This is a genomic window from Streptomyces sp. NPDC088732, from assembly GCF_044751205.1.
Classification (GTDB): Bacteria; Actinomycetota; Actinomycetes; order Streptomycetales; family Streptomycetaceae; genus Actinacidiphila.
The window spans coordinates 57672-115342 of sequence record NZ_JBIVLI010000023.1 but is presented as its reverse complement, the minus strand read 5'-3'; the positions used below and the strand labels follow the sequence as shown (position 1 = coordinate 115342).

The 57671-nt window shown below is 73.4% G+C and carries 10 protein-coding genes and 1 pseudogene (2 of these 11 cut by a window edge); 4 read left to right on the top strand and 7 right to left on the bottom strand.

The genetic code is table 11. The features are described from left to right. On the top strand, positions 1 to 1184 hold the 3' portion of the coding sequence (locus ACIP9H_RS32460) for a flavin monoamine oxidase family protein (protein ID WP_401962404.1). The gene continues 478 nt to the left of window position 1, outside the view; only the last 1184 of its 1662 coding nucleotides appear in the window; its start codon lies off the left edge, out of view; its stop codon occupies positions 1182 to 1184. Between the two features lie 41 nt (positions 1185 to 1225). Here ACIP9H_RS32460 and ACIP9H_RS32455 read toward each other — a convergent pair whose 3' ends face one another. The 4 genes from ACIP9H_RS32455 to ACIP9H_RS32440 all read right to left on the bottom strand — a co-directional run bounded on the left by ACIP9H_RS32455 (position 1226) and on the right by ACIP9H_RS32440 (position 5207). After that, on the bottom strand, positions 1226 to 2275 hold the full coding sequence (locus ACIP9H_RS32455) for a sulfotransferase (protein ID WP_401962402.1): 1050 nt from the start codon (positions 2273 to 2275) through the stop codon (positions 1226 to 1228). Positions 2276 to 2340: 65 nt separating this feature from the next. Further along, positions 2341 to 3744, bottom strand: coding sequence for a class I adenylate-forming enzyme family protein (locus tag ACIP9H_RS32450; RefSeq protein WP_401962399.1), 1404 nt, complete (start codon positions 3742 to 3744; stop codon positions 2341 to 2343). A gap of 216 nt (positions 3745 to 3960) precedes the next feature. Continuing rightward, positions 3961 to 4635: a thioesterase II family protein gene (locus ACIP9H_RS32445; RefSeq protein WP_401596456.1), complete on the bottom strand. Its 675-nt coding sequence runs from the start codon at positions 4633 to 4635 to the stop codon at positions 3961 to 3963. Further along, on the bottom strand, positions 4632 to 5207 hold the full coding sequence (locus tag ACIP9H_RS32440) for a hypothetical protein (protein WP_401962396.1): 576 nt from the start codon (positions 5205 to 5207) through the stop codon (positions 4632 to 4634). Before ACIP9H_RS32440 ends, ACIP9H_RS32445 begins: the two co-directional genes overlap by 4 nt. 449 nt (positions 5208 to 5656) lie before the next feature. Here ACIP9H_RS32440 and ACIP9H_RS32435 point away from each other — a divergent pair, with 449 nt between their 5' ends. The 3 genes from ACIP9H_RS32435 to ACIP9H_RS32425 all read left to right on the top strand — a co-directional run bounded on the left by ACIP9H_RS32435 (position 5657) and on the right by ACIP9H_RS32425 (position 8768). Next, positions 5657 to 6667, top strand: coding sequence for an ABC transporter ATP-binding protein (locus ACIP9H_RS32435; protein ID WP_401596461.1), 1011 nt, complete (start codon positions 5657 to 5659; stop codon positions 6665 to 6667). Continuing rightward, a complete protein-coding gene (locus ACIP9H_RS32430; RefSeq protein ID WP_401962393.1) occupies positions 6664 to 7512 on the top strand; it encodes an ABC transporter permease in 849 nt (282 codons plus the stop codon). Before ACIP9H_RS32435 ends, ACIP9H_RS32430 begins: the two co-directional genes overlap by 4 nt. A 245-nt stretch (positions 7513 to 7757) precedes the next feature. Next, positions 7758 to 8768 (top strand): ACP S-malonyltransferase, encoded by a 1011-nt coding sequence (locus ACIP9H_RS32425; protein ID WP_401962391.1) that lies wholly within the window; start codon positions 7758 to 7760, stop codon positions 8766 to 8768. Between the two features lie 88 nt (positions 8769 to 8856). On the opposite strand, the pseudogene ACIP9H_RS32420 reads toward ACIP9H_RS32425, so the two are convergent. From ACIP9H_RS32420 to ACIP9H_RS32410, 3 genes and pseudogenes are all read right to left on the bottom strand, one after another. Next, positions 8857 to 25653, bottom strand: a pseudogene (locus ACIP9H_RS32420) (type I polyketide synthase); the annotation flags it as partial. 105 nt (positions 25654 to 25758) lie between these two features. Continuing rightward, positions 25759 to 53292 (bottom strand): SDR family NAD(P)-dependent oxidoreductase, encoded by a 27534-nt coding sequence (locus tag ACIP9H_RS32415; RefSeq protein ID WP_401962388.1) that lies wholly within the window; start codon positions 53290 to 53292, stop codon positions 25759 to 25761. Positions 53293 to 53340: 48 nt separating this feature from the next. Continuing rightward, positions 53341 to 57671 carry the 3' end of a type I polyketide synthase gene (locus ACIP9H_RS32410; protein WP_401962425.1) on the bottom strand. Its footprint extends 5314 nt past the window's final position, so the window shows 4331 of its 9645 coding nt (coding positions 5315–9645); the start codon falls outside the window, past its right edge — the gene reads right to left on this strand; its stop codon occupies positions 53341 to 53343.

Genomic DNA, 57671 nt, shown 5'->3' with positions numbered 1-57671 from the left:
CGCTGCAGGAGCGGGCCGAACTCGCCACGATGCGGGACGCCGTCCAGCGGCGCGACACCGAGACCCTGAAGCGGGTGTGGAACCGGCTGGTCCGGGAGTTCGACGACCAGTCCTTCTACGGTTTCCTCGCGACCAGTTCGGCGTTCCAGTCGTTCCGGCACCGGGAGATCTTCGGCCAGGTGGGTTTCGGCACCGGCGGCTGGGACACCGATTTCCCCAATTCGCTGCTGGAGATCCTGCGGGTGGTCTACACCGAGGCCGACGACAACCAGGTCGCCATCACCGGCGGCTCCCAGCGGCTGCCGTACGGCCTGTGGGAGCACCGGCCGGAGCAGTGCGCGCACTGGCCGGCGCGGACGTCGCTCGCGTCCCTGCACGGCGGTTCGGCCCGGCCGCGGGTGCGCTCGGTCGTCCGGGACGGCGACGGCTTCCGCGTCACCGACGCCTCCGGGCACGGCGAGCGGTTCGACGCGGTGGTGTACACCCCGCACCTGTGGACCCTGCTGAACCGGGTGGAGTGCGACCCGGCGCTGCTGACCGCGCCGCTGTGGACCGCGGTGGAACGCACCCACTACATGGGTGCCTCCAAGCTGTTCGTGCTGACCGACCGGCCGTTCTGGCACGATCTGGACCCGCTCACCGGCGAGCCGGTGATGAGCATGACGCTGACGGACCGCATGCCGCGCGGGGTCTACCTCTTCGACGACGGCCCGGACCGCCCGGGGGTGATGTGCCTGTCGTACACGTGGAACGACGACTCGCTGAAGATGGCCACGCTGGACCCGGGCGAGCGGCTGGACGTCCTGCTGGACAAGCTCGCCCTCGTCTACCCCGGGCTCGACATCCGCTCCCATGTCGTCGGCGACCCGCTCACGATCACGTGGGAGACCGAGCCGCACTTCATGGGCGCGTTCAAGGCGAACCTGCCGGGTCACTACCGCTACCAGCGGCGGCTGTTCACCCAGTTCATGCAGCGCGGTCTGCCCGCGGCGGAGCGCGGCTTCTTCCTGTGCGGCGACGACGTCTCCTGGACGGCGGGTTTCGCCGAGGGCGCGGTCACCACGGCGCTGAACGCGGTGTGGGGCGTCATGGAGCACCTGGGCGGCGCCACGCGTCCGGAGAATCCCGGCCCCGGGGACCTCTTCGAGGCGCTCGCGCCCCTCGATCTGCCCTACGACTGCTGAGGTCCGGGATTCTCCGGCGCGGACGCCGTGCCGCGACGGTCCTATGCGGCGGCCGTGCCCGCCAGGGCCGCCGTGCCCTCGGCGCAGGACGCGCGCAGCGGCTCCAGTTCGGCGGGGTCCAGCCGGCCCGCGGAGCCGCGGCGGCCGTCGCCGTCGAGGAGTCGGGCGGCGGCCTCCAGCCAGTCGGGGCGGGCCTCGACGCCGATGAAGGCCGCCAGGCGGGTCAGCTCCTCGCGCGGCTCCGCCAGGAGGTGCTCGTAGGAGAGCGACGTGCGGATGCCGGCGGGGAGTTCCTCCAGGTTCCGCACACCGTCGACGATCCAGCGCGACCACATGTCGCCGAAGACGGGGAGCGGGATCGGCCGGTCCATGATGAGGGCGGGGTCGTACGTGCCCGTCAGCAGCGGGGCCAGGTCGGGCGGGATCTGGGCGAAGTGCTCCGCGGTCAGCTCGTACGGGGAGTCCACGCCGCACCGTTCCGCGATCTCCAGCATCATCGGGATCATGCGGAAGGCGATGTGCCGGCTCATGGACAGGGCGCAGTCGGGACCGCTGCGGTACAGGTGCACGAAGCGCGCCTGCGGGAAGAGGGCGTGCAGCCGGCCGACGTTGCCCAGGGAGAGCCCGGATCGTTCGACGACGGCGCCGGTGGCGCCGAACCGGTCGGCGAGCACGGAGAAGAACGCCTGCCATTGCAGCGGCGCGGGACGGGCGGGCCACGCGCTGATCCGCGGCTCCAGCTCGTCCAGCAGCCCGTCGGGGTCGTCCGTGAGGTGCGGCAGGACCATCATGCTGATGGCGGGGATGCCGGTGGTCTCGGCGGAGTAGCGCCACTCAGGGCGGCGGTTGTAGAGGAACTCCGACGGCGGGGCACCGTTGCGGACCAGGGTGTCGCTGACCCAGTTGGGTGTGGTCAGAAGGGTCCAGAACTCGGTACCGCTCAGCGGCTCTTCGGTGAGCGCCACCGGGTCGGTGACGCTGGCGAAGAGCTCGTTGAGACTGAGGATGTCCGGGTGCAGGTTCACCACCGCGGACAGCGCTGTGGAACCACAGCGTCCGGTTCCGACGACAAAAGTCAGCTTATCGGGCATCAGCCGACTCACCTTTCGTTTCTTGCCGTTCCCCGCCGCCACCGAAGGGGGCGGGGAACGCTTTCTCACTCGGCGGCCATCCGCGCGAGCTGCTTCTTGTCGGGCTTGCCGTTGCGGTTCAGCGGGAACTGCTCCAGCACGACGACCCGGTTGGGCTGCTCGAAGGCGGGCAGCAGCGAGCACAGCCGCTCCCGCCAGTAGCCGGCGTCCTGCTGCTCCTCGTCCTCGACGAAGAAGACCAGCTGGGAGCCGCGCAGTTCGTCGGGGAGCGGCACGATCCGGGTGGGGCAGCCCTCGGCCGCCACCTTCCGCTCGATCAGCTCGGGGTAGAGCGTGTAGCCCATGCGGTGGACGGCGAACTTGCGTCCCAGGACGTGGAGGTTGCCGCCGTCGTCGAGGTGGCCGAGGTCCCCGGTGCGCTGCCATCCCGTGGGGTTGGGGATCACGGAACCGTCGTCGGCGATCTGGCCCTCCAGCGCGTCGGGAGTGTCGACCTCGATCTCGCCGGGCTGTCCCGCGGCCACTTCCCGGCCGTCCTCGTCGACGATCCTCAGCCGGATGCCGTCCATGGCGCGACCGCAGGCGACGGGGTTGTCGAGGGTGGCGAAGGAGATGTTGCCCAGCTCGGTGGAGCCGTAGCTGTCCAGCAGCGGGAGGCCGAACTCCTCGACGTAGCCCGCCACGAGGGGGGCGTCCAGCGGCGCCGCGCCGACGCAGAACATCCGGGTGCCGGCGACGTGTTCGCGCAGCGCCGGCTTGCGGGTCACCAGGCTCAGGATGCTGCGGTAGCTGGAGGGGGTGGCGTCGATGACGGTGACCCCGGCGTCACGCCCCATGCGCAGGGCCCGGTCCAGCCGCCGGTAGGGCGCGATGACCAGGGAGCAGCGGGTGAGGTAGGCGATGAGCACCATCGACAGCCCGTACTGGTGGGCGAAGGGCAGCAGCGGCATCAGGACGTCGTCCGGGCGGTGGCCGACCTGCTCGGCGTTGCGGCGCAGGTTGCGCAGGAACTTGGCGCCGGACTTGACCACGCCCTTGGGCGAGCCGGTCGAGCCGGAGGTCCACATGATCAGGCCGTCGGGCAGTTCGCCCCAGGCGTCGAAGGACAGGGTGCCCGGCACGGAGGGCAGGCCCGCCGTGGCGACCATCAGCTCGTACAGGTAGACGGGGTCGGCTCCCTGGTCGATGGGGGTCTCGTCGTCGACGATGGTGACCTTGACCCCGGTGCGCAGGGCGATCCGCCGGGTCTCCTCGACGTGCTCCTGCTGGTCGACGAGGACGATGGAGGCGCCGACCTCCATCAGCGCGTAGAGGACGCAGATCCAGCTCGCCGAGTTGCCGGCCTTCAGCATGACGCGGTCGCCGAGGCCGATCCCGTGTTCCCGGAGCACATCGGCCACGCGGAGGGCGTCCTGCTCGAACTCCTCGACGGGCCGTACCGAGTCTGCTGCAAAGATCATCGCGGTCATCGGTGGCACTGAGTCCTTCCTCTGGGCCGAACGTGGCCGGTGCTGACGTGGTCTGCGCGGAGCCGACGGCGGGTCCGGAGCCGTTCACAGGGGGGTGGATCGCGGGGGTGCGCGCCGCGCTGCGCGGAGGTGCTGTCGGTCCCGTCCCGTGGACGCGGTTCTCCACCCGTCACGCTAGGGACCAGGGCACATCGCGGGGTACCCCTGTTCCGCCCCCTACGGCCCCTGCTTCGGCGCGGTGCGGTCCGGCTCGGGTCCGTGGAGCGAGATGAGCTGGTCGTGCACGAGGTTGACGACCTCGCGGCGGTGCGAGTCGAGGTAGCCGGGCGCGCCGGGGAAGACCTCCAGGTCGAACGGCCCGGCCGTGCAGCGCCGCCAGGCCCGTACGCCGGGCAGCGGCGCCTGCGGGTCGTGGTCCCCCGTCAGGGCGACGACGCGGCACTGGAGGGCGGGCGGCCCCAGGAATCCGCGGTGGCCGGGGCCGGGACGGCCGGACACGAAGAGCGTCAGCGGCCCGGTGTCGGTCTCCCGCTCCAGCCGCTGTGCGACGCCGTAGGCGAGTTCGGCCCCCAGCCGGTGGCCGAACAGGGCCAGCGGGCGGTCCGTCCATTCGCGCACCGCGTCGTAGATCTTGTCGGCGAGGCCGGGACAGGGCGCGGCGTGCTCCGCCTGGCCCGGCTCCGCCAGCGGGTACTGGACGATGAGCAACTCGACAGTGGGCAGCAGGAGTTCGGACATGGCGAGGTAGCAGACCGAGGAGTTCCCCGCGTCGGGGAAGCAGACCAGCCGGTACCGGCTCGGGACGGCCGGCTGCTCGATCCGGATGAGCACGACGTCGTCGAACGCGACGTCCGTGACGGCACGGAGGCGGCCGCCGGCCCCGGACGTCATCCCTCGGCCGGTCCCGCCCCGGCCGCCCCGCGCGCGGAGCCGTCACCGTCCCCTTCGCCACGCTCACCGGCGGGGCTCGTGCACGCCGTGACACCCAGGCCCCGGTCGTACAGCCACCGCAGGGCGTCGGACAGTTCGGCGCCGCCCGCGGCCGAGGGCTCGATCGCCTCCACGGCCGTGTGGAGTGCGGAGGTGAAGAAGTACACGTCCCAGGACGACGGACCCGGGGTCCGGTCCGCCATGATCTGCACGGCGGGCCGCCGGATCCGGAACTCCTCCAGGGGCTCCACGATCCCGCCGGGCGGGAAGGCGCCGCCCGCGCACAGCACGAAGTCGTCGTCGGCCAGCCACTCCCGGGCGCTGCGCACGGCACCGACCGTGCCCGCGTGCCGGGACTGCCCGGGCAGGTAGGTGATGCTGATGCCGAAGCGGGAACCGTCCCCCGCCTCTGCCTTGACGCCGTCGTCCGGGCCGGCGACGACGACACCCACGTCCACGACGCCCGCGTCGGCGATGCCGCGCAGGACCTGCCGGAGGACCGGTCCGTTCGCCGGCACGACGAGTGCCTTCACGGGGTCTCCTTGCCCGGGGGAAGTGTGCGGAGGGCAGTGGCGCCGGTCGCGCGCGGCACCGCCCGCCCCGGTGACCCGGGGCCCGCGGGAAGGACCGCACAGGCGCGACCCACCGGAAATTCATTTCCGGAGATGCAATTCGGCGCGATCACGCCGCGATGCTAGAGGGATTCCCGAGCGGGCCGCAACACTACTTTCCTCAATGTTTGCCGACGCGACCGGAAAAGCAATGCGGGAAAGGGCGGGACAGCCCCTATTCCCCCCTTACCATTCCCAGCCGCCCCCTAGATCGACAGGGAATCGGGGTGCGGCGAAAACCCTTGTGCTAGACAGGATGCGCACCATCCATGTCCTCTTCAGTCGGCGCTCGACGCGCGGCCGGTCACACGACATTCCCGTGCGAATCCCCGGACTGCCGTTGCCGCGTCCCGCACGATTCGTAGGCGTCAATGACATCACATCAGACCACGGATTCCGCCGTAGTGGTGGACGGGCTGGTCAAGAAATACCCGGGACGCGACCGGCCCGCGGTGGACGGCTTGAGCTTCTCGGTGGGCCGGGGCGAGGTCTTCGGTTTCCTCGGGCCGAACGGAGCGGGGAAGACGACGACCATCGGCGTCCTGACGACGCGGGTCGCCCCCACGGCGGGCCGGGCGTTCGTCCAGGGCGTCGACGTCGCGGCCCACCCGGCGCGGGCGCGCCGCGCCTTCGCCGTCGTGCCGCAGCGCAACAACCTCGACCGGTCCCTGAACCTGCGCCAGAACCTCGTCTTCCACGCCGGTTACCACGGCATGAGCCGCTCCGAACGCAACCGGCTCGCCGACGAGTGCCTGGAGTGGGTCGGCCTGGCCGACCGCCGCAAGGCCCGCGGCGACGAGCTGTCCGGCGGCCAGGCCCAGCGGGTGATGATCGCCCGGGCCCTGATGCACCGCCCGGACGTGCTGTTCCTCGACGAGCCGTCCACCGGGCTCGACCCGCAGGCACGCCTGTTCATCCACGAGCGCATCGCGGAGCTGAGCGCGCGGGGCGTGACCACCGTGCTCACCACCCACGACATGGACGAGGCCGCCAAGCTCTGCGACCGCGTCGGCATCGTCGACCACGGCCGGCTGCTCGCCCTCGACACCCCGCAGGCGCTGCTGAAGAGCCTGAGCAGCACCGCGCTCACGGTCACCGTGCAGCCCGCGCAGCCGGGGGCGGAGAGCGTCACGCGCCTGCTGGAGGGCATCGAGACGGTCGAGCGGGTCGAGGTGGTGCAGAACGAGGAGGACGCCGCGGAGCAGCCCGACGCGCAGCCCCCGGTCCGCCTGCGCATCTACAGCGACGCCCCGTCGGGCTCGGTACTGCCGACGGTCATCACCGCCCTGGCGGAAGCCAGTTGCGACATCAAGGACCTGAGTGTGGGCACCGCCACCCTCGAGGACGTCTTCATCGATCTGACCGGCCGGGAGCTGCGATGACCACGACCACCGCCCCCGACCCCGTCGCCGGCTTCCCCGAGGAGCTGCGGCCCGAGCGCACCGGCGTGCGCACGGCGACCCGCACGTTCTTCTTCATCCTCTGGCGGGACATCTTCGTCACCGGCCGCGAACTGGGCATCTTCCTCGCGCAGGTGCTCGTGGAACCGCTCTTCATCCTCTTCGTCTTCGGCAAGGTGCTGGGCGATCTCGGCTTCACCGGGGGCGGGTTCCAGCAGGTCCTGCTGCCGGGCGTCGTCGCGCTGAACAGCTTCCTGGTCAGCCTGCAGAACACGGCGCTGCCCCTGGTCATCGACTTCTCCTGGACCAAGGAGATCGAGGACCGGCTGCTCGCCCCGATCCCCACCACGCTGGTCGCGGTGGAGAAGATGGTCTTCGGCGCGCTGCGCGGCGTCGTCGCCTCCCTGGTGATGATCCCGATCGGCATGCTGGTCCTGGACGACGTCTCCTGGCCGCTGGACACCTTCCTGCCGACCCTGGGCGTGCTGCTCCTGGGCGCGCTCGCCGGAAGCACGGTGGGGCTGACCATCGGCACCCTCGCCCCGGCCCGCCACATCAGCGTGGTCTTCGCCGTCACGCTGACCCCGCTGATGTTCACCGGCTGCACCCAGTTCCCGTGGCGGGCCCTGACGGACCTGCGGTGGTACCAGGTGCTGTGCACCCTCAACCCGCTGACGTACGTCAGCGAGGGCATCCGCGACCTGATGCTGCCGGCCGGCGGCCCCGCCTCGATCCCGCTGTGGGTGGACCTGAGCGCGCTGGCCGCGGCGATCGTGCTCTTCGGGACGATCGGCATCCTGGGCTTCCGGCGGCGGGCGCAGGACTGATCCGGCGCCGCCGGTCCGCGTTCCGCCTGCTTCGTCCTCCGCATTCCGCACCTCCCAGGGCCTCGTGGACCGGGCCGCGCGCACCGCGCGCGGCCGGGTGCGCGGGGCCGCTTTCGTCAGGCACGTCCGGCACGCACGGCACGCACGGCGAAAAGCGGCCCCTTGTCCGACGCCCTTTCCCGACCCGCTCCAGACGTACACCGACCATGACCGGGCGACCGGCCGGCGGCAAAGGCATTCACATCATGAGCAATTCACAGCCGACTCCCGAGAACGACATCACCGCCCTTTCCCGGCAGCCGCATTCCGGTGACGGCGCGGAGCGGACCCGCACGGCCGTCGTGTTTCCCGGCATGGGGCCCTCGTCCTTCTCCGACATCGGGAAGTTCCTGCTGCTGGACCCCTACGCGCGCCAGCGGCTCGCCGAGGCGGACGAAGCGCTCGGCTACTCGCTCTTCGACCGTTTCCGGGTCACGGAGGACGATTACTCCACCTATTCGCAGATCGCTTTCCTGATCGCCTCGATGGCCATGGCGGACCGGGCGGTGGACGGACTCGGCCACTCCCCCGACGTCTGCGCCGGACCGAGCTTCGGCCAGAAGGCCGCCGCGGCCTTCACCGGCTCGCTGTCCTTCGCGGACGTCGTACGGCTCACCGCGGAGTGCGCCCGCTGCGAGGAGGAGTACTTCGCCGGCGCCTACCAGGACGTCGTCACCCACTGCTTCGTCCGCGTGCCGCAGGAGCCGTTCGACGCGATCCTCGCGGAATTCGACGACCGCGGCGCCTGGTACGACATCTCCGGACGGCTCGACAGCGGGTTCCACATGCTGTCGGTGCAGGAGAAGGAGCTCGACGGGCTCAAGGCGGCCATCAGCGCCGCGGGCGGCTACTCCATGTACGCGATGCGGCCGCCGGTCCATGCCGCGTCGTTCTCGGAGCTGCGCCGCAAGGCCGAGGCGGAGGTGTTCGGGGCGTACGACTTCGCCGACCCCGCGCTTCCCGTGGTGAACGACGTGGACGGCACGGTCGTCCGCGACGCCGCCAGGATGCGCGCGATGATGCTGGACACCTTCGACCGGCCGATCCACTGGCCGAACGTGGTGGCGGGTCTCCAGGGCCTCGGTGTCCGCACGGTGTGCGTCACGGGGCCCGACAACCTCTTCCACCGGCTCGACCTCACGAAGGACTCCTTCGAGGTCGTGACGGTGGGGCTGCCGAAGAAGCGTCCCCGGGAACGGGAGCGGCGCGGCGCGTGACACGGCGCCGAACGGCGGAGGGCCGGGCCCCACCACTCGGGTGGGACCCGGCCCTCCGCCGTTCGGCCCGCGGGCCGGCAGTCGCCCGTCAGAGGTTCTCGGTCAGCCACTCCTCCACGGCCCGCGTGGTCGTCGCCGCATGCTGCTCCATCATGGTGAAGTGGTCGCCCTGCACGTCCAGGGCGGTGTGCTCCAGGTCCCAGTACGAACGCCAGTCGCCGTCGGTGGGCCGGAACCAGTCGAAGAACCGCTCCCCGGCCCGCACCAGCAGCGTCGGCGACGTCACCGCCCTCGGCTTCCAGCCCGCGAAGAGCCGGAAGTAGGCGCCCATGGCCAGCAGTCGGGTGTCGTCGACCGGCACATAGGTGTCCTGGCGCTCGGCGATGCCCTGGCCGAGACCGGGCTGCAGGCCCACGAGCGCGTCGTCGTCGTGCGAGTAGATGTCGATCAGCACCACGGCCGCGGGACGGGTCCCCTCGCTCTCCAGCCGCTCGGCGACCGCGTGCGCGAGCATGCCGCCCGACGAGTGGCCGAGCAGCACGAACGGAGCGCCGCCCGTGTTCCGCAGCACGGCCTCCGCCTGCGCGTCGATCACGGCCTCCACGGACGTCGGCAGCTGCTCACCGCGCAGGAAGCCCGGCACACCCAGCGCCCACACGTCCCGGTGACCCCGGAACCCGGAGGCGAACCGGGCGTACTGGTGCGGGCCCGAGATCGACAGGATCGAGGGGAAGCAGACCACACCGGGCCCCGACTCACCCCGGGAGAGCCGCACGAAGGCGGGTGCCTTGCGCAGTTCGGCCGGAGAGGCGAACGAGGGCCGGAACCGCGAGGCCTGCATGAGCATTTCCATGAACTGGCCCGAGGTGCCCTGGGCCCCGGCCTCCTGGAGCATCGCGCCGAACACCCCGGAGCCCTCGTCCGCGGCGTTCCCCGCCTCGCCCGCGTCCCCCGCGGGCGACTGCGCGCCGCCGGAGGCCCCGGCGAGTTCGGCGCGCAGCAGTCCGGCGACCAGGATGGGGGTCGGGTAGTCGAAGAGCAGGGTGGGGGGCAGCCGCAGGCCCGTCGCCGCGTTGAGCTGGTTGCGCAGCTCCACGGCGGTCAGCGAGTCCAGACCGAGCTCCAGGAACTCCTGGGTCTCCCCCACCGCGTCGGGCGAGGGGTAGGCGAGCACGGCCGCGACCTGGGCGCGCACGACGTCGAGCAGCACCCGCTCCTGCTCCTCCTCGGACAGCCCCGGCAGCTCCGCGAGCCGTCGGGCGGCCGCCGATGCCGCCGCCTCACCGGCACTGTGCCCGGCGGCCCTGCGGGGCCCACCGCGCACCAGCCCGCGGAAGACCGCCGGAAGGGCGCCGGCCTCCGCCCGGGCCCGCAGCGGTGCGGTGTCCAGGTGCATGGCGACCAGGACGCTGTTCTCGGCGGTGGTCAGGGCGCAGGCCGTGTCGAACAGGGCCAGGCCCTGCGCGGAGGTCAGCGGGGACAGTCCGGCGCGCGCCAGGCGCTGCATGTCGGCGGCCGTGAGCTCGCCGGTCATTCCGCTGGGCGTCTCCCACAGTCCCCATGCCAGCGACACGGCGGGCAGCCCCGCCGCGCGCCGGTGCTGGGCCAGGGCGTCGAGACAGGCGTTCGCCGCCGCGTAGTTCGCCTGCCCGGGGTTGCCGAGCGTGCCGGCCACCGACGAGAACAGCACGAAGGCGGCGAGGTCCGCGTCCCGCGTCAGCTCGTGCAGGTGCAGCGCCGCGTCCACCTTCGGACGCAGGACGGTGTCGATCCGCTCGGGGGTCAGCGACGGAACGAGTCCGTCGTCGAGGCGGCCGGCCGCGTGGACGACCGCGGTGAGCGGGTGCTCGGCGGGGATGCCCGCGAGCAGCGCCTCCAGCGCCTCCCGGTCGGACGCGTCGCAGGCGACGACGGTCGCCTCGGCGCCGAGCGCGGTGAGGTCGGCGACGAGTTCCGCGGCTCCGTCGGCGTCGGGGCCGCGCCTGCTGGTCAGCACGAGGTGCCCCACGCCCCGCTCCGTGACCAGGTGCCGGGCCAGGAGGGCGCCCAGCACGCCGGTGCCCCCGGTGATGAGGACGGTGCCCTTCGGGTCGAGGGCCGGGACCTGTGCGTCCTCCGTGGGTTCGGCGGGCTCGGTGGCCTCGGTCGCGTCGGGGCGCGCCGCGGGGACCCTGGCCAGCCGTGCGGCGTGCAGCGCTCCCCCGCGGAGGGCGAGTTGCTGCTCCCCGGCCGACTGCGCGGCAGCGGCGGCCGCCAGGAGCGGGCCGAGCTGCTCCGGGGCGTCGCCGCCGTCGTCCTCCGCGTCGAGGTCGAGCAGCAGGAAACGGCCGGGGTTCTCGGACTGCGCCGATCGCACCAGGCCCCACACCGCCGCGTGGGCCACGTCCCGTACGCCCTCTCCGGGCCGGGCCTCGACGGCGCCGCGCGTCACGAACGCGAGCCTTGATGCGGCGAGCGACTCCTCGGCCGACCACGCCTGCGCGAGTGCGAGCGCGGAGTGCGCCGCGCGCCGGGCCTCTTCCGCGACCTGCGCCGCGCTCCCGGCGCCGGCGGCGACGGATGAGACGGACGAGACCAGCACGGTGTCCGGTGACGGCTTGCCCGCCGCCACCACGCCGACCAGTACGTCCAGGTCCGCGTACACCTCTACCGCGGCGCCCGTTGCCCGCAGCGCGGCCTCGAGGCCGAGCGGGTCCGTACCGACCACGGCCCAGCTTCCGGTCTCCGGGGCGGTGCCACCAGCAGTCACAGCCGGCCACTCCAGCCGGAACAGCGACTCGTGGAACGCCGGGCCCGCCGCCCGGAGCCCGGCGGGGTTCACCTCCCTCAGCAGCAGCGACTCGACCGACACGACCGGTTCGCCGCGCTCGTCGAACGCCGCGAGCGAGACCGCGCCGGAACCCGCGGGGGCCAGGCGCACCCGCAGCGCGCCGGCGCCGACGGCGTGCAGGCCGACACCGCCGAAGGAGAAGGGCAGCCGCATGCGGGGGCCGTCCTCCCCCGGCTGCTCGTCGTCGGCGACGAGGAAGGAGCCCAGCACGATGCCGTGGAGGCCCGCGTCCAGCAGCGCGGGGTGGACCCCGAACTGCGCGGCCTGGGCCAAGGACTCGTCGGGCAGCAGCAGTTCGGCGAAGAGTTCGTCACCGCGGCGCCAGGCCGCCCGCAGGTTGCGGAACGCCGGGCCGTACGCGAAGCCGACTGCGGCGAAGCCGTCGTACAGACCCGTCACGTCCAGCGGTTCCGCCCCGGCCGGGGGCCAGACCGCCGCGTCCAGCGCCGGCGGCGGGGTCGTCGCGGCCACCGGGCCGAGGAGACCGCTCGCGTGCCGCGTCCACGGCACGTCCAGGCCGCTCTCGCCGCTCGCGGCCTCGGCGCGCGAGTGCACGTGCAGCGTGCGCCGCCCGTTCGCGTCCGGCTCGGCCAGCGACAACCGCAGCTGGAGCGCGCCGCGTTCGGGCAGGACGAGCGGCGCCTCCAGCGTCAGTTCCTCCAACAGCTCGGTGCCCGCCCGCTGGCCTGCGTGCAGGGCCAGTTCGACGAACGCGGTCCCCGGCAGCAGCACCGCGCCGGAGACGGCGTGGTCGGCCAGCCACGGGTGGGAGTCGAGCGAGAGGCGGCCGGTGAACAGCAGTCCTTCGGAGTCGGGGAGTTCGACCGCGGCTCCGAGCAGCGGGTGCTCCGCCCGCCCGAGACCGGCCGACGCCACATCGCCGACCTGCGCGACCGGCACGTCGATCCAGTACCGCTCCTGCTGGAAGGCGTACGTGGGCAGGTTCACCAGGCGGGCGCCGGTCCCGGCGAAGTACGCCTCCCAGTCCACCCTGCCACCGCGCACGTGCACGAGGCCGAGGGCACCGGTCACCGTCTCCGCCTCGGGGCGGGAAGACCGCAGGGCGGGGGCGAAGGCGGCGCCTTCGGTGGTCAGGCACTCCTGGGCCATGGCGGAGAGGATCCCGTCGGGGCCGAGTTCGAGGTAGGTGGTGACGCCCGCAGCCTCCAGGGCGCGGATGCCGTCGAGGAAGCGGACCGCCTCGCGGACGTGCCGGACCCAGAAGTCGGGCGAGGTCATCTCGTCGGTGACCACGGCCCCGGTGAGGTTGGAGACGACGGGGATGCGCGGGGCGGCGTAGGCCAGGCCCGCGGCGACCTCGCGGAAGTCCGCCAGCATTCCGTCCATGTGGGGCGAGTGGAAGGCGTGGCTGACCGTCAGGCGCTTGGACTTGCGGTCCGGGAAGGCCTCCGTGATCGCCGTCGCCGCGTCCTCGTCACCGGCGATGACGACCGACTGGGGGCCGTTGACGGCAGCGATGCTCACGCGGTCGTTCAGCAGCGGCAGGACCTCGTCCTCCGAGGCCTGCAGCGCGATCATCACGCCGCCGCCCGGCAGCGCCTGCATCAGCCGCCCACGGGCCTCGACCAGCGCGCACGCGTCCTCCAGTGAGAACACCCCGGCCACGTGGGCGGCGGCGATCTCACCGATGGAGTGGCCGGAGAGGTAGTCCGGCTTCACGCCCCACGACTCCAGCAGCCGGAACAGGGCCACTTCGACGGCGAACAGCGCCGGCTGCGTGTGGGCGGTCTCGTTCAGCAGGTTGCTGTCGTCGCCGAACAGGACGTCCTTCAGCGGGATGTCGAGGTGCGCGCAGACCGCGTCCAGCGCCTGCGCGAACACCGGATAGGCGTCGTACAGCTCCCGTCCCATTCCCAGGCGCTGGCTGCCCTGGCCGGTGAAGAGGAAGGCCAGCTTCCCGGAGCTCACCGCTCCCCGCGTCACCGACGCCGCCGGGCCCTCGGCCTCGACAGCGGACAAGCCGCGCAGCAGCTCATCCCGGTCCGAGGCCACAACCACCGCTCGGTGCTCAAAGACCGCGCGCTTGGTGGCGAGCGTGTAAGCGACGGCGAGGTCGTCCGTCCCCGCGGTGTTCTCCAGGTGCGTCCGCAGACGGGACGCCTGGTCGCGCAGCGCTTCCGCGGACTTCGCGGAGAGCACGTGGGCCCATACGGGTAGGACGCGCTCGCCGGCGGGCGGCGTCGCGTTCCTCAGCTGAGCGGGGTCGTCGGGGGCCTGCTCGATGATCGTGTGGGCGTTGGTGCCGCTGATGCCGAACGAGGAGATACCGGCACGGCGCGGGCGGCCGGTCTCCGGCCAGTCCCTCCGCTCGGTCAGCAGCGAGACCGCGCCCTCGGACCAGTCCACGTGCGGGCTGGGCTCGTCCACATGCAGCGTCCTGGGCAGCACACCGTGCCGCATGGCCAGGATCATCTTCATGATGCCGGCGACACCGGCGGCGGCCTGCGTGTGGCCGAAGTTGGACTTCACCGAGCCGAGCCACAGCGGCTGCTCGTCGCTGTGCTCCTGGCCGTACGTCGCCAGCAGCGCCTGCGCCTCGATCGGGTCGCCGAGCCTGGTTCCGGTGCCGTGCGCCTCCACGACATCCACGTCGGCGGCGGTGAGCCGGGCGTTGGCCAGGGCCTGCCGGATCACGCGCTGCTGGGAGGGACCGTTGGGGGCGGTGAGGCCGTTGCTCGCGCCGTCCTGGTTGATCGCCGAACCGCGGACCACCGCGAGCACCGGGTGGCCGTTGCGGCGGGCGTCCGACAGCCGCTCCACGAGCAGCATGCCGACTCCCTCACCCCACGCGGTGCCGTCGGCCGCGGCCGCGAACGGCTTGCAGCGGCCGTCGGCGGACAGGCCGCGCTGGATGCTGAACGCCACGAACGTGCCCGGCGTCGCCATCACGGTCACGCCGCCGGCCAGTGCCAGATCGCACTCGCCGTTGCGCAGCGCCTGGGCGGCGAGGTGGAGCGTCACGAGGGAGGACGAGCAGGCCGTGTCGACCGTGACGGCAGGGCCTTCCAGACCGAAGGTGTAGGACACGCGACCGGAGACGACACTGCCGGAACTGGCGGTGCCCATGTAGCCCTCGAGGCCTTCCGGAGCGCGGTGGAGCAGAGTGCCGTAGTCGTTGTACATCACGCCCGCGAAGACGCCCGTACGGCTGCCGCGCACCGAGGCCGGGTCGATGCCGGCCCGCTCGAACGCCTCCCACGAGGTGTCCAGCAGCAGGCGCTGCTGCGGGTCGGTGGCCAGGGCCTCACGCGGCGACATCCCGAAGAACGTCGGGTCGAAGTGGTGCGCGTCGTGGAGGAATCCACCGTTCATGCTGTAGCTCGTGCCCGGGCGGTCGGAGTCCGGGTCGAACAGCTCGGCCATGTTCCAGCCGCGGTCCTCCGGCATCTCGGAGATGGCGTCCCTGCCCTCCGAGACCAGCTCCCACAGATCCTCGGGAGTGCGCACACCCCCGGGGAAGCGGCAGGCCATCGCCACGATCGCGATCGGCTCGTCGTCGCGGACCGCGACCGTCACGGGGGCGTCGATCGCCTGCTGTCCGCCCAGCAGCTCGGAGTGCAGGTAGTCGGCCAGGACCGCCGGGGTCGGGTAGTCGAAGACGAGGGTGGCCGGCAGCCGCACACCGGTCGCGGTGCTCAGCCGGTTGCGCAGCTCGACGGCCGTCAGTGAATCGAAGCCGACCTCGCTGAACGCGCGCGCCGGTACGACCGCCTCCGGGCCGTCGAACCCGAGCACCGCCGCCACTTGGGCGCGGACGAGGTCGAGCACGGCGTCGGCCCGCTCGCTCTCGGGCAGTGCGCCCAGCTGCCGGGCGAGCTTGCCCGCGGAGGCCGAAGCCGCCCGGGCGGCACGCCGGTTGGGGACGCGGACCAGACCACTGAGCAACGGCGGCAGCATCCCGCCACCGGCAACCTGGGCACGCAGAGCGCCAAGGTCGAGCTTCATCGGCACGAACAGCGCGGTACCGGAAGCCGTGGCGGTGTCGAAGAGCGCCAGGCCCTCCTGCTCCGACAGGGCGTTCACGCCACCGCGCCCGAGGCGCGACACCTCACCGGCGGCCAGCTCTCCTGCCATGCCGCCGTCCCACAGACCCCACGCCAGCGACGTCGCGGCCAGGCCCTGCGCCCTGCGGTGCGCGGCGAGAGCATCGAGGAAGACGTTGGCCGCCGCGTAGTTCGCCTGCCCGGCGCCACCGAAGACACCGGCGGCGGAGGAGAACAGCACGAAGGCCGACAGATCCATGTCCTGCGTGAGTTGGTGGAGGTTCCAGGCGGCGTCCACCTTCGGACGCAGGACCGCCGAAAGGCGCTCCTGGTCCAGGGACGCGATCACGCCGTCGTCCAGGACACCGGCGGTGTGCACCACCGCCGACAGCGGACGCTCCGCCAGTAGCCCGGCCAGCGCGTCCCGGTCGGCCACATCGCACGCCGCCCACACCACCGACGCACCCAGATCCGTGAGCTCCGCCGTCAGCTCAGAAGCACCCGGGGCGTCCCCACCCCGGCGGCTCACCAGCAGCAGATCGCGTACGCCGTACTCGGACACCAGGTGACGCGCGAACAGACCGCCCAGCGCACCACTGGCACCCGTCACCAGCACCGTGCCCTCAAGGACCGGGAGTTCGGCGTCGGGATCCGCGACGGCCCGCGCCAGGCGAGGCGCCAGGAACTGTCCGTCCCGGACGGCGATTTCCGGCTCACCGGTGGCCAGCGCCGCCGCGACGACCTCGGGGGCGATCTCACCGTCGAGGTCGATCAGACCGAACCGGCCCGGGTTCTCCGACTGAGCCGAACGGATCAGGCCCCACACCGGGGCGTGCACCAGATCCGCGACCCCGTCGCCGGGTGCAGCGGCCACCGCGCCCCGCGTCAGGAACACCAGACGCGAGTCGGCGAACCGCTCGTCGCCCAGCCACTCCCGCACCAGGTCCAGCACGCGCCCGGTCTCCGCGTGCACGGCGTCCGCGACGTCCTGAACCGGCTCGTCCGGCACACACGGCACGACCATGACCGCGGGGACGGTCCCGCCCTCCGCGGCCACCGCGCCCAGCGCCGCGAGATCCGCGAACACCTGGGACCCGGCGCCCAGCAGCATCCAGTCCTCGACCGCCGTGCCACCACCGGAAACAGGCGACCACCGGACCTCGAACAGAGCGTCGCCGCTCCCGGCACCCGGCCCCGCGAACTGCTCCGGCGAGAAGGCCCGCAACGCCAGACCCCGCACCGACGCCACCGGCTCGCCCTCGGCGTCCGCCAGCTCCAGCGCCACCACGTCACGGCCCGCCCGCGACAACCGCACCCGGACCTCGGACGCACCCACCGCGTGCACGGCCACGCCCGACCAGGAGAACGGCAGTCGTCCCTGCCCGGTGTCCTCGACGAGACCGCCGACGGTGATGGCGTGCAGGGCCGCGTCGAGCAGCGCGGGGTGGAGCCCGAACTGCTCGGCCCCGGGGGCGGTCTCGTCACCGAGTGCGACCTCGGCGAACACGTCCTCGCCACGGCGCCACACCGAGCGCAGCCCCTGGAAGACCGATCCGTACGCGAACCCGGCCATGGCCAGGGCCTCGTACAGTCCGTCGATCGCGACCGGCTCCGCGCCGGGCGGCGGCCACGCCGCCAGGTCGAACGCCGGCTCCGACGTCCGCTCCGCGAGCAGTCCGGTCGCGTGCCGCACCCACGGCACCTCGTCCACCGCGCGATCGGCGCGGGAGTGGAAGGCGACCGGCCGTCGGCCCGCCTCGTCGGACGCTCCGACGCTGATCTGCAGTTGGAGCGCGCCGCGTTCGGGCAGGACGAGCGGCGCCTCCAGGGTGAGTTCCTCCAGCAGCTCGGTGCCTGCCCGCTGACCGGCGTGCAGGGCCAGCTCGACGAACGCCGTCCCCGGCAGCAGCACCGCGCCCGAGACGGCGTGGTCCGCCAGCCACGGGTGGGAGTCGAGCGACAGCCGAGCGGTGAACAGCAACCCCTCGGAGTCGGGGAGCTCGACCGCCGCGCCCAGCAGCGGGTGCTCCGCTCTCCCGAGACCGGCCGACGCCACATCGCCGACCTGCGCGACCGGCACGTCGATCCAGTACCGCTCCTGCTGGAAGGCGTACGTCGGGACGTCCGCCAGGCGGGCGCCCGTCCCCGCGAAGTACGCCTCCCAGTCCACCCTGCCACCGCGCACGTGCACGAGGCCGAGAGCGCCGATCACCGTCTCCGCCTCGGGGCGGGAAGACCGCAGGGCGGGGGCGAAGGCAGCGCCTTCGGCGCTCAGGCACTCCTGGGCCATCGCCGACAGCACGCCGTCCGGCCCGATCTCCACGTATGCCGTGACACCTGCGGCCTCCAGGGCACGGACGCCATCGAGGAAACGGACCGCGTCGCGGACGTGGCGGACCCAGAAGTCGGGCGACGCCATCTCGTCGGTGACCACGGCACCGGTGAGGTTCGAGACCACCGGAATGCGCGGGGCTTCGAAGGAGAGCCCCGACACCACCTCACGGAACGCGTCGAGCATCCCGTCCATGTGGGGCGAGTGGAACGCGTGGCTGACCGTCAGGCGCTTGGACTTCCGGTCCGGGAACGCCTCCACGATCGCGACAGCGGCGTCCTCGTCACCCGCGATCACCACAGCCTGCGGGCCATTGACGGCGGCGATGCTCACGCGCTCGGTCAGCAACGGCAGGACCTCGTCCTCCGACGCCTGCACCGCGATCATCACACCGCCGCCCGGCAGCGCCTGCATCAGCCGCCCGCGCGCCTCGACCAGCGTGCACGCGTCCTCCAGCGAGAACACCCCGGCCACATGCGCGGCGGCGATCTCACCGATCGAGTGCCCGGACAGGAAGTCCGGCTTCACACCCCAGCTCTCCAGCAGGCGGAACAGGGCCACTTCCATCGCGAACAGCGCCGGCTGCGTGAACTCCGTACGGTCCAAGGCCTCCGCGTCGTCCCCCAACAGCACATCCTTGAGCGGGATGTCGAGGTGCGCGCACACCGCGTCCAGCGCCCGCGCGAACACCGGATAGGCGTCGTACAGCTCCCGTCCCATTCCCAGGCGCTGGCTGCCCTGGCCGGTGAAGAGGAAGGCGAGCTTTCCGGAGCTCACCGCCCCCCGCGTCACCGACGCCGCCGGGCCCTCGGCCTCCACGGCGGCCAGACCGCGCAGCAGCTCGTCCCGACCTGAGGCCACAACCACCGCGCGGTGCTCGAAAGCCGCGCGCTTCGTGGCGAGCGTGTAGGCCACATCGGCACCGGCGAGCCCGGAATCCCGCAGACGGGACGCCTGGTCGCGCAGGGCGTCCGCGGACTTCGCCGACAGCACATAGGGCAGGGCCGATTCGGCGTCCTCCGTGGGCGCCGGCTCCGCCGCGCCGACGGCCGGCGCGAGGCCGTCGGGGGCCTGCTCGATGATCGTGTGGGCGTTGGTGCCGCTGATGCCGAACGACGACACGGCGGCGCGACGGGGTCGTCCCGTTTCCGGCCAGTCCATGCGCTCCGTGAGCAGCGAGACCGCGCCCTCGGACCAGTCCACATGCGGGCTGGGCGCGTCCACGTGCAGGGTCTGCGGCAGCACCCCGTGCCGCAGGGCCATCACCATCTTGATCACACCGGCGACACCGGCGGCGGCCTGCGTGTGGCCGAAGTTGGACTTCACCGAGCCGAGCCACAGCGGCTGCTCGTCGCTGTGCTCCTGGCCGTACGTCGCCAGCAGCGCCTGCGCCTCGATCGGGTCGCCCAGCGTCGTGCCGGTGCCGTGCGCCTCGACCACGTCGATCTCTGCCGCCGACAGGCTCGCGCTCGCGAGCGCGGCACGGATCACGCGCTGCTGCGACGGGCCGTTCGGCGCGGTAAGGCCGTTGCTCGCGCCGTCCTGGTTGACGGCCGAGCCGCGCAGCAGCGCCAGAACCGGGTGGCCGTTGCGGCGAGCGTCCGACAGCCGCTCCACAAGCAGCATGCCGACGCCCTCACCCCAGCCCGTGCCGTCGGCGGCAGCCGCGAACGGCTTGCAGCGCCCGTCGGCGGACAGACCGCGCTGGATGCTGAACGCCACGAACGTGCCCGGCGTCGCCATCACCGTGACACCGCCGGCCAGCGCCAGATCGCACTCGCCGTTGCGCAGCGCCTGAGCGGCAAGATGCAGTGACACCAGCGAGGACGAGCACGCCGTGTCGACCGTGACGGCAGGGCCCTCCAGGCCGAAGGTGTACGACACCCGGCCCGAGGCGACGCTGCCCGAACTCGACGTACCGATGTAACCCTCGAGGCCTTCCGGAGCGCGGTGCAGCAGAGTGCCGTAGTCGTTGTACATCACGCCCGCGAAGACGCCCGTACGGCTGCCGCGCACCGTCGCCGGGTCGATCCCGGCCCGCTCGAACGCCTCCCACGACGTCTCCAGCAGCAGCCGCTGCTGTGGATCGGTCGCCAGCGCCTCACGCGGCGACATCCCGAAGAACGTCGGGTCGAAGTGGTGCGCGTCGTACAGGAACGCGCCGTTCATGCTGTAGGTCGTGCCCGGGCGGTCGGAGTCCGGGTCGAACAGCTCGGCGATGTCCCAGCCGCGGTCGTCCGGCATCTCGGAGATGGCGTCCCGCCCCTGCGAAACCAGGTCCCACAGGCCCTCGGGAGACCGGACCCCGCCGGGGAAGCGGCAGGCCATCGCCACGATCGCGATCGGCTCGTCGTCGCGGACCGCGACCCTGGTCTGAGCGGCCGCTTCCTGCGAGCCGAGCAGTTCGGCGGTGAGGTACCGGGCCAGGACGGTGGGCGTCGGGTAGTCGAAGACGAGGGTGGCGGGCAGCCGCACTCCGGTCGCGGTGCCGAGCCGGTTGCGCAGTTCGACGGCGGTCAGCGAGTCGAAGCCGACCTCGCTGAACGCGCGTGCCGGGTCGACCGCGTCCGGGCCGTCGAACCCGAGCACCGAGGCGACCTGGGTGCGGACGAGTTCCAGTACAGACGCCTCGCGCTCGGCCACGGGCAGGGCGGCCAGCTGCCGGGCCAGCTTGCCTGCGGAGGCCGAAGCAGCGCGGGCGGCACGCCGGTTGGGGACGCGAACGAGGCCGCTGAGCAGCGGCGGCAGCATCCCGCCACCGGCGACCTGGGCACGCAGGGCGGCCAGGTCGAGCTTGACGGGCACGAACAGCGCGGTGCCGGAAGCCGTGGCGGTGTCGAAGAGCGCCAGGCCCTCCTGCTCCGAGAGGGCATTCACACCGCCGCGTCCCAGGCGCGAGACGTCATCGGCGTCCAGGTCGCTCGCCAGGCCGCCGTCCCACAGACCCCATGCCAGCGACGTCGCCGCCAGACCCCGCGACCTGCGGTGCGCGGCCAGCGTGTCCAGGAAGACGTTCGCCGCCGCGTAGTTCGCCTGACCGGCGCCGCCGAAGACACCGGCGGCGGAGGAGAACAGCACGAACGCCGCCAGGTCCATGTCCTGCGTCAGCTGGTGGAGGTTCCACGCCGCGTCCACCTTCGGACGCAGCACCGACGACAGACGCTCCTGGTCCAGGGACGCGATCACGCCGTCGTCCAGCACACCGGCGGTGTGCACCACCGCCGACAGCGGACGCTCCGCCAGTAGCCCGGCCAGGGCATCCCGGTCGGCCACATCGCACGCCGCCCACGCCACCGACGCGCCCAGCTCTGCCAGTTCAGCGGTCAGGTCCTCAGCACCCGGGGCGTCGCTGCCACGTCGGCTGACCAGCAGCAGATCGCGCACGCCGTACTCGGTCACCAGGTGACGCGCGAACATCCCGCCCAGCAGGCCGCTCGCGCCCGTCACCAGCACCGTGCCATCCAGCACCGGGAGTTCGGCGTCGGGATCCGCTACGGCCCGCGCCAGGCGCGGCGCCAGGAACTCCCCGGCCCGGATGGCAATCTCCGGCTCGCCGGAGGCCAGGGCCGACGACAGCGCCCGCGCGTCCGCTTCGGCGTCGCCCTCGCCGTCGAGGTCGAGGTCGAGGTCGACCAGACCGAAGCGCCCCGGGTTCTCCGACTGCGCCGACCGCACCAGGCCCCACACCGGGGCGTGAGCAAGATCCGTCACGTCCTCGTCCGGAAGCACGGCCATCGCGCCCCGGGTCAGGAACACCAGGCGCGAGCCGGCGAACCGCTCGTCGGCCAGCCACTCCTGGATCAGGCTCAGCGCCCGCCCGGTCTCGGCGTGCACCGCGTCGGGCAGTTCCCGTACGGCATCGTCCTTCACGCACGGTACGACCACCACCGAGGGGACGGCGTCGCCCTCGGTGAGCGCCGCGCCCAGCGCCGCCAGGTCGGCGTACGCCGACTCGGGGCCGCCGAGCGTCGTCCACTCCGCGGCGGCAGCCGCGGAGCCGCCGGACGGGACGGTCGTCCACTGGACCTGGAAGAGCGCGTCACCCTGACGGCCGCCCGGTCCGGCGAACTGCTCCGGCGAGAACGTCCTCAGCGCGAGACTGCGCACGGACGCCACCGGCGCGCCCTCGGCGTCCGCCACCTGCAACGCCACCGCGTCGCGGCCCGCGCGCGAGAGCCGCACCCTCAGCTCGGACGCGCCGACGGCGTGCACGGACACACCCGACCACGCGAACGGCAGACGCCCCTGGCTGGTGTCGTCGACGAGGCCACCGACACCGATGGCGTGCAACGCGCCGTCCAGGAGGGCCGGGTGGAGGCCGAACTGCTCGGCGTCCGGCTCGGTCTCGTCCCCGAGGTTCACCTCGGCGAAGACGTCCTCACCCTCGCGCCAGACCCCTCGCAGTCCCTGGAAGAGCGGGCCGTACTCGAACCCGGCCACGGCCAGCGCCTCGTACAGTCCGTCGATCGCGACGGGCTCGGCGCCGGCCGGCGGCCACGCCGCCAGGTCGAACGCCGGCTCCTCCGCCCTGTCCGCCAGGACCGCGGTCGCGTGCCGCACCCACGGCTCGTCGTCGCCGGCACGGTCGGCGCGGGAGTGGAAGGCGACCGGGCGGCGTCCCGACTCGTCGGGCGCGCCGACGCTGATCTGCAACTCGACGGCGCCCTCTTCGGGGAGCACCAGCGGGGCTTCCAGGGTCAGGTCCTCGACCAGGCCGCAGCCGACCTGGTCGCCGGCGCGAACGGCCAGTTCGACGAAGGCCGTACCGGGGAGCAGCACCGTGCCGGAGACGGCGTGGTCGGCGAGCCACGGGTGCGTGTCGAGCGACAGCCGGCCGGTGAGGAGCAGGCCCTCGGCGTCGGCGAGCGCCACGGAGGTCGCGAGCAGCGGGTGGTCGGCGGAGCGGAAGCCGGCCGAGGTCACATCCCAGCCGATGGTTCCGGCGTCGAGCCAGTAGTGCTCGCGTTCGAAGGCGTAGGTGGGGAGGTCCACGCGCTGTGCGCCGGTCCCGGCGAACACCGCCTGCCAGTCCACGGACGCACCGTGGACGTAAGCCTCACCCAGCGACAGCCAGAACCGCTCCAGACCGCCTTCGTTGCGACGCAGCGAACCCAGGACCGCGGCGTCACGACCGGAGTCCTCGACGGTCTCCTGCAAACCGACGGTGAGAACCGGGTGCGGGCTGGACTCGATGAACACACCGAAGCCCTGCTCCAGCAGCGTCCGGACCGCCTGCTCCAGCTCCACCGTCTGACGCAGGTTCCGGAACCAGTAACCGCCGTCCAGCTCCGGACCGGTCATCCACTCGCCGGTCACCGTCGACAGGAACGGCACCTGCGCCTCACCCGGGGTGATCGGCGCAAGAAGCTTCCCGAGTTCTTCTTCGAGGAGGTCGACCTGAGCGGAGTGCGACGCGTAGTCCACCGCGATCCGCCGCGCCCGAACGCCATCCGCCTCACACGAGGCCAGCAACTCCTCCAGCGCCTGCACTTCACCGGACACCACCACGGACGACGGGCCGTTCACCGCAGCAACCGAGATCCGGTCCTCGCCCCACGCAGCGATCCGCTCCCGCACCTGCGCGGCCGGCAGCGCCACCGACACCATCCCGCCCAGACCGGCCAGCACCCGGCCAATCGCCTGACTGCGCAGAGCCACCACCCGGGCGGCATCCTCCAGCGAGAGGATCCCGGCAACGCACGCGGCCGCGATCTCGCCCTGCGAGTGCCCGATCACCGCAGCCGGACGCACCCCGGCCGCCTTCCACACCTCCGCCAGCGACACCATCACCGCGAACAACGCAGGCTGGACCACGTCCACGCGCTCCAGCGACGGAGCACCCTCCACACCACGCAGCACATCCACCAGCGACCAATCGGTGAACGGCTCCAACGCCCGCGCGCACTCCCCCAGCCGCTCCGCGAACACCGGCGAGGAATCCAGCAACTCCGCCGCCATACCGACCCACTGCGAGCCCTGCCCCGGGAAGACGAACACCGTCTTGCCGCCGAGGGTCGACCCCTGGACGACGTGGGACGACGGCTCGCCCTCCGCAAGAGCGGTGAGGGCCCGTACGTAGTCGGCACGCTCGCGGCCGACCAGGACCGCGCGTCGTGCGTGTGCGGCGCGGGTGGTGGCCAGGGAGTGGCCCACGTCGGCGGGGCGCAGGGCGGGATGGGCCTCCAGGTGGGCGAGGAGGCGTTCGGCCTGGCCGCGCAGCGCGTTCTCGCTCTTGGCGGTCAGGGTCCAGGGCAGGACGTCGGAAAGGCTCGACGCGATCAGGACGGGAGGCTGCTCCGGCTCCGCGGTCGCCGCCTCGTCGGCGGTCTCCGCGACCTCGGCGTCGGTCTCGGTCTCGGCCTCCGCAGGAGCGGGGGCGGTCGCTTCCTCGATGATGATGTGCGCGTTGGTGCCGCTGACGCCGAACGACGAGACGGCGGCCCGGCGCGCGCGACCGGTCTCCGGCCACTCCTGACCCTCCGTGAGGAGGGAGACCGCGCCGGCCGACCAGTCCACGTTGGACGAGGGCTTGTCCACGTGCAGGGTCCTGGGGAGCCTGCCGTTGCGGATCGCCATGACCATCTTGATGATGCCCGCGACACCGGCGGCGGCCTGCGTGTGGCCGATGTTCGACTTGATCGAGCCCAGCCACAGCGGCTGCTCGTCGCTGTGCTCCTTGCCGTAAGTGGCCAGCAGGGCCTGCGCCTCGATGGGGTCGCCCAGCGTGGTGCCCGTGCCGTGCGCCTCGACGGCGTCGACGTCGGAGGGTGTGAGGCGCGCGTCGGCCAGGGCGGCGCGGATCACCCGCTGCTGGGAAGGGCCGTTGGGGGCGGTGAGGCCGTTGCTCGCGCCGTCCTGGTTGACGGCGGAGCCGCGGACCACGGCGAGCACGGGGTGGCCGTTGGCGCGGGCGTCCGAGAGGCGCTCGACCAGCAGCATGCCCGCGCCCTCGGCCCAGCCGGTGCCGTCGGCCGCGTCGGCGAAGGACTTGCAGCGGCCGTCGAAGGACAGGCCGCGCTGCCGGCTGAACTCGGTGAAGGTGCCCGGCGTGGCCATGACGGTGGCGCCGCCGGCGAGGGCGAGCGAGCACTCGCCCTTGCGGAGCGACTGCATGGCGAGGTGCAGGGTGACGAGGGAGGACGAGCAGGCCGTGTCGACGGTGAGGGCCGGCCCCTCCAGGCCGAAGGTGTACGACACGCGGCCCGAGGCGACGCTGCTGGAGGCGCCGGTGACGAGGTAGCCCTCGGCCTCCTCGGGGATGGACCGCAGGCGCGCCGCGTAGTCGTGGTACATGACGCCGGCGAAGACGCCGGTCCGGCTGCCGCGCAGCGAGGCCGGGTCGATGCCGGCCCGCTCGAACACCTCCCACGAGGTCTCCAGCAGGAGCCGCTGCTGCGGGTCCATCGCCAGTGCCTCACGCGGCGATATCCCGAAGAACGCGGGGTCGAACCAGTTGGCGTCGTGCAGGAAGCCACCCTGCTGCACATAGCTCGTGCCCTGCCCGTCGGGGTCGGCGTCGAACAGCCGCTCCATGTCCCAGCCCCGGTCGGTGGGGAACGGGGAGATGGCGTCGGCCCCCTCCGACACGAGCCGCCACAGGTCCTCGGGCGACTCGACGCCGCCCGGGTAGCGGCAGCTCATGCCGACGATCGCGATCGGCTCCGCCTCCGACGACTCGACCTCTTGAAGCCGGCGACGGGTCTCGTGGAGATCGGCCGTCACGCGCTTCAGGAAGTACCGAAGCTTTTCCTCGTTCATGCTTGCATCCCTCGTACGGAAGTCAGAAAGGCGGAGTCGTGGGAAGGGCGGGCCGGACCCGTCGCGTCAGGAGATCCCGAATTCCTTGCCGATGAAGTCGAAGAGGTCGTCATCGGTGGCGGTCTCCAGCACTTCGGCCACGTCGGCGCCGTCGGAGCCCTCGGTCTCACCGGCCGCGCTCCACGCCGCCAGCAGGGCCTGCAGCCGCTCGGTGATCCGGTTCCGGCCGTCGTCGTCCGGTACGGCTTCGACGAGCGTCCGCTCCAGGCGGTCCAGTTCGGCGAGCAGCGGGGGAACCGCCGCGGCGCCGCCCTGCCAGAGCTCGTCGCGCAGGAATTCCACGATGGCGTTCGGGGTCGGGTAGTCGAAGACGAGCGTGGCCGGCAGCCGCACCCCCGTTGCCGCGCCCAGGCGGTTGCGGAGCTCGACCGCGGTGAGGGAGTCGAAGCCGACGTCGCTGAACGACCGTGCGCCGTCGACCGCTTCGGGACCGGCGAAGCCGAGCACGCCCGCGACGTGACCGCGGACCAGCTCCAGCAGCGCCTCCTCGCGTCCCTCCTTCGACAGGCCGGCCAGGCGCTCCCGAAGGGCTGCGCCTCCCTGCGTACCGCCGTCGGCGGCACCCGCCGCGCGCCGGTTGGGGACCCGGACCAGACCGCTGAGCAGCGGCGGCAGCATGCCTCCGCCGGTGACCTGGGCACGCAGGGCGGTCAGGTCGAGCTTGACGGGTACGAAGGCCGCGGTCGTTGAGGCGGCGGCGGTGTCGAAGAGGGCCAGGCCCTCCTGCTCGGACAGGGCGTTGACGCCACCGCGTCCGAGGCGGGACACCTCGCCGGCCTCCAGCTCGCCTGCCATGCCGCCGTCCCACAGGCCCCACGCCAGTGACGTCGCCGCCAGGCCGTGCGCCCTGCGGTGCGCGGCGAGGGCGTCGAGGAAGGAGTTGGCGGCGGCGTAGTTCGCCTGGCCCGCGCCGCCGAAGACACCGGCGGCGGAGGAGAACAGCACGAACGCGGCCAGGTCCATGTCCTGCGTGAGTTCGTGGAGGTTCCACGCCGCGTCCACCTTCGGACGCAGGACCGCCGTCAGGCGCTCCTGGTCCAGGGACGCGATCACGCCGTCGTCCAGCACACCGGCGGTGTGCACCACCGCCGACAGCGGACGCTCCGCCAGCACCCCGGCCAGCGCATCGCGGTCGGCCACGTCGCACGCGGCCCAGGCCACCGACGCACCCAGACCGGCCAGTTCGGCGGTCAGGTCCGCGGCACCGGGGGCGTCCTCGCCGCGGCGGCTGACGAGGAGCAGGTCCCGTACGCCGTACTCGGTCACCAGATGGCGGGCGAACAGGCCGCCCAGCGCACCACTGGCGCCCGTCACCAGCACCGTGCCGTCCAGGGCGAGCGGCGCGGCGTCCGGTGCCACGACCGCGCGGACGAGGCGCGGCACGCGCACCGCGCCGTCCCGCACCGCGGCCTCCGGCTCGCCCGCGGCGAGCACGGCGGGCAGCGCCTGGTAGGAGGCTTCGGCGTCGTCGGTGTCGATCAGGAGGAAGCGGCCCGGGTTCTCCGACTGCGCCGACCGCACCAGGCCCCACACCGGGGCATGCGCCAGGTCCGCAACCTCGTCGTCCTCGACGGAGGCCACCGCGCCCCGGGTCAGGAAGGCCAGCCGCGCGTCGGTGAACCGCTCGTCGCCGAGCCACTCCTGCAGCAGTGCGAGCACTCGCCCGGTCCCGGCATGCGCGGCACCCGGCAGGTCGTCGGACGCGGCGACGGCCAGCGGCACCACAACGACCTCCGGCACGGCCTCGCCCTCGCCGGCGAGCGCGGTCAGGCCCGCGCACATCTCGTAACGGACGCCTGCGGCGTCGAGACCCGCGTGGCCGGAGCCGTCGACGCTGAGCAGTGCCACGGGGCGCTGCTGGGCGGCCGGCACCGGTGCGAGGTGCAGCGCCGTCCAGTCGACCTCGAAGAGCGACTCCATGCGCCCGCCGCGCGCCGCGGCGCCGATCTGCTCGGGCGAAACGGCCCGCAGCACCAGCGACTCCACCGAGGCGACGGGCGCCCCGGTCGCGTCGGCCAGGTGCAGGGACACCGTGTCGCGGCCGGCCGGGGCCAGCCGGACGCGTACCGCCGCCGCACCGGTGGCGTGCAGGCGCACTCCGCCCCACGCGAACGGCAGACGTCCCTGCCCGGTGTCCTCCACGAGTCCGCCGAGGCCGGCGGCGTGCAGGGTGGCGTCGAGGAGGGCCGGGTGCAGCCCGAACCACTCCGCCGTCGCGGCCGCGTCCTCGTCGAGGCTCACCTCGGCGTAGACCTCGTCACCGAGTCGCCAGGCCGCGCGCAGGCCCTGGAAGACCGGGCCGTAGTCGAATCCGGCGGCCGCCATGCCGTCGTACAGCCCGTCGACGGCGATCGGCTCCGCACCCGGCGGCGGCCAGGCCGCCAGGTCGGAAGCGGGGGCGGGGACCGCCGCCGCGGGGGCGAGCACACCGCCGGCGTGCCGCGTCCACGGCTCGTCGGCGGGCGCGTTCTCGCCGCGCGAGTGGAGCGCCACGGCCCGCCGGCCGTCGTCGTCCGCACCGGCGACGGAGAGCCGCAGCTGCACACCGCCCGACTCCGGCAGCACCAGCGGCGCCTCCAGCGTCAGGTCGTCCAGGACCTCGCTGCCGACCTGCTCGCCTGCGCGCAGGGCCAGTTCGACGAAGGCGGTGCCCGGCAGGAGCACCGAGCCCATGACCGCGTGGTCCGCGAGCCACGGGTGCGTGGTCAGCGACAGGCGCCCGGTGAAGAGGACCCCGTCCGAGTCCGGCAGTTCGACCGCCGCGCCGAGCAGCGGGTGGTCCGCCGCACCGAGTCCGGCCGACGTGACGTCCCCGATGAAGTGGCCGCCCGACTCCAGCCAGTACCACTCGCGCTGGAAGGCGTAGGTGGGCAGTTCGACCTGCCGGCCGCCGGTCCGCGCGAAGTACGCCTCCCAGTCCACGGTCACTCCCGTGGCGTGGGCCTGGGCGAGTGCGGTGGTGACGGTCTCGGCCTCGGGGCGGCCGCCGCGCAGGGCCGGGGCGAAGAAGGCCCCGTCCTCCGTCAGGCAGTCCTGGGCCATGGCGGAGAGGACTCCGTCGGGGCCGAGTTCGAGGTAGGTGGTGACGCCCGCGGCCTCAAGGGCACGGATACCGTCGAGGAAGCGGACGGCCTCACGGACGTGCCGGACCCAGAAGTCGGGCGACGTCACCTCGTCGGTGACCAGGGCGCCGGTGAGGTTGGAGACGAGGGGGATGCGGGGCGCGGCGTAGGACAGGCCCTCGGCGACCTTGCGGAAGTCCGCGAGCATGGCGTCCATGTGCGGGGAGTGGAAGGCGTGGCTGACCGTCAGCCGCTTGGTCTTGCGGTCCGGGAATTCCGCGGCGATGGCCACCGCGGCGTCCTCGTCACCCGCGATGACCACCGAACGCGGCCCGTTGACGGCGGCGATGCTCACCCGCTCGTTCAGCAGCGGCAGGACCTCGTCCTCGGCCGCTTCGAGGGCGATCATCACGCCGCCGGTGGGCAGTGCCTGCATCAGCCGTCCGCGCGCCTCGACCAGCGTGCTGGCGTCCGCCAGGGACATCACCCCGGCGACGTGGGCTGCGGCGATCTCGCCGATGGAGTGGCCGGAGAGGTAGTCCGGCTTCACGCCCCACGACTCGACCAGTCGGTAGAGCGCCACTTCGACGGCGAAGAGCGCCGGCTGCGTGTGGGCGGTCTCGTTCAGCAGGTCGCTGTCGTCGCCGAACAGGACGTCCTTCAGCGGCACGTCGAGGTGCGCGCAGACCGCGTCGAGCGCGTCGGCGAACACCGGGTAGGTGTCGTACAGCTCCCGGCCCATGCCGAGGCGCTGGCTGCCCTGCCCCGTGAAGAGGAAGGCGAGCTTTCCGGCGCCCGCCGTGCCCCGCACCACCGAGGCCGCCGGGCCGTCGGCCTCCACGGCCGCGAGGCCGCGCAGCAGCTCGTCCCGGCCGGGGGCGACGACGACCGCACGGTGCTCGAAGGCTGCGCGGCGGGTGGCGAGGGTGTACGCCACATCGGCGGCGGCGAGGCCGGGTGCCTCTTCCAGGTGGGCCCGCAGGCGGGCCGCCTGGTCGCGGAGGCCGTCCGGGGTCTTCGCCGACAGCACGTACGCGCGGACGGAACCGTCGTCCTCGGCGGGAGCGTGGGCGACGACACGGCTCGGGGCGAGGTCGTCGGGGGCCTGCTCGATGATCGTGTGGGCGTTGGTGCCGCTGATGCCGAAGGACGAGATGCCGGCGCGGCGCGGGCGGCCGGTCTCCGGCCAGTCCATCTGGTCGGTCAGCAGGGAGACGGCGCCCTCGGACCAGTCGACGTGCGGGGTCGGCTCGTCCACGTGCAGCGTCCGCGGCAGCACGCCGTGACGCATCGCCATGATCATCTTGATGATGCCCGCGACACCGGCTGCGGCCTGCGTGTGACCGATGTTGGACTTGACGGAGCCGAGCCACAGCGGCTGCTTGTCGCCGTGCTCCTGGCCGTAAGTGGCCAGGAGGGCTTGGGCCTCGATCGGGTCGCCCAGCGTCGTGCCAGTGCCGTGCGCCTCGACCGCGTCGATCTCGGCGGCAGTGAGCCGGGCATTGGCCAGCGCCTGCCGGATCACGCGCTGCTGGGAGGGACCGTTGGGGGCGGTGAGGCCGTTGCTCGCGCCGTCCTGGTTGATCGCGGAACCGCGGACCACCGCGAGGACCGGGTGGCCGTTGCGGCGGGCGTCGGACAGCCGCTCGACGAGCAGCATGCCCGCGCCCTCGGCCCAACTGGTGCCGTCGGCAGCGGCCGCGAAGGACTTGATGCGGCCGTCGGGGGCCAGGCCGCGCTGCCGGCTGAACTCCGTGAAGGTGCCGGGCGACGCCATGACCGTCACACCACCGGCGAGCGCCATCGTGCACTCGCCGTTGCGCAGCGCCTGGATCGCCCAGTGCAGCGCCACCAGCGACGACGAACACGCGGTGTCCACCGTGACCGCCGGACCTTCGAGCCCGAACGCGTACGACACACGACCCGACGCGATGCTCCCCGAATTGCCGGTGCCGAGGTATCCCTCGACGCCCTCGGGAACAGCCGTCAGACGACTCGAGTAGTCGTGGTACATCACACCGGCGAAGACGCCGGTGTGGCTGCCGCGCATCGCGGCCGGGTCGATGCCCGCGCGTTCGAAGGCTTCCCACGAGGTCTCCAGCAGCAGACGCTGCTGCGGGTCCATCGCCACGGCCTCGCGCGGCGAGATCCCGAAGAAGGCGGGGTCGAAGCGACCTGCGTCGTGCAGGAAGCCGCCCGACTGCGTGTAGGTGGTGCCCCGGCCGTCCGGGTCCGGATCGAACAGCGCGTCCAGATCCCAGCCACGACCCTGCGGGAACGACGAGATCGCATCGCCGCCACCCAGCACCAGCCGCCACAGATCCTCGGGGGTCTCCACCCCGCCCGGATACCGGCAGCTCATGCCCACGATCGCGATCGGCTCGTCGTCCAGCACCCCGGCCCGCACCGGCACCAACGCCGCGCCAGCCGGCTGCTCGACCAGACCCAGAACCTCGCCCAGCAAGAACTCCGCGAGCGCCCCGGCCGTCGGGTAGTCGAAGACCAGCGTCGCCGGCAGCCGCACACCCGCCACCGAACCCAACCGGTTCCGCAGCTCCACCGCGGTCAGCGAGTCGAAGCCCAGCTCCTTGAACGCACGATCCGCCGGCACCTGGTCGAGCGAACCATGACCCAGAACACCCGCCACCTCACCCCGCACCACATCGAGCACGGCCTCGGCCCGCTCGTCCTGGGGCAGTGCCGCGAGCTGCCGGGCGAGCTTGCCCGCCGCGGCCGAACCGGCCTTCGCGGCGCGGCGAGCGGGAACGCGGACCAGGCCGCTCAGCAGCGGCGGCAGCATCCCGCTGCCCGCCTGGGCGCGGAGCGCGGCCAGGTCGAGCTTCATGGGCACGAGGACCGGGGCCTGGGTGGCGTGGGCGGTGTCGAAGAGGGCGAGGCCCTCGTCCTCCGTCAGGGCGTCCACGCCGCCCCGACCGGTACGTGCCACCTCGCCGGCCATGCCGCCATCCCACAGGCCCCAGGCCAGCGATGTCGCGGCCAGGCCCTGCGCCCTGCGGTGCGCGGCGAGAGCATCGAGGAAGACGTTGGCCGCCGCGTAGTTCGCCTGCCCGGCGCCACCGAAGACACCGGCGGCGGAGGAGAACAGCACGAAGGCCGACAGATCCATGTCCTGCGTGAGTTGGTGGAGGTTCCAGGCGGCGTCGACCTTCGGACGCAGGACCGCCGAAAGGCGCTCCTGGTCCAGGGACGCGATCACGCCGTCGTCCAGGACACCGGCGGTGTGCACCACCGCCGACAGCGGACGCTCCGCCAGTAGCCCGGCCAGGGCGTCCCGGTCGGCCACATCGCACGCCGCCCACGACACCGACGCACCCAGCTCCGCCAGTTCAGCGGTCAGGTCCTCAGCTCCCGGGGCGTCCTCGCCGCGGCGGCTGACCAGCAGCAGGTCCCGTACCCCGTACGCGGACACCAGGTGACGCGCGAACAGACCGCCCAGCGCACCACTGGCACCCGTCACCAGCACCGTGCCCTCAAGGAGCGGAAGTTCGGCGTCGGGATCCGCGACGGCCCGCGCCAGGCGAGGCGCCAGGAACTCGCCGTCCCGGACGGCGATCTCCGGCTCACCGGTGGCCAGCACCGCTGCGACGACCTCAAGGGCGATCTCACCGTCGACATCGATCAGGCCGAACCGGCCCGGGTTCTCCGACTGCGCCGACCGCACCAGGCCCCACACCGGGGCGTGCACCAGGTCCGCCACGTCGTCGCCGGGCACAGCTGCCACCGCGCCGCGTGTCAGGAACACCAGACGCGAATCGGCGAAGCGCTCGTCGCCCAGCCACTCCTGCACCAGCGCGAGCACCCGGCCCGTCTCCGCATGCACCGCACCGGGCACGTCCGGCACCGGCTCGTCGACCACGCACGGCACGACCAGCACCGCCGGAACCACGCCGCCATCGTCCTCGAAGGTCTGGAGTCCGGCACTCGCCAGCGTCCAGTCGTCGACCGAACCGCCGGCAGTCACCGGCGACCACTCGACGCGGAACAGCGCATCACCCTGACCGGCACCCGGCCCGGCGAACTGCTCCGGTGAGAACGCCCGCAACACGAGACCGGCCACGGACGCCACCGGGACGCCCTCGGCGTCCGCCAGCTCCAGCGCCACGACATCACGGCCCGTACGCGACAACCGCACCCGTACCTCGGACGCGCCGACGGCGTGCACGGTCACACCCGACCAGGAGAACGGCAGCTTGGCCGCACCGTCCGCGCTGTCGGTCCCGCTCACGCCCAGCGCGTGCAGCGCCGCGTCCAACAGCGCCGGATGCACTCCGAAGGCACCCGCCTCGGCCTCCGCCGACTCCGGCAGCCGCACCTCGGCGAACACATCCTCACCGAGACGCCACACCGACCGCAGACCGCGGAACACCGGCCCGTAACCGAAGCCGACATCCGCCAGACCCTCGTACAGCCCGTCAATCGCAACCGGCTCGGCCCCGACCGGCGGCCACACCGCCAGATCGAAGCCCGGCACCGCGCCTCGCTCCGCCAGCACACCAGCGGCATGCCGCACCCACGACGCATCCTCCACACGCGAATGCAGCACCAGCGCCCGACGGCCCTCACCATCAGCGGCACCCACCGACAACCGCAGCTGCACACCACCGTGCTCCGGCAGCACCAGCGGCGCCTCCAGCGTCAGATCCTCCAGGACCTCACACCCCACCAGCTCACCCGCACGCACCGCCAACTCAACGAAGGCAGTGCCCGGCAGCAGCACCGAGCCCATCACCGCGTGATCAGCAAGCCACGGGTGCGTGGTCAGCGACAGGCGCCCGGTGAACACCACCCCGCCCGAATCCGGCAGCTCAACCGCCGCACCCAGCAACGGATGATCCGCCGCACCGAGACCGAATCCCGTGGCATCGCCGGGGCCGGCCTGCGCTCCGCCCGACTCGAGCCAGAACCACTCGCGCTGGAAGGCGTAGGTGGGCAGTTCGACCTGCCGACTGCCGGTCGGCGCGAAGTACGCCTCCCAGTCCACGCTGACTCCGGCGGTGTAGGCCTGGGCCACGGCCGCGGTGAGGGTGCCGACCTCGGGCCGGCCGCCGCGCAGCGCCGGGGCGAAGACGGCCCCGTCCTCCGTCAGGCACTCCTGCGCCATGGCCGACAGCACGCCGTCGGGGCCGAGTTCGAGATACGTGGTGACGCCCGCGGCCTCCAGGGCACGGACACCGTCCAGGAAGCGCACGGCCTCACGGACATGACGCACCCAGAAGTCCGCCGAGCCCATCTCGTCCGTGACCACGGCACCGGTCAGGTTCGAGACAACCGCGATACGCGGAGCCTCGAACGACAGCCCCTCGACCACCTCGCGGAACGCGTCGAGCATCCCGTCCATGTGCGGCGAGTGGAAGGCATGACTGACCGTCAGCCGCTTCGACTTCCTGTCCCCGAACGACTCCACGATCGCGACCGCGGCATCCTCATCACCCGCGATCACCACCGCCTGCGGCCCATTGACCGCAGCAATGCTCACCCGCTCGCTCAGCAGCGGCAGAACCTCGTCCTCCGAAGCCTGCAACGCGATCATCACGCCACCCGCAGGCAGCGCCTGCATCAACCGCCCACGAGCCTCGACCAGCGTGCACGCATCCTCAAGCGACAGCACCCCGGCAACGTGCGCGGCGGCAATCTCACCCACGGAGTGACCGGACAGGAAGTCCGGCTTCACACGCCACGACTCCAGAAGCCGGAAGAGCGCGACCTCCACCGCGAACAACGCAGGCTGCGCGAACTCCGTACGGTCCAACACCTCAGCGTCATCACCGAACAGCACACCCAGACCCAGCCGCTCACCCACCGCGTCCAACGCCTTCGCGAACACCGGATAGGCCGCGTACAACTCACGCCCCATCCCCAGCCGCTGACTCCCCTGCCCCGTGAACAGGAACGCGAGCTTGCCCGTGGCCGGGGACGAACCCCGCACCAGGCCCGCTGCACCCTGTCCGTCGGCGAGGGCGGCCAGGCCGCGCAGCAGCTCGTCGCGGTCCGCCGCCACGACCGCCGCACGCTGCTGGAATGCGGCGCGCCGGGTGGCCAGGGAGTAGGCCACATCGGCGGTGCCGATCTCCGGGGCCTCTTCGAGGAGGTGCGTGTGCAGGCGGGCCGCCTGGTCGCGCACGGCGTCCTCGGTCTTCGCCGACAGCACGTAGGGCAGTGCGGTGGTTGCCGGAGCGGCCGGGGTCGGCCTTGCCTTCGTGATCGGGGCGAGGTCGTCGGGGGCCTGCTCGATGATCGTGTGGGCGTTGGTGCCGCTGATGCCGAAGGACGAGATGCCGGCACGACGCGGGCGGCCGGTCACGGGCCACGGAACCGAGTCGGCCAGGAGGGAGACAGCGCCCTCGGACCAGTCGACGTGCGGGGTCGGCTCGTCCACGTGCAGGGTCTGCGGCAGCACGCCGTGGCGCATCGCCATGATCATCTTGATGATGCCCGCGACACCGGCCGCGGCCTGCGTGTGGCCCATGTTGGACTTGATGGATCCGATCCAGAGCGGCTGCTCGTCACTGTGCTCCTGGCCGTAAGTGGCAAGGAGCGCCTGGGCCTCGATCGGGTCGCCCAGCGTCGTGCCCGTGCCGTGCGCCTCGACCACGTCGATCTCGTCGCCCGACAGGCCCGCGCTCGCGAGCGCGGCACGGATCACCCGCTGCTGCGACGGACCGTTCGGCGCCGTCAGACCGTTGCTCGCGCCGTCCTGGTTGATCGCGGAACCGCGGACCACCGCGAGGACCGGGTGGCCGTTGCGGCGGGCGTCGGACAGCCGCTCCACGAGCAGCATGCCCGCGCCCTCGGCCCAGCTCGTGCCGTCGGCCGCCGCAGCGAAGGACTTGATACGCCCGTCGGGGGCCAGGCCGCGCTGCCGGCTGAACTCGGTGAACGTGCCAGGGGTCGCCATGACGGTCACACCACCGGCGAGCGCCATCGTGCACTCGCCGTTGCGCAGCGCCTGGATCGCCCAGTGCAGCGCCACCAGCGACGACGAACACGCCGTGTCCACCGTGACCGCCGGACCCTCGAGACCGAACGCGTACGACACACGACCCGACGCGATGCTCCCGGAGTTACCCGTACCGAGGTATCCCTCGACGCCGTCAGGCACGGAGGTGATCCGGGTGGCGTAGTCGTGGTACATGATGCCCGCGAAGACGCCGGTACGGCTGCCGCGCATCGCGGCCGGGTCGATACCGGCGCGCTCGAACGCCTCCCACGAGGTCTCCAGCAGCAGACGCTGCTGCGGATCCATCGCCACCGCCTCACGCGGCGAGATCCCGAAGAACGCGGGGTCGAACCGACCCGCGTCGTGCAGGAAGCCACCCGACTGCGTGTAGCTCGTCCCCCGGCCGTCCGGGTCCGGATCGAACAACGCGTCCAGATCCCACCCACGACCCTGCGGGAACACCGAGATCGCATCACCGCCACCGACCACCAGCCGCCACAGATCCTCCGGGGTCTCCACCCCACCCGGATAACGGCAGCTCATGCCCACGATCGCGATCGGCTCGTCGTCCAGCACCCCAGCCCGCACCGGCACCAACGCCGCGCCGACCGGTTCCACCAGACCCAGCACCTCGCCCAGCAAGAACTCCGCCAGCGCCCCCGCCGTCGGATAGTCGAAGACCAGCGTCGCCGGCAGCCGCACACCCGCCACCGAACCCAACCGGTTCCGCAACTCCACCGCGGTCAGCGAATCGAAGCCCAACTCCTTGAACGCACGATCCGCCGGCACCTCATCGACCGAACCATGACCCAGAACACCCGCCACCTCACCCCGCACCACATCGAGCACCGCCGCGGAGCGCTCGTTCTCGGCGAGTCTGGCCACCCGCTCGCGCAGTGCGGACGCGCCGACCGCGGCACCGTGCGCGGCCGCCCGTCGCGCCGGGACGCGAACGAGCCCGCGCAGCAGGTCGGGAAGCATCCCGCTGCGCGCCTGGAGGCGCAGGGCGGGCATGTCCAGCGGCAGCGGGACGAGCAGCGGCTCGGTCGTGCGCTGCGAGGCGTCGAAGAGGGCGAGGCCGGTCTCCGGGGCCAGTACGGTGATGCCGCCGCGGTTGATCCGTTCGCGATCGGTCTCCCCCAGGTCCCCGCCCATGCCGCCGTCCCACAGGCCCCAGGCCAGCGATGTCGCGGCGAGGCCCTGCGCCCTGCGGTGCGCGGCCAGCGCGTCCAGGAAGGAGTTGGCCGCTGCGTAGTTCGCTTGACCGGCGCCACCGAAGACACCGGCGGCCGAGGAGAACAGTACGAAGGCCGACAGATCCATGTCCTGCGTCAGCTCGTGCAGGTTCCACGCCGCGTCCACCTTCGGACGCAGCACGGCCGACAGACGCTCCGCCGTCAGCGACCCGACGACACCGTCGTCAAGGACACCCGCGGTGTGCACCACCGCCGACAGCGGACGATCCGCCAGTAGCCCGGCCAGGGCGTCCCGGTCGGCCACATCGCACGCCGCCCACGCCACCGACGCACCCAGACCCGCCAGTTCAGCGGTCAGGTCCTCAGCTCCAGGGGCGTCCTCGCCACGGCGGCTGACCAGCAGCAGATCCCGTACCCCGTACGCGGACACCAGATGACGCGCAAACAGACCGCCCAGCGCACCACTGGCACCGGTGACGAGCACCGTGCCCTGCGCGTCCAGCGCACGCTCGGTGTCGGCGCCCACCACGGCGGCGGCCAGCCGCGGCACGCGGAGGGTGTCCCCGCGTACGGCCAACTGGGCCTCGGCGGTCGCCAGCGCCTTCGGCAGAACGTCCGCGGAAAGCGCGTCGATGTCGGTGTCGACGTCGATCAGGCCGAACCGGCCCGGGTTCTCCGACTGCGCCGACCGCACCAGGCCCCACAGCGAGGCGTGCGCGAGATCCGCCACGTCCTCACCCGGCAGGGCCGCGACGGCGCCGCGCGTCAGGAACACCAGCCGCGAGTCGCCGAAGCGCTCGTCGCCCAGCCACTCCTGCACGAGGTCCAGTGCCCACTGCGCGGCTGCATGCGCCGCATCCGCGACGTCGCTCATCGGCTCGTCGGTCACGCACGGTACGACCAGCACCGCCGGGACGGTCCCGCCCTCGGCGGCCACGCCGCGCAGCGCCGCCAGATCCGCGAACGCCTGGGATCCGGCGCCCAGCAGCATCCAGTCCTCGGCCACAGAACCGTCGGCATCGGCTGTCCGGAACTCGGGCCAGTCCACGCGGAACAGGGCGTCGCGGGTGGCGTCCTGGGCCGTGCTCAGCTGGTCGCGGCTCACGCCGCGGAGTGCGAGGCCGGCCACGGACGCCACCGGCACACCGGTGGCGTCGGCGATCTGCAGTGCGACCTCGTCACCGTGGACGGAGGTGAACCGCACGCGCAGCGCGGACGCGCCGACGGCGTGCACGGTCACACCCGACCAGGAGAACGGCAGCTTGGCCTCACCGTCCGCGCTGTCGGTGCCGCTCACGCCCAGCGCGTGCAGCGCCGCGTCCAGCAGCGCCGGATGCAGCCCGAACGCACCCGCCTCGGCCTCCGCCGACTCCGGCAGCCGTACCTCGGCGAACACATCCTCACCGAGACGCCACACCGACCGCAGACCGCGGAACACCGGCCCGTAACCGAACCCGGCATCCGCCAGACCCTCGTACAAACCGTCAATCGCGACCGGCTCGGCCCCGACCGGCGGCCACACCGCCAGATCGAAGCCCGGCACCGCGCCTCGCTCCGCCAGCACACCAGCGGCATGCCGCACCCACGACGCATCCTCCACACGCGAATGCAGCACCAGCGCCCGACGGCCCTCACCATCAGCGGCACCCACCGACAACCGCAGCTGCACACCACCGTGCTCCGGCAGCACCAGCGGCGCCTCCAGCGTCAGATCCTCCAGGACCTCGCAACCGACCAGCTCACCCGCACGCACGGCCAACTCAACGAAGGCAGTGCCCGGCAGGAGCACCGAGCCCATGACCGCATGGTCCGCGAGCCACGGGTGCGTGGTCAGCGACAGACGACCGGTGAACACCACCCCGCCCGAATCCGGCAGCTCAACCGCCGCACCCAGCAACGGATGATCCGCCGCACCGAGACCGGCCGACGCGACGTCGCCCTGCGTACGACCCGCGTCCAGCCAGTAGACAGAGCGCTGGAACGCGTAGGTCGGCAGGTCGACGCGCTGGGGGCGGTCAGGGGCGAAGTACGTCTGCCAGTCGACGGGTACACCGCGCACGTGGGCGGTCGCGGCTGCCGTGAGCAGCGTCTCGGCCTCCGGCCGGCCGTTCCTCAGCGCCGTGGCGAAGGCGGCGTTCTCACCGGTCAGGCACTCCTGCGCCATGGCCGACAGGACACCGTCGGGGCCGAGTTCGAGATACGTGGTCACGCCCGCGGCCTCCAGGGCACGGACACCGTCCAGGAAGCGCACCGCCTCACGGACATGACGCACCCAGAAGTCGGGCGATGCCATCTCGTCCGTGACGACGGCACCGGTCAGGTTGGAGACGACCGCAATACGCGGGGCCTCGAACGACAGCCCGGACACCACCTCGCGGAAGGCGTCCAGCATCCCGTCCATGTGCGGCGAGTGGAACGCATGACTGACCGTCAGCCGCTTCGACTTCCGGTCCCCGAACGACTCCACGATCGCGACCGCGGCATCCTCATCACCCGCGATCACCACCGACCGCGGACCGTTGACCGCCGCGATGCTCACCCGCTCACCCAGCAGCGGCAGAACCTCGTCCTCCGACGCCTCCAGCGCGATCATCACACCGCCACCCGGCAGCGCCTGCATCAACCGCCCACGAGCCTCGACCAGAGTGCACGCATCCTCCAGCGACAGCACCCCGGCAACGTGGGCGGCGGCGATCTCACCAATGGAGTGGCCCAACACAAAGTCCGGCTTCACACCCCAGGACTCCAGCAGCCGGAAGAGCGCGACCTCCACCGCGAACAACGCAGGCTGCGCGAACTCCGTACGGTCCAACGCCTCAACGTCATCACCAAACAGCACACCCAGACCCAGCCGCTCACCCACCGCGTCCAACGCCTCGGCAAACACCGGATAGGCGTTGTACAACTCACGCCCCATCCCCAGCCGCTGACTCCCCTGCCCCGTGAACAGGAACGCCAGCTTTCCGGCACCGGCGGCGCCCCGCGTCACCGAACCCGACGTGGCGTCCGCCGCCAGAGCGGCCAGGCCGCGCAGCAGCTCGTCCCGGTCCGCCGCCACGACCGCCGCGCGCTGGTCGAGCAGGGCGCGGCTGGTGACGAGGGAGTGGCCGATGTCGGCGGGGCGGGCGTCGGGGTGGGCCTCGACGTGGGCGTGCAGCGCACCGGCCTGGGCGCGCAGCGCTTCCGGTGTCCGGGCGGAGAGGAGCCACGGGAGGGTGCGCGCGGCGGGTGCGTCCCCGGCCGGGGCCGGCACAGGGACAGCGTCGGGGGCCTGCTCGATGATGGCGTGGGCGTTGGTGCCGCTCATGCCGAACGAGGAGATGCCGGCGCGGCGCGGGCGGCCGGTGTCGGGCCAGTCCATCTGCTCGGTCAGCAGCGAGACCGCGCCCTCGGACCAGTCGACGTGCGGGCTCGGCGCGTCGACGTGCAGGGTCTCCGGCAGCACGCCGTGCTGCATCGCGAGGACCATCTTGATGATGCCCGCGACACCGGCCGCGGCCTGCGTGTGGCCGAAGTTGGACTTGATGGAGCCCAGCCACAGCGGCTGGTCCTCGGTCTTGTCGCGGCCGTAGGTGGCCAGGAGCGCCTGGGCCTCGATCGGGTCGCCCAGGGTCGTGCCCGTGCCGTGGGCCTCGACGGCGTCGACGTCCGCGGCCGTCAGGCCGGCGTTCGCGAGCGCGGCGCGGATCACCCGCTGCTGGGACGGGCCGTTGGGGGCCGTCAGGCCGTTGCTGGCACCGTCCTGGTTGACCGCGGAGCCGCGCACCACCGCCAGCACCGGGTGGCCGTTGCGGCGCGCGTCCGACAGCCGCTCCACGAGCAGCATGCCCGCGCCCTCGCCCCACGCGGTGCCGTCGGCGGCGGCCGCGAAGGGCTTGCAGCGGCCGTCGGCGGCGAGGCCGCGCTGGCGGCTGAACTCGGTGAAGACGTCGGGGGTGGTGATGATGGTGACGCCGCCCGCGAGGGCGATCGTGCACTCGCCGTTGCGCAGGGCCTGCGCGGCGAGGTGCAGGGCGACCAGCGACGAGGAGCACGCGGTGTCGACGGTGACGGCCGGGCCCTCGAAGCCGAAGGTGTACGAGACGCGGCCGGAGGCGATGCTGCTGGAGCCTCCCGTGCCGAGGTAGCCCTCGACCCCTTCGGGGACCGTGTTCAGCCGCGAGACGTAGTCGTTGTGCATCTGGCCGACGAACACGCCGACCTGGCGGCCGCGCAGGTCGCCCGGATCGATTCCGGCCCGCTCGAACGCCTCCCAGGACGTCTCCAGCAGCAGCCGCTGCTGCGGGTCCATGGCCAGGGCCTCGCGCGGGTTGATCCCGAAGAACGCGGGGTCGAAGTGGTGGGCGTCGTAGAAGAAGCCGCCTTCGCGGGCGTAGGAGGTGCCGGGGCTGTCGGGGTCGGGGTTGTAGAGGCCGTCGAGGTCCCAGCCGCGGTCGGTGGGGAGGTGGCCGATGCCGTCGCGGCCGTCGGCGAGCAGGCTCCAGAGGTCCTCGGGAGTGCGGACGTCGCCGGGGAAGCGGCAGCTCATGGCGACGATCGCGATGGGGTCGTCGGCCTCGGCGGCGCGCGCGGCCCGGCCGGGGACGGCGGCGGCCGCTGCGGCAACCGCCGCCTGCGAGCCGAGGAGTTCGGCCTTGAGGTAGCCGGCGAGCACCGTCGGCGTCGGGTAGTCGAAGACGAGGGTGGCGGGCAGGCGGATGCCGGCGGCCGCGCCGAGCCGGTTGCGGAACTCGACGGCCGTCAGCGAGTCGAAGCCGAGGTCCTTGAAGGCGCGGGTGGGTTCGACGGCGTCCGGGGTGGCGTGGCCGAGGACGGCGGCGACCTGGCCGCGGACGAGGTCGAGCAGGAGGGCGTCGCGTTCGTCCTCGGGCAGGCGGACGAGCCGGTCGACGAGTGGCGTTCCGCCGCCTGCCGCCGGTGCCCCGGCGGCGGCGCGGCGGGTCGTGGTGCGGACCAGGCCGCGCAGGAGGTGGGGCACCATGCTGGCGTCGGCCCGGCGCAGCGGCGCGAGGTCGAGATGCATGGGGACGAGGAGGGCGTCGCCGGTGCCGCGGGCGGTGTCGAGGAGGGCCAGGCCCTCGTCGGAGGACAGGCCGAGGACCCCGGAGCGGGTCATGCGGTCCTTGTCGGCGGTGTCGAGTTCGCCGGTCATGCCGCTGGCCTCGGCCCACAGGCCCCACGCGAGGGAGGTTCCGGCGAGGCCGTGGGCCTGCCGGTGGCGGGCGAGGGCGTCGAGGAAGGCGTTGGCGGCGGCGTAGTTGGCCTGGCCGGCGCCGCCGAAGGTGCCGGCGGCGGAGGAGAAGAGCACGAAGTCGGCGAGGTCGAGCCGGCGGGTGAGGTCGTGCAGGTGGAGCGCCGCGTCGACCTTGGGCCGCAGGACGGTGTCGAGGCGCTCCGGGGTGAGGGAGTCGATGACGCCGTCGTCGAGGACGCCCGCGGTGTGCACGACGGCGGTGAGGGGGTGCCCGGCCGGTACGGAGTCGAGCAGGGCGGCGAGCGCGTCGCGGTCGGCGGTGTCGCAGGCGGCGATGGTGACCTGGGCACCCAGGGCGCGCAGTTCATCGGCGAGTTCGCGGGCTCCGGCGGCGGACTCACCGCGGCGGCTGGTGAGCAGCAGGTGGCGGGCCCCGCGCGTGGTGACGGCGTGCCGGGCGACGAGGGCGCCGAGGGTGCCGGTGCCGCCGGTGATGAGGACGGTGCCCTCGGGGTCCCAGGCGGTGGGCAGGGTCAGCACGATCTTGCCGACGTGGCGCGCCTGGCTGAGGTAGCGGAAGGCCTCGGGGGCCTGGCGCAGGTCCCAGGCGGAGACCGGGACGGGGCGCAGGGCGCCGGCGTCGAAGAGGGCCAGCAGTTCGGTGAGCATCGCCTGGATGCGGTCGAGGCCGGCCTCGGTCAGGTCGAAGGCCTGGTAGGTGACGCCGGGGTGGGCGGCGGCGACGTCCTGCGGCTCACGGACGTCGGTCTTGCCCATCTCCACGAAGCGTCCGCCGCGCGGCAGCAGCCGCAGCGAAGCATCCACGAACTCCCGCGCCAGAGAGTCGAGGACGACGTCGACACCCCGGCCGCCGGTGGCGGTACGGAAAGCGTCCTCGAAGTCGAGGGTGCGGGAGGAGGCGATGCGGTCGTCGGTGAGGCCGAGTCCGCGCAGGGTGTCCCACTTGCCGGGGCTGGCGGTGGCGTAGACGTCGGCGCCCCAGTGACGGGCGAGCTGGACGGCGGCCATGCCGACGCCGCCCGCGGCCGCCTGGATGAGGACGGACTCACCGCCACGCAGTGCCGCGAGGTCGTGGAGCGCGTAGTACGCCGTCATGAAGACGATCGGCACCGACGCCGCCTCGGCGAACGTCCAGCCGTCCGGCATCGGGGCGACCATCCGGCGGTCGACAACGGCCAACGGGCCGAACGCGCCGGGCAGCATGCCCATGACGCGGTCGCCGGGGGCGAGGTCGGTGACGCCGGGGCCCGTCTCCACGACGAGGCCGGCGCCCTCGCTGCCCATGAGGCCCGGGTCGCCCGGGTACATGCCGAGGGCGTTGAGGACGTCGCGGAAGTTGAGGCCGGCGGCGCGGACGGCGACGCGGACCTGACCGGGCTCCAGCGGTGCCTCGGACTCGGGGCTGGGCAGCAGGGTGAGGTTGTCCAGGGTGCCCTTGTCCTGGATGTCCATGCGCCAGGCGCTGGTGTCCGCGGGCGGGGTCAGCGGTGTCGTGGCGGGGACCCGGGCAAGCCGGGGCGCGTGGACGGTGCCGCGGCGGACGGCGAGTTGGGGTTCTCCGGTGGCGAGGGCCGCGGGCAGCGCCTGCGCGGAGGCGGGGTCGCCGTCGAGGTCGACGAGGACGAACCGGTCGGGGTTCTCGGACTGCGCGGTGCGGACCAGGCCCCACACGGCGGCATGGGCGAGGTCGGCGACGTCCCAGTCGCTCTGGGTGGCGACGGCGCCGCGGGTGACGAGCACCAGGCGGGAGGCGGCGAGCCGGTCGTCGGCGAGCCACTCCTTGACGAGGGCCAGTGCCCGGTGCGCGGCGGTGTGCACGGAGTCCGCGAGGGCGTCGGGGGCCGTGTCGCGGGCGAGGTGGGCGAGGACGTACGCGGGCGCGGGGGCGCCGGCCGCCTCGAGGGCGGCGGTGAGAGCGTCCAGGCCGCTGTGGGCCGTGGTGTCGACGCCGGGGACGTCCAGCGCGTCGGGCCCGACGCAGGCCCACGGCGCGCCGGCGGCGGGGGCGTCGGCGGGCAGGGGAAGGGTGGCCCAGTCGACGCGGTACAGGGACTCGTGGTGGGCGGAGCGCGCGCTGCCGATCCGGTCGGCGGAGACGGGCCGCACCATGAGGCTGCCGACGGTGGCGACGGGTGCGCCGGTGGTGTCGGCGATGCGCAGGGAGAGGGTGTCCTCGCCGCTGCTGGTGAGGTGGACGCGCAGCGTGGAGGCGCCGGCGGCGTGCAGGGACACCTGGCGCCAGGAGAAGGGCAGCCGGCCGGGGCGTTCGCCGTCGGGGGCGGGCTGGACGAAGGTGCCGTGCAGGGCGGCGTCGAGCAGTGCCGGATGCAGGCCGAAGCGGGCGGCCTCGCCCTGCTGGTCGTCGGGCAGGGCGACTTCGGCGTAGACGTCGTCGCCGGCCACCCATGCGGCGCGCAGGCCCTGGAAGAGCGGGCCGTAGGCGAAGCCGCCCTGGCCGAGGTGCTCGTACAGGCCGTCGACGCCGACGGCTTCGGCGCCTGGCGGGGGCCAGGCGGTGAGGTCGAAGGCAGGGGCGGGTGCTCCGCCGGAGAGCACGCCGGTGGCGTGCCGGGTCCACGGCTCGTCGGCGGGGGCGTCGTGGTCGGTGGACCAGACGTCCAGGGCGCGGCGGCCGGTCGCGTCGGGGTTGCCGACGGCGATCTGGATGCGGACGACGGCGCCGGGCGCGAGGACGAGGGGGGCTTCGAGGGTGAGTTCCTCCAGCAGGTCGCAGCCGGCCTGGTCGCCCGCGCGGACGGCGAGTTCGACGAAGGCGGTGCCGGGCAGGAGGACGGAGCCCATGACGGCGTGGTCGGCGAGCCAGGGGTGGGTGTCGAGGGAGAGGCGTCCGGTGAGCAGGAACCCTTCGCCGTCGGCGAGGGCGACCGCGGCGCCGAGCAGCGGGTGGTGGGCGGCGCCCAGGCCGGCGGACTCGACGTCGCCGACGAATCCGGCCGGCGTCTCCAGCCAGAACCGTTCGCGCTGGAAGGCGTAGGTGGGCAGGTCGACGCGGTGCGCGCCGGTCCCGGCGAAGTACGCCTGCCAGTCGACCGCGATGCCCCGGGTGTGGGCGGCGGCCAGCGCCTCGGTCACGGCCTCGGCCTCGCCGCGGTCGCGGCGCAGGGCGGGCAGGAAGACGGGGGCGTCGGCGGGGTCGGCGGGGTCGGGGAGGCAGTCGCGGCCGAGGCCGGACAGCACGCCTTGGGGGCCGAGTTCGAGGTAGGTGGTGACGTGTTCGGCGTCCAGGGTGCGGATGCCGTCGAGGAAGCGGACGGCCTCGCGGACGTGCGCGACCCAGTGGCCGGCGGTGCGCAGTTCGTCGCCGGCGAGCCGCCCGGTGAGGTTGCTGACGACGGGGACGGTCGCCCGGTGGTAGGCGATCGACTCGGCGACCTCGCGGAAGTCGTCGAGCATGCCGTCCATCAGCGGGGAGTGGAAGGCGTGGCTGACGGTCAGGCGCCGGGTGCGGCGGCCGCGGCGCTCGAACTCGGCGGCGATCTCCAGGGCGAGGGTCTCCTCGCCGGAGATGACGACGGCGTCGGCGGCGTTGACGGCGGCGATGCCGATCCGGTCCTCGTGTCCGGCCAGCAGCGGCAGCACCTCGTCCTCGGCGGCCGCCAGGGCGATCATGGCGCCGCCCTCGGGCAGGGCCTGCATGAGCCGCCCGCGGGCGGCGACGAGCCGGGCCGCGTCGGGGAGCGTGAGGACACCGGCGACGTGGGCGGCGGTGATCTCGCCGATGGAGTGGCCGGAGACGTAGTCGGCGCGGACGCCCCAGGACTCGACGAGCCGGTAGAGCGCGGTCTCCAGCGCGAACAGGGCGGGCTGGGTGTACGCGGTGCGGTCGAGTTCGTCCCCGTCGGACGCGAACAGCACGTCTTTCAGGGGGCGTTCGAGGTACGGGGCGAACTCCTCGCACACCGCGTCCAGCGCGGCGGCGAACACGGCGTGGGTGTCGTACAGTTCGCGGCCCATGCCGGGGTGCTGGCTGCCCTGTCCGGTGAACAGGATCGCGGTCCTGCCGTCGGCGGTGGTGTGCCGGACGACATGGGCGCCTTCCTGGTCCCCGGCGAGCGCGGCGAGGCCGGCGAGCAGCCCGTCGCGGTCGTGGGCGACGACGGCGGCCCGGCGGTCCAGGGCGGTGCGGGTGGTGGCCAGCGACAGCGCCACGTCGGCGGGGGCGGCCTCGGGCCGCTCGGCGAGGTGGGCGGCCAGGCGGGCGGCCTGGGCGCGCAGCGCGGCGGGGGTGCGGCCGGACAGCACGAAGGGCAGCGGGGCGGTCGCGGGGACGGCCGCCGGGGCCGGGCCGGTGATGACGTCCCCTGCCTCGGCGGGGGGCTCCTCGATGATGACGTGCGCGTTGGTGCCGCTGACGCCGAAGGAGGAGATGCCCGCGCGGCGGGGGCGGTCCGTCGCCGGCCAGGGCTCGGCCTCCGTCAGCAGGGAGACGGCGCCTGCGGACCAGTCGATGTGCGGGGACGGCTCGCCGATGTGCAGGGACTGCGGCAGGAGGCCGTGCCGCATGGCGAGGATCATCTTGATGATGCCGGCGGCGCCGGCGGCGGCCTGGGTGTGGCCGATGTTGGACTTGATGGAGCCCAGGCGCAGCGGCTGGTCCGCGGCGCGGCCCTGGCCGTAGGTGGCGAGCAGGGCCTGCGCCTCGATGGGGTCGCCGAGCGTGGTGCCGGTGCCGTGCGCCTCGACGGCGTCGACGTCGGCGGTCGTCAGGCCCGCCCCGGCCAGCGCGGCGCGGATGACGCGCTGCTGGGAGGGGCCGTTGGGCGCGGTGAGGCCGTTGCTGGCGCCGTCCTGGTTGACGGCGGTGCCGCGGACGACGGCGAGGACGCGGTGGCCGTTGCGGCGGGCGTCGGAGAGCCGTTCGACGAGGAGCATGCCGGCGCCCTCGGCCCAGCCGGTGCCGTCGGCGTCGGCGGAGAAGGACTTGCAGCGGCCGTTGGTGGACAGGCCGCGCTGGCGGCTGAAGTCGATGAAGGTGTCGGGGGTCGACATGACCGTGACGCCGCCGGCGAGGGCCATGTCGCACTCGCCGCTGCGCAGCGCCTGGACGGCCAGGTGCAGGGCGACCAGCGAGGAGGAGCAGGCGGTGTCGACGGTGACGGCCGGGCCCTCCAGGCCGAGGGTGTAGGAGACGCGGCCGGAGGCGACGCTGCCCGCGGTGCCGGTGCCGAGGTAGCCCTCCAGGCCCTCGGGAAGGGCGGCCAGCCGGGTCAGGTAGTCGTGGTACATCACGCCGGCGTAGACGCCGGTGCGGCTGCCGCGCATCGAGGTCGGGTCGATGCCGGCCCGCTCGAAGGCCTCCCAGGACGTCTCCAGCAGCAGCCGCTGGTGGGGGTCCATGGCGAGGGCTTCGCGCGGGTTGATGCCGAAGAAGTCCGGGTCGAAGTCGGCGGCGTCGTGGAGGAAGCCGCCCTCGCGGGTGTAGCTGGTGCCCGCGCGTCCGGGGTCGGCGTCGTAGAGCGCGGCGAGGTTCCAGCCGCGGTCGGTGGGGAACGGGGTGATGGCGTCGACCGAGCCGGCCACGAGCTGCCACAGCTCGTCGGGGGTGGTGACGCCGCCCGGGTAGCGGCAGCTCATGCCGACGATGGCGATCGGCTCGTCGTCGGTCGCGGTGACGGTGGTGACGGCCTTGACCGGGGCGGAGTCGGCGGCGTCGCCGAGGAGTTCGGTGCGCAGGAACGCGACGAGCGCGTTCGGGGTCGGGTAGTCGAAGACGAGGGTGGCGGGCAGGCGCACGCCGGTCGCCGAGCCGAGGCGGTTGCGCAGCTCGACGGCGGTCAGCGAGTCGAAGCCGAGTTCCTTGAAGGCGCGTGCCGGGTCGACGGCCTCGGGGCCGGGGAAGCCGAGGACGGCGGCGACCTGGACGCGGACGGTGTCCAGCAGGAGGCGGTCGCGTTCGGCGGGGGTCAGCGGCAGGAGCCGGCCGGTGAGCCCGCCGGCCGGGGCGGCCTCGGCGGCGTCGGCGGCACGGCGGGCCGCGGGGCGGACCAGTGCGCGCAGCAGGGCGGGCACCATGCTCGCGTCGGCCTGGCGCAGGGACGCCAGGTCCAGGTGCATGGGGACGGCGGTGGGCTCGCCGACGGCCCGGGCGGTGTCGAGCAGCGCCAGGCCCTGCTCGGAGGAGAGCGCGGCCACGCCGGCACGGGAGATCCGCTCCAGGTCGGTGTCGGCGAGGTCGGCGGTCATGCCACTGCGTTCGGCCCACAGGCCCCAGGCGAGCGCGGTGGCGGGCAGCCCCTCGGCGTGGCGGCGGTGGGCGAGCGCGTCGAGGAAGGCGTTGGCGGCGGCGTAGTTGGCCTGGCCGGGGCCGCCCAGGGTGCCGGCGGCGGCGGAGAACAGGACGAACGCGGCGAGGACGCTGTCGCGGGTCAGCTCGTGCAGGTGCACGGCGGCGTCGACCTTGGCGGGCAGGACGCGGTCGACGCGGTCGGGGGTGAGCGCTTCGAGGATGCCGTCGTCGAGGACGCCCGCGGTGTGCACGACGGCGGTCAGGGGACGGTCGGCGGGGACCGTCGCCAGCAGCGCGGCCAGCGCGTCGCGGTCGGCGGTGTCGCAGGCGGCGAGGGTGACCTCCGCGCCCAGCTCACGCAGGTCGGCGAGGAGTTCGGCGGCGCCGGGGGCGGCCTCGCCGCGGCGGCTGGTCAGCAGCAGCCGGCGTATGCCGTGCCGGGTGACGAGGTCGCGGGCGACGAGCCCGCCGAGGGTGCCGGTGGCGCCGGTGACGAGGGCGGTGCCGTCGGGGTCGAGGGCGGGCGCCTGCTGCTCGGGCGTGGCGGCGACCCGCGTCAGGCGGGGCACGAGGACCTTGCCGTCGCGGACGGCGAGTTGGGGTTCCGCGGTGGCGAGGGCGAGCGCGCCGGGCAGAGCGCGCAGGGACTCCTCGCGTCCGTCCAGGTCGGCCAGGACGAAGCGGTCGGGGTGCTCGGACTGGGCGGAGCGCAGCATGCCCCACAGCGGGGCGTGGGCGAGGTCGGCGACGTCGGATCCGGCCGTGGTGGCGACGGCGCCGCGGGTGACGAACACCAGGCGGGAGGCGGCGAAGCGGTCGTCGGCGAGCCAGGCCTGGGCGAGCGCGAGGGTGTCGTGCAGGGCGGTGCGGACGGCGCCCGGCAGGTCGGCGTCGAGGAGGGTCGGCGCGCCGTCGCCGAAGGGCACGACGACGGCCTGCGGGACGGGCCCGCCGGCCGCCAGGGCGGCGCCGAGCGCGTCGAGGCCGGCGTGGACGGCCGCGGTGGGCAGGGCGCCGGTGAACGCGCCGCCCGCCTCGCCCAGCACGGCCCACTGGCCGGCGGCGACGGTGGTCGCGGCGGGCGCGGGGACGCCCGTCCACTCGACGCGGAACAGCGACTCGTGGAAGGCCGTGCGCGCGGCGTGCACCTGCTCGGGCGAGACCGGCCGCAGCAGCAGCCCGTCCACGGAGGCGACGGGGGCGCCGGTCTCGTCGGCGAGGGTGACCGAGACGGTGTCGTTGCCCGCGGGCGCGAGCCGGACCCGCAGGGCGCGGGCGCCGACGGCGTAGAGGGCGACACCGCTCCAGGAGAACGGGAGCCTGCCGTGCTCGGTGTCCTCCAGGAGCGAGCCGATGCCGACGGCGTGCAGGGCCGCGTCCAGCAGCGCGGGGTGGACGCCGAACAGGCCGGCCTCGGCGTGCGCCTGCTGCGGCAGGCGGACCTCGGCGAACACCTCGTCGCCGCGCTGCCAGGCCGCGGTCAGACCCTGGAAGACGGGACCGTAGGCGAAGCCGGACTCCGTCAGGTACTCGTACAGGCCGTCGACGACGACCTCGTCGGCGCCCGCGGGCGGCCAGGCGGCGAGGTCGCCCACGGGCGCGGTGGCGCCCGGCGCGGCGGGGGCGAGGACACCGGTGGCGTGGCGGGTCCAGGCGCCCTCGCCCCAGGTGTCGTCTGCCGCGTCCTCGGGACGCGAGTGCAGGGTCAGCGCGCGGCGCCCCTCGGCGTCGGGCGCACCGACGGCGAGCTGGATCTGCACTCCGCCGTGCGGGGGCAGCGCCAGCGGCGCCTCGAGGGTGAGTTCGGCCAGGAGGGGGCAGCCGGTGTGGTCGCCTGCCTGGAGGGCGAGTTCCACCATGGCGGTGCCGGGCAGCAGCACGGTGTCCATCACCGTGTGGTCGGCGAGCCAGGGGTGCGTGGTGAGCGAGAGGCGGCCGGTGAAGAGGTGGCCGTCGCCGCCGGCCAGGGCGATGGCCGCGCCCAGCAGCGGGTGGTCGGCGGAGCCGATGCCGACGGCGGTGACGTCGCCCGCCCAGGCGGTGGGCTGCTCGGGCCAGAACAGCTCGCGCTGGAAGGCGTACGTGGGCAGGTCCACGCGGCCGGCGCCGCGGCCGGCGAACACGGCCCGCCAGTCGACGGGGACACCGTGGACGTGGGCCTGCGCGACCGCTCCGGCCAAGGCGGCCGGTTCGGCGCGGTCGGCGCGCAGGACGGGCACGAACAGGGCGTCCGGGTCGTCGACGCACTCCTGGGCGAGGGCGGTCAGCACACCCCCGGGGCCCACCTCGACGAAGGCGGTGACGCCCTGCGCGGCCAGCCGGCGCACGCCGTCGTGGAAGCGGACGGCCTCGCGGACGTGGCGGACCCAGTAGTCGGCGGTGCCGATCTCGTCGGCGGTGACGGAGGCACCGGTGAGGTTGGAGACGATCGGGATGACCGGCGGCCGGTAGTCAATGGTCCCGGCGATGTCGCGGAACGCCTCCAGCATGCCGTCCATCAGCGGGGAGTGGAAGGCGTGACTGACCGTCAGGCGCTTGGTCCTGCGGCCCTGGGCGCGCAGTTCCGCGGCGATCGCCTCGGCAGCGTCCTCGTCGCCGGAGACGACGACGGAGCGCGGGCCGTTGACGGCGGCGATGCCCACCCGGCCGGTGAGCAGCGGCGTCACTTCCTCCTCTGCGGCCTCGACGGCGATCATGGCGCCGCCGGTGGGCAGCGCCTGCATCAGCCGGCCACGGGCGGCGACCAGGCGGGCCGCGTCGGGCAGGGTGAGGACGCCGGAGACGTGGGCGGCGGTGAGTTCGCCGATGGAGTGGCCGATGAGGAAGTCGGGGGCCACGCCCCACTGTTCGAGCTGGCGGAAGAGGGCGACCTCGACCGCGAACAGGGCGGTCTGGGCGTAGGCGGTCTGGTCCAGCAGGGCGGCGCGCGGGCTGTCCTGCGGTGCGAACAGCACGTCGTACAGGGGGGTGTCGAGGTGCCGGTCGAGTTCGTCGCGGACCTCGTCCAGGGCGCGCGCGAAGCCCGGGTGGGTCGCGTACAGGTCGCGGCCCATGCCGGGGCGCTGGCTGCCCTGTCCGGTGAAGAGGAACGCGGTCTTGCCCTCGCCCGCCGTGCCGAGGACGGCCTCCGCGGGCTGTTCGGCGCGGTCGGCGCCCGCCAGCAGGTCGAGGCCGGCGAGCAGGGCGTCGCGGTCGCCGGAGAACAGCACGGCCCGGCGGTCCAGGGCCGCGCGGCTGGTGGCGAGCGAGAAGCCGAGGTCGGTCAGGCCCGCGGCGTCGGCGGCCAGTTCGGGGTGGGTGCGCAGGTGGGCGGCGAGGCGCTCCGCCTGCGCGCGCAGGGCGATGTCGCCGTGGCCGGACAGCAGTAGCGGCACCGGGCCGTCGACGCCTTGCACGGCCTCGGCAGCGGGGGCGGCGTCCTCGGCGGAGGGCTCCTGCGGCTCGTCGGCGCTCGGGGCCTCCTCGATGACGGTGTGCGCGTTGGTGCCGCTGACACCGAAGGAGGAGATGCCGGCGCGGCGCGGCTGCCCGGTCGCGGGCCACGGCACCGACTCGGTGAGCAGGGCGACGTCGCCGGAGGTCCAGTCGACGTTGGTGGAGGGCGCGTCGATGTGGAGCGACTTGGGCAGGACGCCGTGCCGGATCGCCTGCACCATCTTGATGATGCCCGCGACACCGGCGGCGGCCTGCGTGTGGCCGATGTTGGACTTGACCGAGCCCAGCCACAGCGGGCGCCCGTCGGGACGGTTCTGGCCGTAGGTGGCGAGGATCGCCTGCGCCTCGATGGGGTCGCCGAGGGTGGTGCCGGTGCCGTGTGCCTCGACGACGTCGACCTGCGCGGGGCTGAGCCCGGCGTTGGTCAGCGCCTGGCGGATGACGCGCTGCTGGGACGGGCCGTTGGGGGCGGTGAGGCCGTTGCTGGCGCCGTCCTGGTTGATGGCGGAGCCGCGCACGATCGCCAGCACGGGGTGGCCGTTGCGGCGGGCGTCGGAGAGCCGCTCGACGAGCAGCATGCCGACGCCCTCGCCCCAGCCCGTGCCGTCGGCGCCGTCGGCGAACGGCTTGCAGCGGCCGTCGGGGGCCAGCCCCCGCTGCCGGCTGAACTGGATGAAGGCGCGCGGGCTCGACATGACGGTGACGCCGCCCGCGAGGGCGATCGTGCACTCGTCGTTGCGCAGCGCCTGGACGGCCAGGTGCAGCGCGACGAGCGAGGCGGAGCAGGCGGTGTCGACGGTGACGGCCGGGCCCTCGAGGCCGAAGGTGTACGACAGGCGGCCGGAGATGACGCTGGCCGCGTTGCCGGTCATCAGGTATCCCTCGACGCCCTTGGGGACGTCGTGCAGCATCTCGGGATAGTCCTGGCCGTTGGTGCCGATGAACACACCGGCCTTGCTGCCGCGCAGGGTGCCCGGGTCGACCCCGGCGCGCTCGAAGGTCTCCCAGGCGGTCTCCAGCAGCAGGCGCTGCTGGGGGTCCATGCCGAGGGTCTCGCGAGGGCTGATCCCGAAGAACGCGGCGTCGAACTCCCCGACGCCGTTGAGGAATCCGCCCTCGCGGGTGTAGCTGGTGCCTTCCTGGTCGGGGTCGGCGTCGTACAGCGAGTCGATGTCCCAGCCGCGGTCGGACGGGAAGTCGGTGATGGCGTCGCGGCCCTGGGCGACCAGGTCCCACAGGCCCTCCGGCGACGTGATGCCGCCGGGGAACCGGCAGCTCATGCCGACGATCGCGATCGGCTCCGGCTCCGCCGACTCGACCTCGCGGAGCCGCTGCCGGGTCTGGTGCAGATCGGCCGTCACCCGCTTCAGGTAACCGAGGATCTTGTCCTGATCTGCCATTGGAACCTCACCCATGCTTCTCGTCACACCTTCGCGCTGCTGCTGCCTGCTGAGTGCTGCCTGCTGTCCGCCTGCTTAAATCCCGAGCTCCTTGTCGATGAAGGCGAAGAGCTCGTCGGGCGTGGCCTCTTGAAGCTTTTCTGTGACGGCCTCGCCACGGGAATCGGTGTGCGGTTCACCCCACTTCGCCAGGAGGGCCTGCAGACGCAGCGCGATGTCGGTACGGGTCGGGGTGTCCGCGGCGTCCGGGTCGAGCACGGACAGCGCGGACTCGAGCTTGTCGAGTTCCGCCATGCCGGGGGCGGCGCCGGGGCCGCCGTCCGGGACGATCTCACCGAGCAGGAAGTCGGCCAGGACGGCCGGGTTCGGGTGGTCGAAGACGAGGGTGGCCGGGAGCCGCAGTCCGGTCGCGGCGTTCAGCCGGTTGCGCAGCTCCAGCGCGATGAGGGAGTCGAAGCCGAGCTCCTTGAACGCGCGCTGCGCGCCGACCTCGTCGGTGGTCGGGTGGCCGAGTGCCGCGGCCGCGTGGGTACGGACCAGCTCGGCGACGGCCAGGCCCTGTTCGGCCCGCGGCATGACCTCCAGGCGGCGGCGCAGGGCCTCCGCCGGGGAGAGCCCGGCACCGGACGGATCGCCGTCCGCCGCGCCGGAACGGGCCTCCGCCAGCCGCCGCACCGCGGGCAGGTCGGCGAGGAACGGGCTCGGCCGCACGGCGGTGTGGCCGGGCGCGAACCGCTCCCACTGGATGTCGGCGACCGCGACCGTCACGTCGCCCAGGTCGAGAGCCTGCTGGAGCGCGCGGATCGCGGAACCGGGCGCCATCGCCGGCACGCCGCCGCGGTCGAGGCGTTCGCCGATCGCGCCGCCCGCCGCCAGTCCGCTGTCACCCCAGCGGCCCCATGCCACGGAGGTCGCGGCCAGGCCCTCGGCGTGCCGCTGCTCCGCGAGGGCGTCCAGATAGGCGTTGGCCGCCGCGTAGTTGCCCTGTCCGCCGTCGCCGAGCGTGCCGGCGACCCCGGAGAAGAGCACGAACGCGGACAGGTCCAGACCGCGGGTCAGCTCGTGCAGGGCGAGCGCCGCCTCCGCCTTGGGGGCGAGGACGGTCGCGAACCGCTCGGGCGTGAGCGCGTCGATGACTCCGTCGTCGAGCACACCGGCGGTGTGGACGACGGCGGTCAGGGGGCGGTTCGCGGGGACGGCGTCGAGGAGCGCGGCCAGGGCGTCACGGTCGGCGGCGTCGCAGGCGGCCACGGTCACTTCCGTGCCCAGCGCGGTCAGTTCGTCGCGCAGCTCGGCGGCGCCGGGGGCGTCGATGCCCCGGCGGCCGGCCAGCACCAGGTGCTCGGCGCCGTTGGACGCGAGCCAGCGCGCGACGTGCGCACCCAGCGCGCCCGTACCGCCGGTGACCAGCACCGTGCCGTGCGGGTTCCACACCTTGCCGGTGGGCGCGTCGGCACCGGACGCGTGGGCGAGCCGGCGCGCGAAGACGCCGGAGGCCCGGACCGCGACCTCGTCCTCCGCACCGTCCCCGGCCAGCAGGCCCGCGAGGCGGGTGAGCGTACGGTCGTCCGCGGTGTCCGTGCCGGGCAGGTCGACGAGACCGCCCCAGCGGTCGGGGTACTCCAGGGCGGCCGTCCGGCCGAATCCCCAGATGAGCGCCTGCGCGGGATCGGTCACCGCCTCGGAGCGGCCGGTCGCGATCGCGCCGCGGGTCAGGCACCACAGGGGCGCGGTGACCTCGGCGTCGCCGAGTGCCTGGACCAGAGCGGCAGTCGCCAGCAGTCCGGCGTGCTCGCGCAGCGGGGCGCTGGCGCCGCCGAGGGCGAGGAGGGAGAGGACACCGCCGGGCGCGGAGCCGTCGAGTGCGGCCTTCAGCGCTGCCGTCAGCTGCTCGCGGTCGGCGGTGCCGTGGTCGACCCGCACGGTGCGCACCTGCGCTCCGCGGTCGGTGAGCGTGCGTTCGACGGCGGCCGCCCACTCCTCGTCCGTGCCGGTGAGCGTACTGGGGACGGCGAGCAGCCAGGTCCCGGTGAGACGGGCCGAAGCCGGCTCGGACACCGGCTTCCACGTGACGCGGTAGCGCCAGCCGTCGACGGTGGACTGCTCACGGCTCTGCCGGCGCCACGAGGACAGCGCCGGAAGCAGCGCGGTCAGCGGCTGGTCGGCGTCGACGGCGAGTTCAGAGGTGATCGTGTCGAGGTCCTCGCGTTCGACGGCCGCCCAGAAACGGGCGTCGATCGCGTTCTCCACGGGCGCCTCGAACGCGGACGCCGGGGCGATCTCGGGCCAGAACCGCTGCGACTGGAAGGCGTAGGTGGGCAGGTCCACGCGCTGTGCGCCGGTCCCGGCGAACACCGCCTGCCAGTCCACGGACGCGCCGTGGACATAGGCCTCGCCAAGGGAGAGCCAGAACCGCTCCAAGCCGCCTTCGTTGCGGCGCAGCGAGCCCAGGACGGCGGCCTCACGGCCTGCGTCCTCGACGGTCTCCTGAAGACCCACGGTGAGAACGGGGTGCGGGCTGGACTCGATGAACACTCCGAAGCCCTGCTCCAGCAGGCTTCGTACGGCCTGCTCGAGTTCAACGGTCTGCCGCAGGTTGCGGAACCAGTACCCGGCGTTGAGCTCCGGACCGGTCATCCACTCGCCGGTCACCGTCGACAGGAACGGCACCTGCGCCTCGCCCGGGGCGATCGGCGCCAGCAGCTCGGCCAGCTCGTCCCGCAGCAGATCCACCTGAGCGGAGTGCGACGCGTAGTCCACGGCGATCCGCCGCGCCCGCACGCCGTCCGCCTCGCAGGAGGCCAGCAGCTCGTCCAGGGCGTGCACTTCGCCGGAGACCACGACCGAGGAGGGGCCGTTCACCGCGGCAACGGAGATCCGGTCCTCGCCCCACGCCGCGATCCGCTCCCGCACCTGCGCGGCCGGCAGCGCCACCGACACCATCCCGCCCAGACCGGCCAGCACCCGTCCGATCGCCTGACTGCGCAGAGCCACGACGCGGGCGGCATCCTCAAGCGAGAGGATCCCGGCAACACACGCGGCCGCGATCTCGCCCTGCGAATGCCCGATCACCGCCGCCGGACGGACTCCGGCCGCCTTCCACACCTCCGCCAGCGACACCATCACCGCGAACAGCGCGGGCTGGACCACGTCCACGCGCTCCAGCGACGGAGCGCCCTCGACACCGCGCAGCACATCGACCAGCGACCAGCCGGTCAACGGCTCCAGCGCCTGAGCGCACTCCTCCATCCGGGCAGCGAACACGGCTGAAGCGTCCAACAGCCCTTCGGCCATGCCTACCCATTGCGACCCCTGTCCGGGGAAGACGAACACCGTCCTTCCCCCGATCGCGGACCCCTGCACCAGGGCCGGTGAGGTCTCCCCGGTGGCCAGGGCGGTCAGGGCGGTGACGACGTCGGCGCGCTCGCGACCGACGACGACGGCTCGCTCGTCCAGGGCGCCGCGGGTCGTGGCCAGGGAGTGGGCCGCGTCGACAAGTCGCAGGTCAGGATGGGCGGCGAGATGGGTCAGGAGGCGTTCGGCCTGACCGCGCAGGGCCTTCGGCGTCCGTGCGGTGAGGGTCCAGGGCAGGGCGGTCGACGGGCCCGACGGGGAACCGTCAGGGGTCACCCCGGCCAGTAGGGGTGTCGGCGCCGGTTCCGGGGTCGTGTCCTCGGCGGCATCGGGGGCCTGCTCGATGATGGCATGCGCGTTGGTGCCGCTGAAGCCGAACGACGAGACTCCCGCTCGCCAGGGGCGGTGGGTGTCCGGCCAGGGCCGCGCCTCGGTCAGGAGGTCGACGTCGCCCGCGGTCCAGTCGACGTGCGGGGTCGGCTCGGCAATGTGGAGGCTGCGCGGCAGCACGCCGTGCTCCATGGCGAGCACGATCTTCATGACTCCGGCGACACCGGCAGCGGCCTGCGCGTGGCCGATGTTCGACTTGATCGAGCCGAGCAGCAGGGGCCGGCCGTCGGGACGGTCCTGGCCGTAGGTCGCGAGCAGGGCCTGCGCCTCGATGGGGTCGCCGAGCGTCGTGCCGGTGCCGTGCGCCTCGACGACATCGACGTCGGCGGCCGACAGGCGCGCGTTGGCGAGGGCCTGACGGATGACGCGCTGCTGGGACGGGCCGTTGGGGGCGGTGAGGCCGTTGCTCGCGCCGTCCTGGTTGATGGCGGAGCCGCGGACGACGGCGAGCACCGGGTGGCCGTTGCGCCGCGCGTCCGACAGCCGCTCCACGAGCAGCATGCCGACACCCTCGGCGGGGCTGAAGCCGTCGGCGTCGGAGGAGAACGCCTTGCAGCGGCCGTCCGTGGACAGTCCCCGCTGGCGGCTGAACTCGATGAAGGTGCCGGGCGTCGACATGACCGTCACGCCGCCGGCCAGGGCCACCGAGCACTCCCCCGCCC

Bases quoted from the DNA above. Each gene is read 5' to 3' on its own strand.
- ACIP9H_RS32455 (WP_401962402.1), bottom strand. From the start codon at position 2,275: ATGCCCGATAAGCTGACTTTTGTCGTCGGAACCGGACGCTGTGGTTCC.
- ACIP9H_RS32450 (WP_401962399.1), bottom strand. From the start codon at position 3,744: ATGACCGCGATGATCTTTGCAGCAGACTCGGTACGGCCCGTCGAGGAG.
- ACIP9H_RS32445 (WP_401596456.1), bottom strand. From the start codon at position 4,635: ATGACGTCCGGGGCCGGCGGCCGCCTCCGTGCCGTCACGGACGTCGCG.
- ACIP9H_RS32435 (WP_401596461.1), top strand. From the start codon at position 5,657: ATGACATCACATCAGACCACGGATTCCGCCGTAGTGGTGGACGGGCTG.
- ACIP9H_RS32430 (WP_401962393.1), top strand. From the start codon at position 6,664: ATGACCACGACCACCGCCCCCGACCCCGTCGCCGGCTTCCCCGAGGAG.
- ACIP9H_RS32425 (WP_401962391.1), top strand. From the start codon at position 7,758: ATGAGCAATTCACAGCCGACTCCCGAGAACGACATCACCGCCCTTTCC.